43 protein-coding genes and 1 tRNA gene (1 of these 44 running past the window's edge) are annotated in these 57671 nt (G+C 62.9%); 22 read left to right on the top strand and 22 right to left on the bottom strand.

All coding sequences use genetic code 11. The features are described from left to right. On the top strand, nt 1–50 hold the 3' end of the coding sequence (locus tag FMZ75_RS13160; RefSeq protein ID WP_109026834.1) for a c-type cytochrome. Its footprint begins 478 nt before the window's first position; 50 of the gene's 528 nt are visible here — the last part of the coding sequence; its start codon lies off the left edge, out of view; it ends in the stop codon at nt 48–50. A gap of 226 nt (nt 51–276) precedes the next feature. On the opposite strand, the gene FMZ75_RS13155 is transcribed toward FMZ75_RS13160, so the two are convergent. The 3 genes from FMZ75_RS13155 to FMZ75_RS13145 all read right to left on the bottom strand — a co-directional run bounded on the left by FMZ75_RS13155 (nt 277) and on the right by FMZ75_RS13145 (nt 4915). Next, entirely contained in the window at nt 277–1125 is an 849-nt protein-coding gene (locus FMZ75_RS13155; RefSeq protein WP_246728953.1) for a TetR/AcrR family transcriptional regulator, read from the bottom strand. Further along, entirely contained in the window at nt 1103–2395 is a 1293-nt protein-coding gene (locus FMZ75_RS13150) for a dipeptidase (RefSeq protein ID WP_166143388.1), read from the bottom strand. Before FMZ75_RS13150 ends, FMZ75_RS13155 begins: the two co-directional genes overlap by 23 nt. A 63-nt stretch (nt 2396–2458) precedes the next feature. Beyond that, nucleotides 2459–4915: a TonB-dependent siderophore receptor gene (locus FMZ75_RS13145; protein WP_166143386.1), complete on the bottom strand. Its 2457-nt coding sequence runs from the start codon at nt 4913–4915 to the stop codon at nt 2459–2461. A gap of 560 nt (nt 4916–5475) precedes the next feature. Here FMZ75_RS13145 and FMZ75_RS13140 point away from each other — a divergent pair. The 4 genes from FMZ75_RS13140 (at nt 5476) to FMZ75_RS13125 (ending at nt 13467) form a co-directional block, all read left to right on the top strand. Beyond that, nucleotides 5476–7953: a TonB-dependent siderophore receptor gene (locus FMZ75_RS13140; RefSeq protein ID WP_166143384.1), complete on the top strand. Its 2478-nt coding sequence runs from the start codon at nt 5476–5478 to the stop codon at nt 7951–7953. 65 nt (nt 7954–8018) lie between these two features. Next, the gene (locus FMZ75_RS13135; RefSeq protein ID WP_166143382.1) at nt 8019–11162 is read left to right on the top strand and encodes an amidohydrolase family protein; all 3144 of its coding nucleotides are present in this window, start codon (nt 8019–8021) and stop codon (nt 11160–11162) included. A gap of 137 nt (nt 11163–11299) precedes the next feature. Continuing rightward, the gene (locus tag FMZ75_RS13130) at nt 11300–11896 is read left to right on the top strand and encodes a cysteine dioxygenase (RefSeq protein ID WP_166143380.1); all 597 of its coding nucleotides are present in this window, start codon (nt 11300–11302) and stop codon (nt 11894–11896) included. A 5-nt stretch (nt 11897–11901) separates the two neighbouring features. Then, nucleotides 11902–13467, top strand: coding sequence for a rhodanese-like domain-containing protein (locus FMZ75_RS13125; RefSeq protein ID WP_166143378.1), 1566 nt, complete (start codon nt 11902–11904; stop codon nt 13465–13467). A 67-nt stretch (nt 13468–13534) separates the two neighbouring features. On the opposite strand, the gene FMZ75_RS13120 is transcribed toward FMZ75_RS13125, so the two are convergent. Further along, nucleotides 13535–14656: an LLM class flavin-dependent oxidoreductase gene (locus FMZ75_RS13120; RefSeq protein ID WP_166143376.1), complete on the bottom strand. Its 1122-nt coding sequence runs from the start codon at nt 14654–14656 to the stop codon at nt 13535–13537. A 198-nt stretch (nt 14657–14854) separates the two neighbouring features. Between FMZ75_RS13120 and FMZ75_RS13115 the strand changes: the two genes are divergently transcribed. From FMZ75_RS13115 to FMZ75_RS13100, 4 genes are read left to right on the top strand one after another with little or no spacing between them, the layout of a single operon-like run. Further along, the gene (locus tag FMZ75_RS13115; protein ID WP_166143374.1) at nt 14855–16459 is read left to right on the top strand and encodes an ABC transporter substrate-binding protein; all 1605 of its coding nucleotides are present in this window, start codon (nt 14855–14857) and stop codon (nt 16457–16459) included. A 10-nt stretch (nt 16460–16469) separates the two neighbouring features. Continuing rightward, the gene (locus FMZ75_RS13110) at nt 16470–17387 is read left to right on the top strand and encodes an ABC transporter permease (protein WP_166143372.1); all 918 of its coding nucleotides are present in this window, start codon (nt 16470–16472) and stop codon (nt 17385–17387) included. Beyond that, nucleotides 17384–18295 carry an ABC transporter permease gene (locus FMZ75_RS13105; RefSeq protein WP_207783432.1) on the top strand — a complete coding sequence of 304 codons (912 nt, stop codon included), beginning with the start codon at nt 17384–17386 and terminating at the stop codon, nt 18293–18295. Before FMZ75_RS13110 ends, FMZ75_RS13105 begins: the two co-directional genes overlap by 4 nt. Then, nucleotides 18292–20289 carry an ABC transporter ATP-binding protein gene (locus FMZ75_RS13100; RefSeq protein WP_166143370.1) on the top strand — a complete coding sequence of 666 codons (1998 nt, stop codon included), beginning with the start codon at nt 18292–18294 and terminating at the stop codon, nt 20287–20289. The genes FMZ75_RS13105 and FMZ75_RS13100 overlap by 4 nt, the downstream gene beginning before the upstream one ends. 31 nt (nt 20290–20320) lie before the next feature. Here the strand turns inward: FMZ75_RS13100 and FMZ75_RS13095 are convergent, their stop codons facing one another. The 10 genes from FMZ75_RS13095 to FMZ75_RS13050 all read right to left on the bottom strand — a co-directional run bounded on the left by FMZ75_RS13095 (nt 20321) and on the right by FMZ75_RS13050 (nt 32441). After that, nucleotides 20321–21961: an ABC transporter ATP-binding protein gene (locus FMZ75_RS13095; RefSeq protein ID WP_166143368.1), complete on the bottom strand. Its 1641-nt coding sequence runs from the start codon at nt 21959–21961 to the stop codon at nt 20321–20323. Next, nucleotides 21958–22797 carry an ABC transporter permease gene (locus tag FMZ75_RS13090; RefSeq protein ID WP_166143366.1) on the bottom strand — a complete coding sequence of 280 codons (840 nt, stop codon included), beginning with the start codon at nt 22795–22797 and terminating at the stop codon, nt 21958–21960. The genes FMZ75_RS13095 and FMZ75_RS13090 overlap by 4 nt, the downstream gene beginning before the upstream one ends. A gap of 77 nt (nt 22798–22874) precedes the next feature. After that, complete coding sequence (locus FMZ75_RS13085) at nt 22875–23822, bottom strand: ABC transporter permease (protein ID WP_166143364.1); 948 nt, start codon at nt 23820–23822, stop codon at nt 22875–22877. Next, the gene (locus FMZ75_RS13080; RefSeq protein WP_207783431.1) at nt 23819–25456 is read right to left on the bottom strand and encodes an ABC transporter substrate-binding protein; all 1638 of its coding nucleotides are present in this window, start codon (nt 25454–25456) and stop codon (nt 23819–23821) included. Before FMZ75_RS13080 ends, FMZ75_RS13085 begins: the two co-directional genes overlap by 4 nt. Before the next feature lie 88 nt (nt 25457–25544). Then, nucleotides 25545–26336 (bottom strand): class II aldolase/adducin family protein, encoded by a 792-nt coding sequence (locus FMZ75_RS13075; protein ID WP_166143360.1) that lies wholly within the window; start codon nt 26334–26336, stop codon nt 25545–25547. A gap of 337 nt (nt 26337–26673) precedes the next feature. After that, on the bottom strand, nt 26674–28992 hold the full coding sequence (locus FMZ75_RS13070; protein ID WP_166143357.1) for a TonB-dependent receptor: 2319 nt from the start codon (nt 28990–28992) through the stop codon (nt 26674–26676). Between the two features lie 182 nt (nt 28993–29174). Next, a complete protein-coding gene (locus tag FMZ75_RS13065) occupies nt 29175–30332 on the bottom strand; it encodes an acyl-CoA dehydrogenase family protein (protein ID WP_142863604.1) in 1158 nt (385 codons plus the stop codon). A 4-nt stretch (nt 30333–30336) separates the two neighbouring features. Further along, entirely contained in the window at nt 30337–31299 is a 963-nt protein-coding gene (locus tag FMZ75_RS13060) for an NAD(P)-dependent oxidoreductase (protein ID WP_142863603.1), read from the bottom strand. After that, on the bottom strand, nt 31299–31472 hold the full coding sequence (locus FMZ75_RS13055; RefSeq protein WP_166143355.1) for a hypothetical protein: 174 nt from the start codon (nt 31470–31472) through the stop codon (nt 31299–31301). The genes FMZ75_RS13060 and FMZ75_RS13055 overlap by 1 nt, the downstream gene beginning before the upstream one ends. Beyond that, entirely contained in the window at nt 31473–32441 is a 969-nt protein-coding gene (locus FMZ75_RS13050; RefSeq protein ID WP_142863602.1) for a LysR substrate-binding domain-containing protein, read from the bottom strand. It abuts the gene before it with no gap. A 425-nt stretch (nt 32442–32866) separates the two neighbouring features. Here FMZ75_RS13050 and FMZ75_RS13045 point away from each other — a divergent pair, with 425 nt between their 5' ends. The 10 genes from FMZ75_RS13045 to FMZ75_RS13000 all read left to right on the top strand — a co-directional run bounded on the left by FMZ75_RS13045 (nt 32867) and on the right by FMZ75_RS13000 (nt 42638). Further along, nucleotides 32867–33988, top strand: coding sequence for an LLM class flavin-dependent oxidoreductase (locus FMZ75_RS13045; protein ID WP_166143353.1), 1122 nt, complete (start codon nt 32867–32869; stop codon nt 33986–33988). Nucleotides 33989–34185: 197 nt separating this feature from the next. Beyond that, nucleotides 34186–34914, top strand: a complete 729-nt coding sequence (locus tag FMZ75_RS13040; RefSeq protein WP_166143351.1) for a hypothetical protein — start codon at nt 34186–34188, stop codon at nt 34912–34914. Nucleotides 34915–35027: 113 nt separating this feature from the next. After that, a complete protein-coding gene (locus FMZ75_RS13035; protein WP_166143349.1) occupies nt 35028–36254 on the top strand; it encodes an AfsA-related hotdog domain-containing protein in 1227 nt (408 codons plus the stop codon). After that, on the top strand, nt 36238–37389 hold the full coding sequence (locus tag FMZ75_RS13030; protein WP_166143347.1) for an NADPH dehydrogenase: 1152 nt from the start codon (nt 36238–36240) through the stop codon (nt 37387–37389). Before FMZ75_RS13035 ends, FMZ75_RS13030 begins: the two co-directional genes overlap by 17 nt. Next, complete coding sequence (locus FMZ75_RS22160; RefSeq protein ID WP_370464716.1) at nt 37373–38167, top strand: SDR family NAD(P)-dependent oxidoreductase; 795 nt, start codon at nt 37373–37375, stop codon at nt 38165–38167. Before FMZ75_RS13030 ends, FMZ75_RS22160 begins: the two co-directional genes overlap by 17 nt. Nucleotides 38168–38176: 9 nt before the next feature. Then, nucleotides 38177–38920 (top strand): SDR family oxidoreductase, encoded by a 744-nt coding sequence (locus FMZ75_RS13020; protein ID WP_142863596.1) that lies wholly within the window; start codon nt 38177–38179, stop codon nt 38918–38920. A 52-nt stretch (nt 38921–38972) separates the two neighbouring features. After that, nucleotides 38973–39869 (top strand): class I SAM-dependent methyltransferase, encoded by an 897-nt coding sequence (locus FMZ75_RS13015; protein ID WP_166143415.1) that lies wholly within the window; start codon nt 38973–38975, stop codon nt 39867–39869. Between the two features lie 198 nt (nt 39870–40067). Continuing rightward, nucleotides 40068–41693 carry a flavin monoamine oxidase family protein gene (locus tag FMZ75_RS13010; protein WP_166143345.1) on the top strand — a complete coding sequence of 542 codons (1626 nt, stop codon included), beginning with the start codon at nt 40068–40070 and terminating at the stop codon, nt 41691–41693. Nucleotides 41694–41817: 124 nt separating this feature from the next. Then, a complete protein-coding gene (locus FMZ75_RS13005; RefSeq protein WP_158273652.1) occupies nt 41818–42111 on the top strand; it encodes a cytochrome c in 294 nt (97 codons plus the stop codon). 26 nt (nt 42112–42137) lie between these two features. Beyond that, nucleotides 42138–42638, top strand: coding sequence for a Rid family hydrolase (locus FMZ75_RS13000; protein ID WP_166143343.1), 501 nt, complete (start codon nt 42138–42140; stop codon nt 42636–42638). Between the two features lie 506 nt (nt 42639–43144). Here the strand turns inward: FMZ75_RS13000 and FMZ75_RS12995 are convergent. Further along, on the bottom strand, nt 43145–44272 hold the full coding sequence (locus FMZ75_RS12995; RefSeq protein ID WP_246728959.1) for an acyltransferase: 1128 nt from the start codon (nt 44270–44272) through the stop codon (nt 43145–43147). A gap of 143 nt (nt 44273–44415) precedes the next feature. Continuing rightward, nucleotides 44416–45597: a glycosyltransferase family 4 protein gene (locus FMZ75_RS12990; RefSeq protein ID WP_166143339.1), complete on the bottom strand. Its 1182-nt coding sequence runs from the start codon at nt 45595–45597 to the stop codon at nt 44416–44418. A 158-nt stretch (nt 45598–45755) separates the two neighbouring features. Here FMZ75_RS12990 and FMZ75_RS12985 point away from each other — a divergent pair, with 158 nt between their 5' ends. Beyond that, nucleotides 45756–46988: a hypothetical protein gene (locus tag FMZ75_RS12985; protein WP_246728952.1), complete on the top strand. Its 1233-nt coding sequence runs from the start codon at nt 45756–45758 to the stop codon at nt 46986–46988. Here the strand turns inward: FMZ75_RS12985 and FMZ75_RS12980 are convergent. The 6 genes from FMZ75_RS12980 to FMZ75_RS12955 are packed head-to-tail and all read right to left on the bottom strand — an operon-like array spanning nt 46930 to nt 55471. Continuing rightward, entirely contained in the window at nt 46930–48135 is a 1206-nt protein-coding gene (locus tag FMZ75_RS12980; protein ID WP_142862130.1) for a glycosyltransferase, read from the bottom strand. The two genes, FMZ75_RS12985 and FMZ75_RS12980, sit on opposite strands and share 59 nt — an antisense overlap. Then, nucleotides 48128–49144, bottom strand: a complete 1017-nt coding sequence (locus FMZ75_RS12975; RefSeq protein ID WP_166143335.1) for a polysaccharide deacetylase family protein — start codon at nt 49142–49144, stop codon at nt 48128–48130. The genes FMZ75_RS12980 and FMZ75_RS12975 overlap by 8 nt, the downstream gene beginning before the upstream one ends. Beyond that, nucleotides 49141–50715: a lipid II flippase MurJ gene (locus FMZ75_RS12970; RefSeq protein WP_166143333.1), complete on the bottom strand. Its 1575-nt coding sequence runs from the start codon at nt 50713–50715 to the stop codon at nt 49141–49143. The genes FMZ75_RS12975 and FMZ75_RS12970 overlap by 4 nt, the downstream gene beginning before the upstream one ends. Continuing rightward, nucleotides 50712–52142 carry an O-antigen ligase gene (locus tag FMZ75_RS12965; protein ID WP_166143331.1) on the bottom strand — a complete coding sequence of 477 codons (1431 nt, stop codon included), beginning with the start codon at nt 52140–52142 and terminating at the stop codon, nt 50712–50714. Before FMZ75_RS12965 ends, FMZ75_RS12970 begins: the two co-directional genes overlap by 4 nt. 6 nt (nt 52143–52148) lie before the next feature. Continuing rightward, nucleotides 52149–54332, bottom strand: a complete 2184-nt coding sequence (locus tag FMZ75_RS12960) for a lipopolysaccharide biosynthesis protein (RefSeq protein WP_246728951.1) — start codon at nt 54330–54332, stop codon at nt 52149–52151. Then, nucleotides 54314–55471, bottom strand: coding sequence for a glycosyltransferase (locus tag FMZ75_RS12955; RefSeq protein ID WP_166143329.1), 1158 nt, complete (start codon nt 55469–55471; stop codon nt 54314–54316). The genes FMZ75_RS12960 and FMZ75_RS12955 overlap by 19 nt, the downstream gene beginning before the upstream one ends. A 542-nt stretch (nt 55472–56013) precedes the next feature. On the opposite strand from FMZ75_RS12955, the gene FMZ75_RS12950 reads away from it, so the two are divergent. Together FMZ75_RS12950 and FMZ75_RS12945 are read left to right on the top strand one after the other, a co-directional pair. Next, a tRNA-Phe gene (locus tag FMZ75_RS12950) sits at nt 56014–56089 on the top strand. A 201-nt stretch (nt 56090–56290) separates the two neighbouring features. Beyond that, nucleotides 56291–57619, top strand: coding sequence for a site-specific integrase (locus tag FMZ75_RS12945; RefSeq protein WP_166143327.1), 1329 nt, complete (start codon nt 56291–56293; stop codon nt 57617–57619). Nucleotides 57620–57671 lie beyond the last annotated feature (52 nt).

The raw sequence follows: 57671 nt of genomic DNA, 5'->3' as shown, positions 1-57671 counted from the left end.
TCGAGATGCCTAACCGGAACGGATTTACGCCTTACGTCGCCGGGCGGTGATCGACATCGTGCGTTTCGGCGTCGGCGACTTGGGGGAGTTTGCTGCAATTCAGTCGACTGCATTGCATAGAGGCTCGCGCGCTGATCGCGTTCACTTCGCTTCGATCGCCGCGCCTTTGCGTCGAAACTGTCGCGTGCCCTTTATTCTGCGAACCTTGCGTTAGCTAACGGTCAGCGCAACCCAGTTATTTTCAACGGTCGCCGGATGGCGTCGTCTCGGGCCGGACTATCCTCGAGGCGCAAGTCGTGGCGTTCCATATGCTCTCAAAAAACAGTCGATTCCGGCTTGGAGCGTCGCCTCTGCCTCAGCTTTGCTCGGCGGTGCGACGCCGAGCGCTATCCGAAGGGGCATATCTGCGAAGACGAGATGAAGCAGATGTGCGGCTGCGATCTTCGCGTTGGGAAAAGCGAGAAGTCCTTCTCGCTCGGCCTCCTCGAAGACGGAAATGAGGAGCTCGAGCGCAGCTCGCTGATTGCTCTCGAACACGAGAAGGCAGAGTCCGGGAAAGCGCCAGCGTTCACTGCATACAGCTTGGAAGAATGCGGTGGAGTCCTTTCTGAGCCAGCACCCCACGAACTCCCGCGCCAGCCCGCGTAACGCGGGCTCAAGGCCGAGGCCGAGATCAGGTTCGGCGCAGCAAAGCACCGTCGTTCGAAATTCACTCTCGACAAGATCGGCGAAGAGATCTTCCTTGTTCGCGAAGTATACGTAGAGCGTCGCTTTCGACACACCCGCAGCCCGCGCGATCGCGCCCATGCTGGTCTCCGAGAAGCCCTGTTTCAGAAATTGCGTCCGCGCCGCCGTGAGAATGATTTCTTTGCGCGGTGTAGCGCGGTTCTCCATTGCTTCATTCTCGACCGTCTGTGGCTTCGCGTTCATCGCAGTCCCTTTCTGCCCGACCGGCGTGCGCCTGACCGATGCGCGAAAGCCGCACGCCCGCCGCCCCGGGTCGTCATCACTATCTTCTCGTACAAATGTCGTCCGATCGATCAAAATTCGCGCCACAGAAAAGACGCGCGCGCTATCGGTTCCGATCGGATCGAGATAGGGGCTAATCGCGCGACTTCTCTGCAATCTCCTCTACATTCGCCAGGACGCGTAGCAGATTGCCACCCCAGAGCTTGGCGATGTCACCCTCGCTGTAGCCGCGCCGCGCCAGTTCGCGCGTCACATTGTAAGTTTCGCTCGCGTCCTTCCAACCGACGATGCCGCCGCCGCCGCCAAAGTCCGATGCGATGCCCACATGATCGACGCCGATCTTTTTCACTGCATAGTCGATATGGTCGACGAGCCGTTTCACATCCGTGCGCGCCCAGACCTGGTCGAGCGCCAGCAGGCGACGAAAATATTCCGCGGCCTTGTCGGGCGGCAGATTGCCGACTGCGAATGGATCGTCGATCCCATATTCCCGACGTAACGCCTCCTGCGCCTTGTGCTTGGCGACGACGCCTACCCACAGATAAGAGTCGAAGGCGACGATCTGGACGACGCCGCCTTTTCGCGCCAATGCTTCCAGAGTCTCGTCGTCGAGATTGCGCGCGATCGGATTGAGCGCGCCGACGTCCGAATGCGAAGCGATGACCGGCGCGCGCGACAATTCGATCGCCTGCATCGAGGTCTCCTTGGACGCGTGCGAAATGTCGACGATAAATCCGAGCCGGTTGAGCTCGACGACAGCCTGCCGACCGAGCGGGCTGAGACCATTGTGCTCGGGCCCTTTGTCGAGCCAGGAAACCGGATTGGCGGAATCACCGAGGTCGTTGTGCCCCGCATGGACTAGGCCGAAATAGCGCGCGCCGAGATCGTGATAGTGCCGGAGAAGGTTTATATCCTTGCCGATGACGAAGCCGTTCTCTATGCCGATCAGTGCGAGCAGCTTTCCGCTCGCGCGAATGCGTGTGACATCGGCGGCCGACCGGGCGAGCTCGATCTGATCGGGATAGGTCTCGACCATCTTGTGGATCGCCGCGAATTTCGTCTCGGCGCCCAGCCGCGCCTGCGCGTAGTTCTCCGCCGTGCGCGAGGTCTGGCCGACATATACGACGAAGAAGGCGGCGCTCAACCCGCCTTCGCGCATCTTGGGCAGGTCCACCTGCAATTTGCTCGGCTTGCCCGGGTCGGCCTGCGGCGACATGAATTCGAATGGAATGTCGACATGCGTATCGAGCGTCAGCACGCGCTTGTGGATCGCATCGGCCGCGGCGGTCGAAGGGTCATCCGCGGGGTCGCCGCGCGCGGTGGGCGCCGCCGCGACGAGCGTCGCGAAAGCAGCGGCGAGAAAACGTTTCGATGGAAGGCGGGAACGCGACGCGCGAGCGCCGTGGTGCGACGAGATTTCGGACATGGGCGAGGCAATGCCTTCGAGTTCAGAGCGTAGCGGCGTCTCGCGACTGATCTCGCGAGTTTGTCAGAATTTCAAAGATGCGCGGGCGTAATAGTAGCCCCCGTTGATGCCGTAGGGAGAGAAGTTATTGGTTACATTCGCATTTGTGAAGCGTGCGTAGAAGGGAGAGGCGTCTGGACGCACGCCGAAGACATTATTGCCGCCGATCGCTGTATGTAGGCCGAAGTCGAAGTCATAGCCGATCTCGAGATCGGTGATGAGCTTCGGCGAGTTGGTGGCGGTCGTGTAGGGCGCCCCGCCGGTCACGTAATTCGGTGTGACCTGGGTAACCCATCCGTAATGCGTGAAATGAAGCGTGAATGTCCATGCGTCGAGTAGATAGGACCCGCCGAAAATGATTTTCTCGTGCGGCACGCTGGCGGTGAGGAAAGACTTCGCCGACGCGTCCAGCAGCGGCGCGCCGTTGAATGCCGCGGGCGCTTCGGCGACGCGAAGAATGGTCGTGTCGAAGAAGCTCGCTGCAAAGTCGAAGTGGAAGGCGCCGTCGGAACCCGCGTCGATCGAATAGTCGGCCTTCACATCGACTCCGCGCGTGCGCGTATCGGCGCCATTGACGAAATAGCTGACGAATCCCGCGAAGCCTGGGGACACCACATTTCCGCTCGCGGCGATCGCCGCATTGGCCGCGTCGCCGGTGAGCGTGCCTGTCGAGACGATGCGATCACGAAGATCGATCTGATAGGCGTCGACCGAAGCGTGCAGATTCGGCAATGGCTCCAGCACGAGACCGACCGTCACATTGGTCGATTTCTCCGGCTTCAACGGCCGCGCGCCGGCGAGCGCCGCCGCGGCCGAGTTGGGAGCGAGAACAATGATCGCAGACACTGGAGAGACCTGCGATTTGGTGTAGAATTCCTCGGCCAGCGTCGGCGCGCGAAAGCCCGTGCTCACGGTTCCTCTCAATGCGATCTGCGGCGTCACGTCGTAACGCGTCGAGAGCTTGCCATTCACCGTATCGCCGAAGTCGCTGTAGGTTTCGTAGCGGCCCGCGATCTCGATTTTCCATTGCGGCAAGGGCTTGTTGCTCACATCGACGTAGCCGGCGAAAGAGTCCCGGCCATGCGCTCCCGCGTCTGTCGAACGAATTCCCACCAATGCTGCGGGCCCACCCTGGTAGTAGGACCAAGCGTCGCCCTGAATGATGCGATAGGTGTCGCGTCTGCTTTCCGCACCAAAGGCGATGTTGAAGGGAGACGCCCAGAAGGGCAAGGGAACCGGCTTGGTGAAGTCGAGGTTGATCGTGCGTTGCGAGTTGGAATATTGGCCGATGTAGAATTGGCGTGGCGTCCATCCTCGAGCGTTGAACAGCGAGGCGTTGGCCGTGTCGTTGATTCCGACGTCCACGACGTCGGCTCCATAGGTAAAGGCGAGATCCCAGCGGCCGTCCTCGAAGAAGGAGCCTTTCAGACCGCCGGTGACAGACCAGTCGGTCTCGTGAATCGTCTCGGCCGGGAGAAATCCGCTTATTGTGAGCATCGTCGGAAGCGCCCCGTTGAGGGTCGGCGTACGGAATCCCTGAAACGATTCGCCTCGGCGTCGCGCGCCCGTGCCGAACAGATAGGCTTCGAGGCCATTGTCGAACTCATAGCCCGCGTTCAGACCGCCGGCGCCGCGCAGATACGCGGCGTCGCCGTAGAAGAGTCCGACCGTATCGGGATTGAGCCAGGGAAAGGGCGTGCCCGGCCCGACGCGTGGCGAGGCGCTGTAGAACGCTCTGTCCGGCCCGCTCTGATTGGAATGCAGATGCGAAGCGAGATCGGCGGAAAGATGCAAAAACCCATTTTCGCCGAGAGCAAATCCCTTGTCGACGCGCCCGGTTCGCGTAAGGCCGTTGCCGTGAGTGTTTGTGTTGTAGCTCGGTCCGTACGAGCCGATGAGCGCGCTGACCTCGCCCGAGTCCCGCGAGTCCTTCAAAATGATGTTGATGACGCCGGCGATCGCGTCCGAGCCATATTGCGCCGCTGCTCCGTCTTCCAGGATTTCGACGTGGTCGATCGCCGAAAGGGGAATCTGCTCGAGGTCGACGCCATTCACGCCATTGTTGTTGAACTCTCCCATATTGGCCGTGCCGTGGCGGCGCTTGCCATTGACGAGCACGAGCACATGATTAGCCGTGAGTCCGCGCAAGCTCGGCGTGCGGACGAGATTGTCGAGATCGCCGCCGAAGCCGCTGAAGGCGTATGAAGGATCGAGCTTCTGCAACGCGTCGAACAGATTGTTCGCGCCCGTCTGCGCGATTCGATTGGAGCCGAGCACGGTGACCGGCGCGGTGCTCTCGCGCGCCTTCACATTGTAGTCGCGCGTCCCGGTGACGATGATATCGTCGACGGAAAGCTCGGTCGGCTTGCGGTCCTCCGCACGAGCGGATACCGCGGCCAGCGCCAGAACGAGCGCGGCGAGGCTCGCTTCGATCGAGTGGCGACGGGACATCGTCGAGGTCTTGTGCTGAACAGCGGCCATTCGACCCTCATCGAAATTCGTATTCCGCGAGAACTTCGCAGATGCACATGGAAGCGCTGAAAATATTATCGCTCCCCGGAGCCTCTGCTCTATCAGTCTTCTCGTGAATTCGACAAAGGAGAAAATTTAAAGTTTGACATGAGGATCGTAGATTTGTCGCGCGTTCGCCTCGAGCTTCGGATGGAGACAGAAAACGTCGATGCCGGTTCGTGTGGAGATGGAATATCCCGGGCGCGACGTTGCATGAAGCAAGACATCCGCTACTGCGAGAGGTCACCACCGGTCGATTTCGGCATGGGCGATTCAGTTCGATCCGGGTCGATGAACGACGCCGCTTATCACACAGCATCGCCGCGGCGCGCAGGCGCCGACACGAAATAGCGACGATCTCACAGTCCGATCCGGCCCCGAACATCCAGCAGAACCTCTCATGCTTGAGTTTAGAATTTCTCCTTTGTCGATATCGATCTACGGCTGCTAGCCTTTCAGCCTAGCTAGCGCTGTCGAGCGTATCGGCGCCTTTGCGCATCCGCGAAGTCATTCGCCGATTGATGATTACGATGAGGGATGAAATGGTGGCGTGTCGGAGCAAGGAGCTCTCTGTCTTTCGTAGAGGTCTGGTCGAAGCGAGCCTCGTCGCGCTGAGTCTGGCGTTGGCGACCTATTCGGCAAGCGCCGAGGACGCCAAGCAGAATCCAGCGGCAGCGATCGCCATCGATGACGTCATCGTTACCGGAACCCGCGACTATTCCGTGAAGGCGCGGGAAAGCGCCGCGCCCGTCACAGTCCTCAGCGCCAATCGGCTCGAGCAGACCGGCCAGAGCAATCTGGCGAGCGCGCTGCAAAAGCTCGCACCATCCTTTTCATTCACCGGCTTCGACGGAGTGCTCGACAATCTCATACGTCAACCACGCCTACGCGGGCTCACGTCAAATCATGTGCTCGTGCTCGTCAATGGAAAGCGTAGACACAGCACGGCCAATATAGGTTCCCTCGTCAACAGTGGCGCGAGCGGCGTGGACCTCGAGCAAATTCCGGTCTCCGCAATCGATCATATCGAGATCCTGGAAGACGGTGCCGCCGCACAATATGGATCGGACGCCATCGCCGGCGTCATTAATATCATCTTGAAGAACTCGTTCGATTCCGGTCAGGCGAGCGTTCTCGTCGGTTCTTACGGCCCAAGCGACAACGCGAGCGCTCACGGCAATGGGCTGACTCGAACAGGACAGATCGACAAAGGGTTTGCCTTGGGCAGCCAAGGCTTCTTGCATCTCAGCGCTGATCTCGTCTCGCATCTGCATTCCAATCAGAGCGGATCAGATACGAACTTGTACAGCTATACGCCGCGCGTCGGGCCGGGCACGGCCTACCCATGGATCGATCCGAAAACCGTCGGCGTCATTTCTGGCGACGCCGCCTATATTCGAGGCGCGGCGGGATTGAATGGCGGCTACGAATTCGACAATGGCGTCGAAGCTTATCTGTTCGGCACCGGCGGCGGTCGGAGAGGCGAGTCGTTCCAGAATTTTCGAACGCCGGTCGTGAGCGGCGTGAACTTATTATCCGTCTATCCTTACGGCTTTGCTCCGGCGACGACGATTCACGAAAGCGATTGGTCAGCGACGGGCGGACTCAAGGGAAGCTTCCTCGAAGACGGCCGCTGGGATCTCGGCTTCACTTATGGCGCAAACGTCATCGACGTCGGCGCCAACACAACAGCCAATCCCGAGCTGTTCCGAGACCTGGGCTGGACGCCCAGGCAGTTCTATATCGGACAATATTCCAATTCCCAACGCACGCTCAATCTCGATTTCGTCAAGCCGCTGTTATTGCCTTTTTTTTCCGAGCCGATCAATGTGGCCATCGGAGCCGAGAACCGGCGTGACACCTATCGCATCATACAGGGCGACTACTGGTCATACTACAATAGCGGAGCCGCCGCCGGGGCGGGGATCCGTCCGACTGACGCGAGCGACCACAGCCGCGATTCCTTCGCCGGCTATATCGACGTCGCCACCAAGCCATTGCCGCGCTGGAAAGTGGATATCGCCGGCCGCTACGAGACCTATAGCGATTTCGGCGAAACGGTGAACGGCAAGCTCTCCGCGCGCTATGATATCTCTCCGGAGATCGCGATCCGCGGAACAGTCAGCACCGGCTTTCGCGCGCCGACGCTGGCCGAGGAATTCTACACTCAGTCGAAAGTCTCGCCATTCTCGGCGATCATTCAGCTCGCGCCGAATTCTGCGGCTGCGGCGCTCGCCGGCGCGAAAGCCCTGAAGCCGGAGAAATCGACCAATGTGACGGTCGGCCTCGTGCTGGAGCCATTGCCGAATCTGCACGCTTCGGTCGACGCTTATCAGATCGATCTTCGCGATCGCATCGTGTCGACCGGCACTGTGAACGGTCCGGCGGCGGACGCCGCGATAGCGGCGAGCGGCAACACGCCCCCTCCGGGCTCCGCCGGCTATGTGAGCTTCTACGTGAACGGCGCCGACACGCGCACGCGCGGCGTCGATGTAAAGGCCGACTATTCGATCGACACCGGCCTGGATGGCATTTTTCGCTTTCACGCGGCGGCGACCTTCTTCGAGACGGCGATTCTGCGCGTCGCCGATTCTCCGTCGGCGTTCAATGGCGCGCCCTTGCTCGACGCGCAGGCGCGATCCTATCTCACAGCCAATGTGCCGCACGAGAAGATCATCTTCGGCGGAACCTATCTCCGCGACAATTGGACATTCGCTCTGAACTTCACCCATTATGGTTGGGTGTCCTCGACCACGGCCTATTTTCTTACCGGCGCCGCGCCCTACACCGTCGCCGTCACCTCGCCGAAGATCATCACCGATCTCGAGATCGGCTATGACTTCGACTTCGGCGTCCATGCCGCGATCGGCGGCAATAATGTGTTCGGCGTGCGGCCCGACGCCACGCCGCTTTATGCGCAGTATTATCACGCCAACACCTATAATTTCTTCTCGCCCTACGGCTTCAACGGCGGCTACTACTACGCGCGCGCGTCCTGGAAGTTCTAAAAAACGCGCCGAGCTCTGGGCGTGATCCGCGGTCGCATCGCGAGACGAATTTCACGGAGAACGCAATGATCGACCAGTTGCGGCGAGGCGTCGATCGCCGGACATTGCTGCTGGGAGGCGGCGCGGCTCTCGCCAGCGCGGGTGCGCCCACGCTCGGCGCGCCCGCAGCTTTCGAGCGAGCCGATCTGGCGTCGCAGGAAATCATTCTCGCCGAGGGCACCAATATCGCGGTCGCCGCCACGCCGAATGGACAGCGCATCGCCTTCGATCTGCTGGGCGTTCTCTGGATCGTCGCCTCCGAGGGCGGCGTCGCGCGCCGACTGACCGACGATTTCGCCGATATCGCGCAGCCCGACTGGTCTCCCGACGGCGAGACGCTCTGCTTCCAATCCTATCGCACGGGCAATTTTCATATCTGGACGATCCGCGCCGACGGATCGGGTCTGAAGCAGTTGACCAGCGGCCCCTATGATCATCGCGAGCCGCGCTTTTCGCCCGACGGGCGACGCATCGCCTTTTCGTCGGACCGCAGCGAGGGCCGTTACGCTATTCATATCCTCGATCTCGCGAGCGGCGATATCCGCCTCTTTTCGCGTGGCGACACGCAGGATTCGGAGCCGGCCTGGTCGCCCGACGGCAGGCGCATCGCCTATGTCGCGGGCGGCGCGAAGCTGATCGTCGCCGATTTCGACGGCGTCGCCGAGACGCGCCTCGCCATTCCTCGCTCCACGGATCTGCTGCGCCCATCCGGTCTCTTCGCGCCGAGCTTCGCGCCCGACGGTGGCCTGCTTCACGTCATATTGGCGGATGGAGAGACGCGGCTGATGAATGACAGCGCCGTCGTCGTGACCGGAGAGGATGTGTTTCCATTCCGGGCGAGCATTCTGCCGGGCGGCGACCTTCTCTACGCCTCGAACGGGAAGATCAGGCGGCTGCCGCTGGCGGGCGGATCCGCGAGGGTCATTCCCTTCGCGGCGTCGGTCACGGCCGCGTCGCCGAGCTATGACAAGCGGCGTCGCGATTTCGATTCGACCGCTCCCCGCCCGGTCGTCGGCATCGGCAGCCCGGTCCTTTCGCCGGACGGCAAGCGCATCGCCTTTCGCGCTTTGAACGACATCTATGTGCTGGAGATCGGAGGCGACGCTGCGCCTGTGATCCGCGACGGCTTTCACAAATGTGACCCCTCTTGGTCCCCGGACGGCAAATGGCTTGCCTATTCGTCCGATCGCGCTGGCGTGCTCGACATCTGGCTGCGCGATCTCGCCACGGGAGAAGACCGGCAATTGACGCGCCGCTCCGACGCGTCCTTCGCGGCCAACTGGTCGCCGGACGGGGCCTCGCTCGCCTTTCTCGATCAGAACGGGGCCGTGCATACGGTGGAGGTCGCGACCGGCGAGACGCGCATGGCGCATGGCCCGCTGTGGGAGCCAGGCCGTCCGAGCTTCGGCCCGGATGGGCGCTATATCGCGCTCGCCGCCTTCAAGCCCTATTCGGCGCGCTATCGCGAGGGGCTGAACGAAATCCTCACCATCGAGCGCGCGACCGGCAAGGCGAGCTATGCGCCGATCGCGCCTCATCGCTCCATCGCCACGCGCGGCGACGACGGTCCGGCATGGTCGCCCGACGGGCGTCATCTCGCTTACGTGTTCGCCAGCAGGCTATGGATCGTTCCGGTCGATGAGCAGGGACGCTTCGCCGGCGAGCCGCGCCGGCTCGCCGACGAGGTCGCCGACGCGCCGAGCTGGAGCGGCGATTCGCGAACGCTCCTCTATGTCTCGAACGGAAAATTGCGCCTCGTCGACATCGAGGGCGGGCCGCCGCGCGCGGTCGATCTGCCATTGAGCTGGGCGAGGGCGACGCCGGCCGCGCGCACGCTCGTTCGCGTCGGGCGGCTCTGGGACGGGAAGGGCCGCGACTATCGCGAGCGCGTCGATATTCTCGTCGACGGCAATCGCGTCGCGAGCCTCTCGCCATCCACCGACGCGCCGCCCGGCGACGGCGATCTGCGCTTCTTCGATGCGTCGAGCCGCGCCGCCATTCCCGGCCTCGTCGATATGCATCTGCATCGTCAGTCGCACCGCTTCGGCGATCGCTTCGGGCGCTTGCTGCTCGCCTATGGCGTGACGGCGACGCGCTCGCCCGGCGGGCCGTCCTATCATATGGTCGAGGACCGCGAAGCGATCGAAGCGGGCGCGAGGCTCGGCCCGCGTCTCTTCGGGACCGGCGAGCCGCTCGATGGTTCGCGCATCTTCTATAATTTCATGCGGCCGGTGACGGAGGAGGGCCAGCTCGCTCTCGAGCTGGCGCGGGCGCGGGCGCTTTCCTACGACATGATCAAGACCTATGTGCGCCTGCCGCACTCTGCGCAGGCCGAGATCGCGCGCATCGCGCAAGGATGGGGGCGGCACGTCACCTCGCATTATCATTATCCGGCGCTCGCCCTCGGCGTCGACGGCGTCGAGCATTTGGGCGCGACGAGCCGCTTCGGCTATTCGCGCACGATCAGCGCGCTCGGCGCGGGCTATGCGGATGTGACTCGTCTGTTCGGCGCGGCGCGGGCGGCGCGCACGCCGACCCTGTTCCATGCCTGGGCCTTGCTCGGCGAAGCTCCGTCGATCGCCGACGACGAGCGCGTGCGCGCGTTCTATCCCCCGTGGGAGCAGGCGCGGCTGAACGCGCTGGTGAAGCGTCTCGGCGAGGACCGAACGGCGCGCGCCGTTCTGTTTTCCTTCCTCGAGCGCAGCGTGCGGCAAATTCGCGACACGCTCGACGCCGGCGGTCGCATCGTCACGGGCACCGATGCGCCACTCGACTTCTCGGGGCTGAGCCTGCATCTCAATCTCCGCGCGATGGTGCGATTCGGCGTCGCGCCATGGGAGGCGCTGTCCACGGCGACGCGCTTCTCGGGCGAGTTCCTCGAAGAGCCGATCGGCGTGATCGAGCCGGGCGCTCTCGCCGATTTTCTGCTCGTCGACGGCGACCCGTTGAGGCGCATAGAGGATGCGGCGGCGATCGACGCCATTGTCGTGAATGGCGTCGTGCATACGCCGGCCGCATTGCGTGCTCCTTTCTCCGGGACCAACGCGCGCAAGCGAATGAGCTGTGTCGCGGTCGACACGGCCGCGCAGGAATCCGACTATTGGTGGCACAGCGCGCAATTCGTCGCCGAGAGCCGCGCCGCCTGTTGCTGCGCCGGGCATTTTGCTTGAACGCGGCGTGGAGCCGGCGCAAGCCATTCGTCTCGGCATCATACGGCTCCGCTCATGGGCGCTATTCGAAGAACTCGCTTGTCGGGGCGACGGCGCTCGGCAATGAAGTGCGAAATCGAAAATTCGGGAGCGCGAGAATGACATCGGTCCGAAGGCTGCGCGACTTCGTCGTGGAAACGACGCGAATCATCGATCGAGACCGGGATGAAGTCGCGACGCTCGCCGACATTCTTCCCCGATTGGACGAGCTCGTCGCCCATGACGACTGGCTGCCGGACGAATATGCCGCGCCGGATCCTCAATTCTACCGGCAGTATCTTCTGCACGCCGATCCTCTCGAGCGTCTGTCGATCGTGAGCTTCGTCTGGGGGCCAGGGCAGAAGACGCCGGTGCATGATCATCGCGTCTGGGGCCTCGTCGGTCTGCTGCGGGGCGCGGAGCGTTCGATCGACTATCGCCGCACGGCCGATGGAAAGCTGACCGCCGACGCTCCGCGGCTGCTGGAGCAGGGCTCCGTCGTCGCGGTGTCGCCGCGCATCGGCGACATTCACGAAATCTCCAACGCCCGGCCGGACGGCGTCTCGATCAGCATACACGTCTATGGCGGGAATATCGGCGCCGTGCGGCGCGCGACCTTCGATCCGGCGACGGGCGTCGAGAAAGCGTTCGTATCCGGCTATTCCAACGGCGCGACGCCAAATCTGTGGGATCGCTCGCACGAGCTCGGGAGCTGAGTCGAATGGCAGGATCGATTTCCGCCCGCGCATTGCGGCAAATCTGGCGAGAGGGCGGCGAGGTCGCGCTTTTCGACGTGCGCGAGGAAGGGCCCTATTCGCGGGCGCACCCCTTCTTCGCCATATCCCTCCCCATCTCCGAAATCGACGCCCGAGTCATGGAGCTCGCGCCGCGCTTCTCGGCGACGCTCGTCGTCTATGACGATGGCGAAGGCTTCGCCGAACGCGCGGCGCGCCGGCTCGAGGAGATCGGCTACGCCGATGTCCGCCTCCTCCGAGGCGGTCTCGCCGCCTATGGCGAGGTCGGCGAATTGTTCCGCGACGTCAATGTTCCATCCAAAGCCTTCGGAGAATTGGTCGAATCCATACGCCACACGCCCTCGCTCCCGGCGCAGGAGGCGGCGAAGCTCATTGCGGAGGAACCGAATCTCGTCGTGGTCGACGCCCGCCGCTTCGAGGAGTATCGCGCGATGAGCATCCCCAAGGGCGTCAGCACGCCCGGCGGCGAATTGGCGCTGCGCATCTTCGATATCGCGCCTTCGCCGGACACGTTCATACTGGTCAATTGCGCGGGCCGGACGCGGTCCATCATCGGCGCTCAGACGCTCGTCGACACAGGCATTCCCAATCGTGTCGCCGCGCTGAGGAACGGAACCATCGGCTGGACGCTCGAGGGCCTCGCGCTCGATGTCGGCCAGACCCGCCGCTGCCCGACGACGAGCGACATCGGCCGCGCTCAGGCGATCGCGGCCGCACGCGCGCGGGCGAAACGTGTCGGGGTGGAGACGATCGATGCTGCCCGCTTCGAAGCCCTTCTCGAGCAGCGCGCCGAGCGCACCCTCTATCTGCTCGACGTTCGCACGCCCGAGGAGTTCGCGGCAGGCCATATCGCCGGATTTCGCTCTGCTCCGGGCGGCCAGCTCGTGCAGGCGACCGACGAATGGATCGGCGTGCGCGGGGCGCGCATCGTGCTCTACGATGACGCCGAGGCGCGCGCGCTGACGACGGCGGCGTGGCTCGTTCAGCTCGGCTGGGAGACTTATGTGCTGTCGCCCGACGCAGGCGTCGCAAATGAGAGCGGCTCGCCGACGCGTCGACGCCCGCCTTTGCCGGCGCTCGCCGAGAACGTCATTCTCGCGGCGGAGGTCGCCGTGCGGCGCGAGAATTTCATCCTCGTCGACATCGGCCGCTCGGTGGATTATCGGGCCGCGCATATTCCGGGCGCTCATTGGGCTGCGGCGGCTCATCTCGAGCGCGATCTCGCGACGCTCCCGAGCGATCGAACGATCGTGCTGACCTCGACCGACGGCGAGATCGCTCTCGACAATCTCGCACGCGCAAGAGCGAGTAGAGGGGGCGATGTTGTCGCTCTGGCGGGCGGGAACGCCGCCTTCGGCGCGCTCACGACGGAAGATGCGAGCTGGATCAGCGCGCCGGACGACGTCTATAAGAGACCCTATGAGGGAACGGACAACGCGAGCGATGCGATGCGAGCCTATATCGACTGGGAGCTCCAACTCGTCGCGCAGCTGGCCAATGACGGCGTCGCCAACTTTCACGTCGTGAGATAGGAGCCCGACGATCGTGGCGGGGCTCGCGTCGTCGACCGCGGCGCGAGCTGCGGAGTTTCGTCGCGCCTCACTCCGCAGCGGCGCCGGACCGAGCGGCGTCTCGAAGCGCGGCTTCGCGCCGGACGAGCGGGATCAGCTCCTCGCCATATTGGATGGCGTCGGCGAGAGGATCGAAGCCGCGGATGAGAAATGCGTCGACGCCGATCGCTCGATAGTCGAGCAGCGACTCCGCGACCTGCTCCGCCGTGCCGACGAGCGCCGTCGAATTTCCGCTCGCGCCGGTCAGCGACGCGATCTCGGTCCACAGCCTCTTGTCGACGACGGCGCCCTCGGCGGCGACCTTCAACAAGCGGAGCGAGCCCGTATTGGCCGGCGCGGCGTTACGCCGGCGAAGAAAGGCGGCCACGGTCGACGTGGTCGCCTCGCGCAACGCCTTCGCCGCCTCGAGAATGGAACGCGCGCGCTCCCACGCCTTCTCTTCCGTCGGAGCGAGGATCGGACGAACCGAGAGGCTGAAACGGATCGCGTCGGCCCGCCCGTGCCTGGCGGCGGCGGCGCGGATGCGCGTGATCTGATCGCGCGTTCCGGCGAGCGATTCGGCCCAGAGCATATAGACGTTGGCGAAGCGCGCGCCGATTTCGATCGCCGCATCCGACGACCCCGAGAAGTAGACCGGCACGTGAGGCTTTTGAACCGGCTTCACCGACGAAACATTGTCTTCGAAGCGATAATGCCGGCCGGCATGGTCGATCGAAGCGTCGCTCGTCCAAATCCTCTTCAAAATCTCGATATATTCGCCGGTGCGTTCGTAGCGCTCGTCATGGGTGAGATAGTCGCCGTCGCGGCGCTGCTCATGATCGTCGCCGCCACTGATGATGTTGACGGACGCGCGACCTCCGGTGAATTGGTCGAGAGTCGCGAATTTTCGCGCGGCGACCGTCGGGGCGACGACGCCGGGACGATGCGCGACCAGAAAGCCGAGCCTTTCGGTGTGGGCGGCCGCGTGCTGCGCGGCGATGAAGCCGTCGCCGGAGGCGGAGCTGTAGCCGATCAGCACGCGATCGAATCCGGCTGTCTCGTGAGCTTTCGCAAGCTCGCGCGCGAATTCCGGCTGCACGGCCGGGCCACTGCCCGCGATGCTCTCGGAGCCGGGGCGGTAATGCAGGATGCCGATGAATTCGACGGTCATGAGAAAGCTCCGCGTCTCGGCCGCATCGGCCATGCTTCCAATTCGCAGCTTACGAAGCGCGCATCGCGGTGAAAAGTTGATTTGCCCAACTCGATCGATTGAGAAAACTCGCGGATCGACATCCGGTCCTCGCATTGCCCGGGCGCATGAAAATGGTAGATTGATGCGGCTGCGATCGCAGGGCGGAGACGCGTCACGATGACGACGAGGCGTCGGTTCAATAGGCTGCTGGCGAGCGCCTTCGTCACCGCGCCCTTCGGCGGCTCGCTCGCGGCGCAGTCGCCGCGTTCGGGCGGCGAGCTGACGGTGGCGTTCGACGGCGCCTCGATCGTCAAATTCGTGCTGGATCCGCATAATTCGCTATTCGCGCCGCACAACCGCGTTTTTCGTTCGATCTACGACAGTCTCGTCGTGTTGCGCGCCGATCAGACCGTCGGCCCATGGCTGGCGCGCTCCTGGGAGATTTCGCCGAATCGCCGGCATTATGTATTCGATCTGCGCGAGGACGTGCTGTTTCACGACGGCTCTCGATTCAACGCGGCGGCGCTGAAATTCAATTTCGATCGCGTCATCGATCCGAATGTCGCGACCTATGCGCGCGGCGAGCTCGGTCCTGTCGTCGCGACCGAAGCGCTCGCTCCGCATCGGCTCGGCGTCACGCTCGCCGAGCCTTTCGAGCCGCTGCTGCGCAATTTGAGCTCGACGAAGCTCGGGATCGTGTCGCCCGCCGCGATCGTGAAATATGGCGAGGGGATCGGCCAGAATCCGGTCGGCACAGGGCCGTTTCGCTTCACCGGCCTCGCGGCGGGCGCAGAGATTCGGCTCGAGCGAAATCCGGACTATCGCTGGGCGCCGTCGACGTCGACGCTTTCGGGCCCGGCGTGGCTCGATCGGCTGACGTTCAAGAATGTGCCAGAACATTCGACGCGCGTCGCCGCGCTGCAGAGCGGGCAGGTCCAAGTGGCCGACCTCGTTCCATCGCAGCATCTGGCGACGATTCGCTCCTCGCCGGATCTTCGTCTCGTGCAGCAGGAGCTGCTCAATACCAATTATGCGCTGTTCGTCAATCCGACGCGCGCGCCCTGGGATGATCCCGATCTTCGCCGGGCGCTTCGTCTCGCGATCGATGTCGACGCCATCGTTCGCATCGTCTATCTCGGCTCGCTCGCACGCGCCTGGTCGCCGCTCTCGCCGTCGATGTTCGCCTCCGCGGAGCAGGATCTCGCCGGCTCGTGGAAGCCGGATCCCAAGCAGGCCGCCGATATTTTCGAGAGCAAAGGCTGGCGTCGCGGCGCCGATGGCGTCCGCGAGAAGGCGGGCAGGAAGCTCACGCTCGGCTTCGTCGACGCTCAGGGCAACCGCGAGCAGCGTCTCGACGTCGTGCAGCTCGTCCGTCGGCAGCTCGCCAAGATCGGAGTCTCATTGACGATCGAGAGCCAGAGCGGACCGCTTCTCGTCCAGCGCCAGCTCGCGGGCGATTACGATATTTCAGGCGGCGCGCAATTCGCGGACGATCCCGACGTGCTGCGCCGCGTCTTTGCGCCCGAGTCGCGCAATCGCCTGTCGGTGGTGCAGGTCGAGGACGACCAGCTCGCCGATTTGCTGCGAAAGGCCGCGCGCGAGGACGAGCCGGAGGCGCGCAAAGCGCTCTATCTGCGAGCGCAACGGCGGATCGTCGACGAGGTCTATGCGATACCGATCTATGTGCTGCTGTATAATCTCGCCCTGTCGTCATCGGCGCAGGGAATCGTCATCGACGCGCATGGCTTTCCGCATTTCCACGAAGCCTGGCTGAGCGGCTGAGACGCAAAACGTGATCCTTTATCTCCTTCAGCGTCTGTCGAGCGCGGCGGTCGTCGTCTATGGCGCGGTCACGCTCATCTTTCTCATTCTGTTCTGGCTGCCCGGCGATCCGGCCGAGTTCGTCGCCGGGCCGGACGCCGATCCGGCGACCGTCGCCGCGATACGCGATCGCCTCGGCGCGGACAAGCCATTCGTCGAGCAATATATCGGTTATGTCGTCCGACTTGCGCAAGCCGATCTCGGCGTTTCCTTCACGACGGGCGAGCCGGTCTTCGATCGGCTGGCGGAGCAGGCGCCCGCCACCATCGAGCTCATGCTCGCCGCCGGCTCTCTGGCGCTCGCGAGCGGAATTGGTCTCGGCGTCGTCAGCGCCGTCAATGCCGGCCGATGGGCCGATTACGCGATTCGATCGTCGCTGCTTCTCTTCGCATCCATGCCGCCCTTCTGGCTCGGCGTCTTGCTGATCCTCTTGTTCTCCGTCACCTTGCGCTGGCTGCCCGCGGTCGGCAATGGCGCGGCGGCGCAGCTCGTGATGCCGGCGTTCTGTCTCGGCCTCATCGCCGCTTGCCCTCTCGCGCGTCTCGTTCGCGCCAATGTTCTCGAAGCGTTGCACGAGCCGTTCGTCGTCGCATTGCGTGGCAAGGGTCTCGGCGAGAGCGCGGTTCTCTACCGCCATGTTCTGCGCAATGCTCTGGCGCCGGCGGTCGCCGTGTTCGGCGTTCTCATCGGCGAGATGCTTTCCGGAGCGGTTGTCGTCGAGACGATTTTTGCGCGCCAGGGTCTCGGCCGGCTGCTCGCGGAAGCGGTCGGAGGCAAGGACATTCCGATGGCGCTCGGAGCGACGCTGCTCGCGGCGGTCGTCTTCTGCATCGTCAATCTTCTGACGGATGTCGTCCATCGACTCATCGATCCGAGGATCGAATCTTGAACCGGACAGTGGGGCCGCGCGAGGCGCGGGAATCGATCGCGATCGCGAAGGACGAGGCGTCGGCATCGACGCGCGAACGCCGAAATCCGCCTTGGTCCGTCGCGGTGGCGCTGCCGGCGCTCGTCATCGCGGTGATCGCGCTCTGCGCGCTCGCGCCGGATTGGCTTTCGCCCTATGACCCGACCGATTTCGATACCGATGCGATCCTGCGCCCGCCGAGTCTCGCCCATTGGATGGGGACGGATCACTTCGGTCGCGACGTGCTCAGCCTCGTGATTCACGGCGCGCGCCGCTCCGTCCTGATGGGCGCGCTCGCCGCGCTGCTCGGAGCGGCGCTCGGCGGCGCGATCGGCCTCGTCTGCGGCTATTTCGGCGGCGCGCTCGATCTCGTGGCGATGCGTTTCGTCGATCTGTGGCTGTCGGCGCCGCCGATCCTGCTCGCCATCGTCATCGCCACTGCGCTCGGGCCGGGCTTTTGGAGCATCATCCTCGCCGTCGGCGGAGTGGGCGCGCCGCGCTATGCGCGACTGATGCGCGCGCAGTCGCTCGCCGTCGCGCGTCGCCCATTCATCGAGGCGGCGCGCGCGATCGGCGTCGGCGATGGCGCGATCCTGCTGCGTCACGTGCTGCCGCATGCGTTTTCCGCGCTGCTCGTCATGGCGACGTTCGGCGTCGCGGATTCCATTCTGACGGGAGCGGCCCTCGGCTTCATCGGCCTCGATGTCGTCGACGACTGGCCGGATTGGGGCTTTCTCACGCATCAGGGCCGCGGCTATATCACGGTCGCCTGGTGGTTCGCCGCCTTTCCCGGCTTCGCCGTCACGGCGCTCGTCATGTCCGTCAATCTCCTCGGCGACGCGCTTCGGGATCGGCTCGATCCGCGTCTCGAAGCGCGGGAGCCACGATGACGCGGCTCGAGATCGCCGGGCTTTCGGTCGCTCTGCAAGGGCGCGGCGCCCGTCTCGAGGCGCTCGACGCGATCGATCTGACGATCGGCGCCGGAGAAACGGTCTGTCTCGTCGGCGAGTCCGGCAGCGGCAAGACCGTGACGGCGCTCTCGGTGCTGCGCCTCATCGATTATGCGGGCGGCGCGATCACATCCGGCGAAATTCGCTTCGACGGCCGCGATCTCGCGCTCCGAACGCAAGAAGAGATGAGCGCGCTGCGCGGCCGACGGATCGGCGTCGTGCTCCAGGATCCGATGACGGCGTTCGATCCGCTGTTCACCATCGGCAGCCAGATCATCGAGGCGATCCGGCGGCATCGACGCGTCGGCGCCGCGGAGGCGCGGCGGGACGCGATCGCTCTGCTGCGCCGGACCCGCATCGCGGATCCAGAGCTGCGCATAGATCAGCTTCCGCATCAATTATCGGGTGGGATGCGTCAACGCGCGTCGATCGCGATGGCGCTCGCCTGTGGCCCCGATCTGCTGATCGCCGACGAGCCGACGACGGCGCTCGACGTGACCATTCAGGCGCAGATCCTGAGGCTGCTGCGGAAGCTGCAGAGCGAGACCGGCATGTCGCTGCTGCTCATCACCCACGATCTGGGCGTCGCCGCCGAGATCGCCGATCGGATCGTCGTGATGTACGCCGGACGCATCGTCGAGGACGCTCCCGCGGTGGAGCTGTTCGCGCGGCCCGGGCATCCCTACTCCCGGGGACTTCTGCGGTCCATTATCGGCGAGGCTGCGCCCTCCCGCGCGCCGCTGCCCGCCATTCCGGGAGGAATTCCCGGCCTCGCTGCTCTGCCGACCGGCTGTCGGTTCCATCCGCGCTGCCCGATGTCGAGCTGGCGTTGCTCGGTCGAGACGCCGCCGCTCGTCGAGACAGGCGCCGCGCGGGTCGCCTGCTGGCATCCGCATGAGGAGAGCCCGCGCCTCGCGGCCTCGGTCGCGGAGCCCGCGCCACGAAAGGCGGTGCTGCCGGCCTCGGCGGCGCCGCTGATCGAAGCCGTCGCGCTCGGCCGGCATTATCCGATCGGTTCTGCTCGACCGGGCGCGCGGCGGGCGAGCCTGCGCGCCGTCGAGGATGTGTCGCTCGCGATCGCGAGGGGCGAGACCTTCGGCCTCGTCGGCGAATCGGGAAGCGGCAAGTCGACGCTCGGCCGCTTGCTGCTGCGATTGGAGAGGCCGAACGCCGGGCGCGTCGCCTTCGACGGCGTCGATCTCGCGCGGCTCGGCGGACGGTCGCTGCGACAGATGCGGCGCGACATGCAGATGATCTTCCAGAATCCGCACGGCTCGGTCGATCCGCGCTGGACCGTCGGCGAGATCGTCTCCGAGCCACTCGCGACGCATGAGAGGGGGACCGCCGCGGAACGGCGGGACAAGGTCGCCGAGCTGCTCGCCGAAGTGGGACTCGATCCATCGCTCGCAAGCTCGCATCCGCATCGATTGTCCGGCGGCCAATGTCAGCGCATCGCCATTGCGCGGGCGATTGCGTTGCGTCCGCGCTTCATCGTCGCGGACGAGGCCGTCTCGGCGCTGGATGTCTCGGTTCGGGCGCAGATCGTCAATCTGCTGCAGGAGCTGAAGGAGCGCCTCGGCCTCACCATGCTCTTCATCGGACATGGGCTCGACGTCGTGCGCCATGTTTCCGACCGCATCGGCGTCATGTATTTGGGTCGGCTCGTCGAGATCGGCCCCGCCAAGACGCTCTTCCGCCATCCGGCGCACCCCTATACGAAGGCTCTGCTCGCGGCGATCCCGAAGCTCGATCCGCGTCTTCGCGGCGGCCTCTCGCCGATCGAGGGGGAAATCCCGTCTTCGGTATCGCTGCCGTCCGGCTGCGCCTTTCACCCGCGCTGCCCAGCCGCGACCGCGCGCTGTCGCGAAGAGACGCCGACTCTCGTTCCGATGGACGAGGATTCGCGCTCTGTTGCTTGTCATGTCGCAGCCTGACGTCGAAGCGCTCCGACGAGGGCTCGCAGATTCAGATGGCGATGAGGGCTGACGAGCGGCGACCGGGCGCGGCGTCGAGCAGTTCCCGAGTGTAGGGATGGGTCGGATCGCGGAAAATTTCGGCGGTCGGCCCCTGCTCGACGATTCTGCCTTTGCGCATGACGACGATTTGATCGGCGATAGAAGCCACGACGGAAAGATCGTGTGACACGAGAACATAGGCGACGCCGAGCGCGTGTTGCAATTCATCGAGCAAAGCGAGAATCTGCGACTGGATCAAGACATCGAGCGCCGAGACCGGCTCGTCCAGGAACACCAGATCTGGCCCCGGCGCGAGAGCGCGTGCGATCGCGACGCGTTGTCGCTGGCCGCCAGACAATTCGCGCGGATAGCGGCTCGCTGTCTCGCGCGGAAGCTGGACGAGATCGATCAGTCGGCTCGCGGCGGCCCGCAACCCCGCGCCCTTTTCGAGCCCGAACGAGATCAGCGGCTCGACGACGGATTCGGCAATGGTGAATCTCGGATCGAGCGAGCCGAAAGGATCTTGCTGGACGAGCTGAATGCGCCGACGAAGGGGCCGAAACTCGGGCCAGCTCAATCGGCCGATGTCGCGATTCTCGAACAGCACGCGGCCGCTGCTCGGTTTTTCGAGGCCGAGCGCGATCCGACAGATCGTGGTCTTTCCGGAGCCCGATTCCCCGACGATCGCCGAGGTTCTGCCGGCGTGGACGGTGAAGCTGACATCGTCCAGCGCCGTCGAAGCGCGCGTCGGCGCCCCCGGCGTCGCAGCGGCAAAATGCTTGGACACGCCCTCGAAGCGCAGGAGTTCGACGCCGGGGGGCCTGCTCGCGCGTCGAGCGCCGAAAACGCCTTTCCCGTCGAGAGCCGGCGCGGCGGCGATGAGCGCGCGCGTATACGCCTCGACGGGCGCCGTGAGAATGGCGCGAGGCGGACCTTGCTCGACGATGCGGCCATCCTTCATGACGAGGACGCGATCGGCGCGATCCGCCGCCAGGCCGAGATCATGCGTGACGACGAGAAGCGCGACGCCGCGTTCCCCGGCCAGTCGAGCGAGATGGTCGAGGATGCTCTTCTGGACTGTCGAATCGAGCGCGCTGGTCGGCTCGTCGGCGATGATGAGGGCCGGATTTCCGGCGACGGCGATCGCGATCAGCACGCGCTGGCGCATGCCGCCCGACAATTGATGCGGATATTGCCGGGCGCGGAGCGCCGGCTCGTCGATGCCGACCTGCTCGAGAAGCGCGATGGTTTCGGCGTCCGCTCGGCGGCCGCGCAGGCCGCTCGCTTTCGTCACCGCCTCGCCGATTTGTCCGCCGATGCGCATGGTGGGGTTGAGACCCACCATCGGATCTTGCGGCACGAAGCCGACGATTTTGCCGCGCAGGCCCAGCGTCTCCACATCGGCCATCGAGACGGACGAGCCGCCGTCGACCGAGATGTCGCCGGCGAGAATCCGCGCATTGGCGGGGAGAAGGCCGAGGATCGCAAGAGCGATGGTGGATTTGCCGGAGCCCGACTCGCCGACGACGGCGAGCGTCTCGCCGCGCCCGATCGAAAGCTCCACATCGTGGACGGCGGCGACGAGCGATCCGCCGGCGCGATAGGCGATGGACAGGCGTCGGACGCTGAGAAGCGGCGGGCGGATGCTCATGGCCGCCTGTCCTCGAGCGTCCGCGCGATATGATTGGCGGCGAGAACGACGGTCATGACGAAGAGGCCGGGAATCAGCGAGAGCCACGGGGCCGTGACGAGAAAATTACGTCCATTGGCGATCAGCGTGCCCCATTCCGCCGCGGGCGGCGCGGCGCCGAAGCCGAGAAAGCTCAAGCCGGCGACGGCGATGATGGCGACGCCGAAATCGAGCGTCGCGAGCACGATCACCGGTCCGCAGGAATTGGGCAGAATATGGCGCAGCAAGGTCCGCGCGCGACTGGCGCCGCCGAGTCGGGCCGCTTCGACATAGGGGAGCGTCTTGACGCGCAGCACTTCGGAGCGCGTCGTGCGCGCGAAGCCCGGCATGATTCCGACCCCGACCGCGACGGCGACCGGAATGGTTCCGAAGCCGATCGCAGTGATGATCGCGAGCGACAGGAGCAGGCTCGGCAAAGCCAGAAGCACGTCGATGAAGCGCATGATGGCGGCATCGGTCCATCCGCCGGCGAATCCAGCGATCACTCCGAGCACGAGGCCAGCCGAGAAGGCGATTCCGACCGCGATCGAGGAGGCCTGCACCGACAGCGAGGAGCCATGGACGATGCGCGCGAACAGATCGCGGCCGAGCTCGTCCGCGCCGAACCAATGCTCGGCGCTCGGCGGCGCCAGTCGATCGGCCGGTGCGGTCAGATAGGGATCATAGGATGTGAGAAGCGTCGGCGCCGCCGCAGCGACGAAGACGAAAGCGAGGATGGCGAGGGAAAGGACGAGGCCCGGTCGGCGCAGCAGGAATCCGAGGCGCGCGGCGCCGCTCGCCGATCTCCGCAGTCCCATCGCGAGCGCCACTCGGCCGCCCGCGACGCGAAGGCGAGCCGTGGACTGTTCGGATCGCGTGTCGTCAACCATTATCGTCATCCTTTCGGCGCATGGACGATACGCGGATCGAGAATCGGATAGAGAAGGTCGACGAGGAGATTGACGAACACGAAGCCCGCCGCGGACAGCGTCACCACGGCGAGCACCACCGGAATGTCCTGCCGAAGGACCGCTTCTTCGGCGAGGCGTCCGACGCCAGTCCGAGTGAACACCGTTTCGATCAGAACGGCTCCCGAGAATGTGTTGCCGATCTGGAGGCCGACCAGCGTCACAATGGGCAGGGCGGCGTTACGGAAGGCGTGCCGGAACTGCACCTCGCCTCGGGTCAGGCCCTTGGCGTGGGCGGTGACGATGAAGGGCTCGCGTGAAACCGCCTCGAGCCCGCGGATCAAGAGCTGCGCATAGATCGCCGCGCTGTAGATCGACAATGTGAAGGCGGGCAGGATCAGCGATCGAAAGCCGTCGTTTCCGGCTGCCGGGAGCCAGCCGAGCGTGAAGGCGAACAGATGAATCAGCAGCAGCCCGAGCCAGAAGCTCGGAAGGGAAACGCCGAAGGCCGGGAGACGGGCGAGAAAGCGGCCGAGGGTAGGGGAGCGCACAGAGGCGGCGAGATAGCCGAAGCCGACGCCCTCGACGATCGAAAAAACGACGGCGAGCCCGCCCAGCGCGAGCGTTTGCGGCAGTCGCTCCAAGATCAATTGCGCGACCGGCGCGTTCTTGCTCGCCGAAAAGCCGAAGTCGCCATGGAGGGCGTTCCAGAGAAGCTCGAAATAGCGCTCGAGCGGCGTCCCATCGAGGCCGTAGAAGATTCTCGCCTCGGCGATTTCTGCAGGAGACAATGCGTCGATGTCCCGGCCCGCGGCGTTGAGCAGAATGGCCAAGGGATCGCCGGGCAGCAGATAGAGAATGAGATAGGCGATCGTATAGGCGCCCATGAGCACGAGTAGAGCTTGAGCGGTCCGCGAGAGGAGATAGCGCGTCACGGCGTTCGCCTCACGCTGCCCAATGTCGCGAAACCTTCGGCGGTCCATGCGAACCCGCTCACCTTGCTGGAGAGCGCCGCCTGCCAGACGCGCTCGAAGAGCGGAAAGGCGAGGTTATTGTCGATGAGAAGATCCTGGAGCTCGCCATAGGCGCGGGCCCTGTCGTCGTCGCGGGTCGCCACAAGCCCCGCGTCGAACAATTTCTCCGCCGCAGGGCTGATTTCTGGCGGAAATGCGTTGCGCGCCGCGGCGCGGCTGCCCGTCGGCGCGAAGCGCGGATCGAGAACGCTCTGCAGCACGATCGGATCGCCGCGCGTCAGATAGAGCCCCACCAGATCGTATTTTCCGGCGGAGAGCGCCGTGACCATCTCGCCCGGAACCAGAAAGCTCAGCTTCAGCTCGATCCCGACCTTCCGCAACTGATCCTGAAGCAGAAGATCGCCGGCGGTCTCCTTGCTCCAGAGAACGTAGAGCAGCGACAGGCGCTTCCCGTTCTTGTATCGGTAGCGATCCTTGCCGAGCGTCCAGCCCGTCGCTTCGAGCAGCCGCGCCGCGCCGTCCGGATCATAGGCCAGCTTTTCCTTCTCGGATTTGAAATAGGGCGTGGTCACGTCGAGAACGCCTTGCACCACGGGGAAGTCGTCGCTGTAGACCGTCCTCGCATAGCTCGTCCGGTCGATGGCCTTTTGCACCGCCTTGCGCAGGCCGGGATCGCCGAGCAGTCGTCCGCCCGCTACATTGGGATAGAGATTATAGGCCGGTCCCGGCAGCGAGCGGCTCGCGATCGCGGCGCCCTTGCCTTTGAACACGCGAATATCCGCCTCGCTGAAAGGATCCCTCGGCCAGAGAATATCGGTCTCTCCGAGAGTGAACTGGCCATTACGGATGCTGGCCTCGGGCACGTAGCGGACCTCGATCCGATCGAGATAGGCCTCCCCGCCATTGTCGACCGCATGTGACGCCCAGCCATAACCCTTGCGTCGGACGAGCTCGAGCCCGACTTCCGGCGTGTAGCTGGCGAGGACGAAAGGTCCGGTGCCGATGATCGCGCCGAGAGATCGCTCCTTGGCGCTGCGCTTGTAGGATTCGGGCGCGAGAATGGCCAGCGTCGTCGTCGACGTCGCCTGCAGAAAGCCGGCGTTCGGCTTCGACAGGACGATCTTGATCCTGTGGGGATCGATCACTTCGGCATGGTCATAGCCTTCGAGATAGGCCGCGCCGAAGGCTCCGGGGGAGGTCACGAGAAACGCCTTGTCGGCGTCGAAGGCTGTCTTCACCGCTTCGGCGTCGAGGGGCTCGCCATTGCTGAACGTCACGCCCTCGCGCAGCTTGAAGAGATAGCTCGCGCCGTCGGCGCCGGCCTCCCAGCTCTCGGCCAGCCAGGGAATGATCTTGCCCGTGGTCGGATCTTGATCCGTGAGCGATTCGACCACATTGCGCAGCACCACGCGATGCTCGATCCAATAGACTTGGAACGGATCGAGGCTGGTGAGAAGCGGATTATCGGCGTTGAAGGCGATGCGCAACGTCGCGGCGCGCGAGCCCGCGCCGATCGCTTGCTCGAGGGACGCTGCGACGAACGCCGAGGCCGCGAGCGCGACAATCGTCGCGGAAGCGGCGTGGCGGCGAAACATACGAATGAAACATCGACGCAAGCCTCTCACCTCGGCGCTCCTGCTCTCTGCGACCAGCGCTCCGCGTTGCGCCATGGTCGACGGACCTTCATGAATCATAGCCTGGAAGCTCCCTGTCGAGGCGACGTAGGAGCGCCGCCCAGGCGAGCCGGTCGTGGTTGGTGATAAAATCGTCGCCGAGGCGTTCGAGCTGGCGAGCAACTTCCGCCTGCGCCGCCTCGGGCGCGATCAGCACATTCTCGCGCCCGGCCGAGAGCGTCCGGATTTGCGCGGTCGCCGCGCGCTCGAGCGACCAGATGTCGAGCCAGGTCCGAACCGCCGTCGCACCGAGCGCCAAAGTCCCGTGATTGCGCAGCAGCAGCAGCGACTTCTCGCCGAGGTCAGCGACGAGACGCGCGCGTTCGTCGAGATTGAGGGCGACGCCTTCATAATCGTGATAGGCGAGGCGAGGGAGGAGCGCGAGCGCGCGCTGATTGAGCGGCAGCAGCCCCTCCTTCTGCGACGACACCGCGACGCCGTCGTCGGTGTGGAAATGCGCCACGAACCGCGCATCCTCTCGCGCCGCGTGGATCGCCGAATGGATCACGAATCCCGCGTAATTGATTCCATGCTCGCCCTGCAGCACATTGCCGTCGAGATCGATCTTCACGAGATTCGACGCCGTCACCTCGCTGAAATAGAGCCCGAACGGATTGAGCAGAAAATGGCGATCCGGTCCCGGAATCCGCGCCGAGATATGCGTGTAGAGGAAATCGTCGTAGCCATGGAGCGCCGTCAGCCGATAGAGCGCGGCGAGCTCCACGCGCGTCGCCCACTCCTCGGGACCAACGTTTCTCTCGAGTCCCTCCGATTCCGAAACAATGAAAGCGATCGCGCTCATCTTGTCGGCCCTTCTGTGCTCTCGAGTTCGCCGGTCGAGACTCCCCGGACAACGTCCCCCGATGATTTCGATCGATCCACCCGCCGCGCCCCGCTCTGGTTCACGCATCGGCATCGTCTCTGCAATCTGAGGCGCGGCAAGCGGCGCCGTGATCTCACACGTTCGGCGACGATGTCGCCGTGACGAGACATTCTGATTCACCCCGTCGCCGCCTCGAGTGGGTCCACATTCATTGTCACCACGACATCGTCGTCCGGAAAATTTCAAATTTCTGATCGCTTCGGTTGAGGAAACTCAACGAAGAATGGACGGCCCCCATCGCGCCTTGCCGCCATATTCAGAATGCATAGCGGATCGACCCGACGATCGAGCGCGGGTCATTGTAGCCGACGGCCCAATAGGCCGGCTGACCGAGACCCGTTCCCTTGGTGATCGGCTGATAGGTGTAGTTCTGCGCGAATCGTCGGTCGAAGAGATTGTTGACCGCGAGCTTGAACGTCCAATGGTCGTCCGGCGTCGTATAGGAGCCGAACAGGTTGACGAAGGCCTGGGGCGCGATCTTGACGATCGGATTATTGATGATATCCGTGTAGTAGGACGTTTGCGCCTGCACGCTGCCGCTGATCTTGAATGTTCCCGGCAGATCGACCGGAATGCGATAGGTCGCGTTGATGCTTCCCTGGAACTTCGGCGAATAGGGAAGCCGCGAGCCCGAATGGGCGGCGGTCGGATACACATAATTCGCGCCAAATGGCGAATTGGCGAGCACGGCGTAGGTCGTCGTTCCCGCGTAATAGTCGAGCAAGGCGTCGAGATAGCTTCCCGTCGCGCCGATCTCGAGATCGTCGTTCGGCCGCACCGTCGCCTGCAGCTCGACGCCGTTCGAGCGGCCGTGGCCGGCGCTGAAGCGATGTGTGGTATTGGTCGTCGGATCTAGCGCCGTCGCCTGCACGTTCTGGATGTCGTTCCAGAAGGCGGCGGCGTTGAAGATCAGCCGGCTGTCGAACCAGGAAGATTTGAAGCCGAACTCGTAAGTCGACAGCTTCTCGGGCCGATAGGGGATCGACGCCTGTGTCACGGATGCGATCGTCGGTCCCTGGGCGCGCATGTCGAAGCCGCCATCCTTCGTGCCTTGGGAGAAGGATGCGTAGAACTGCAATTCCGGCGTCGCCTGATATGAGAGGACCACCTTCGGCGAGCCGGTGAGCCACCCGGCCTTGTCGCGCACGCTCCAATTCAGCACGCCGCGCGGATTATAAAATGCAGCGAACGGGTCTGTTGTCGTAAAGGCGCCGCCCGCGAGCGACGACGAGGTCTGACCATTCACGAGCGAGTAATTGTAATCGTTGTTCCACTGCTCCTGATAGTTGATTCGACCGCCGAGCGTCAATCTCAGCGCGTCGGTGAAATGATAATTGCCTTCGCCGTAGATCGCGTAGGTGTTCGTGATCTGCCACAGCTCCTGCATATTCGGCAGATAGGTCGTGGCGACCTGTGGGTCAGCGAAATAGTTGGTCGTTGTGGCCGGATTATAGGCGTTGGCGCGGCGGCCGGAGAACCATTCGTCGTGGTTGAAATAGCCGGCGACGCGGAAATCGAGCTGGTCATATTCGCCGTTCAGTCGAATCTCCTGCGAATAATTGCGGTCCCAGTAGTGCAGCCAGTTCGAGTTGCGCGCCCACAGGTCGCTCGTGTTGTCATAAAGCGCGACCTGATCGAAATAGCGGAATTGCGTGATCGATTTCAAATTCAGATTGTTGTCGATCCGGTAGCCGATCGACAGCGCCCCGCCGACTTGACTGAAGTCGTTGTATGGATAGAGCGGGTAAAAAGCCGTGCTCGATGAATTTCCAGCGATGGAGCGATTGTTGTACGACTTCGTCTGTCCATTGTCGAACTCACCGTCGATCTGGAGCTGCACCTCCAGTTGCTCCGTGGGCGTCCAGCGCAATTTTCCGAGCACTGTGTTGAGATCGATATTGTTGCCCCTGTTGTTCGTGACGAGATTTCGAACCGTGCCGTCTCGTTCGCGATGGCTGTAAGAAATGCTGCCGAACAATTCGTCGTCGATGATCGGGCCGCTGCCGAGCACGCTGAATTTACGCTCATTGTAATTGCCGTAACCGGCTTCTCCGATGAGGCGAAGCGTGTTGTCCGGCTTGCGGGTGATGATCTGGATGACGCCCGCTTCGGCGTTGTGCGGCGCATTCGTGTCCTGCGGCCCGGGACGCGCTTCGATGCGCTCCACATCGAGTAGGTCGATCTGCGATCCGAGCAGGCGCGGGAAATAGGCGTCGTCGAGATAGACGCCGACAGATGGCGTTCCCTGCGGGTCATATTCGCCGATGCCGCGGAAGAAATAATTGGAGTTGGAAGCCGTCACCGCGGAACGAAACTGCGTCAAGCCGGGCACATAGCCAGCGAGGTCGCGTGTGTTGGCGATGTTGAGGTTTTCGATTTTCCGGGAATCGAAGCGCGTGACCGCCGCCGGCGTCTTCTGGACATCAGGGCCTCGGCCGCTGGAGCCGACCTCCACGTCGGGAACGACCGTTTGCTCGGACGCGGCGCGAGGTTCCGCGCAAGTCGAAGACGCGTCGACGAACAAGAGACCGAACCCCGCCGCGACCCATTTGCGACCATTACGACGCAGACGCATGACAGACTCCTTACTTGTCGGAACTCGCACAGTCTTTTGCATGGTCGATCGGATGCAAAAAGTAAGTAATTCTCAATTCGACATGCGAAAAATAGAAACAGACGAAATCAACCCGACTATCGATCCTGTACAGACGAAATCATTCGCCGAGCATTCGGTCGAAGGGAATTTCGGCTCTTCGATCAGCGCAGCGCGGCGGCGCCGGCGGCTGCGAGAACGGTGTCGCTCTGTGGCGAGTGGATCCGGCTGCAGAGCACGTCCCGATAATGACGTTGCAGCGGATTGTGACGGGAGAGCCCGTGATTTCCGGTCAGCGCAAGCGCTTTCTCGACAGCGGCGATCGAATTATCGGCGACGGTGCATTTGAGCAAGCTCGTTTGCGTCGCCGAAGGCGCTACGCCGCGATCGACGGCGGCGGCAGTCGAAAAGAGCAGCGTCTCGTTGATGTAGAGAAGCCGCTCGATCTCGCCGAGCGCCTCCTGGAGGCGCGGAACCGTGGCGAGAGACGCGCCGAGATTGGTCGGCTTGCGCCGCTTCAAGAATTCGATGAACCAATCACGCGCGGCGCGCGCGACGCCGTCATAGATGGCGGAGAAGAGAACGAAGGTCCAGGCGAGCTCGACGCTGTCCGGCTGCGCCCATTCCTCGGGTCTGCGAATGTCGAGCGCATGATCGTCGGGAATGAAGACATCGTCGAAGGTGACCTCGTCGCTCGCGCTCGCGCGCATGCCGAGATGATTCCAGCTCTTCACGACGCCGACACCCTCGGCTCCGCGCGGCGTCACCCACACGCCGACGAGAGGAGCGTCATCGTCGCTACGGGCCCAGACCGCGTTCCAGGCGAGATAGCCGGCGCCCGTGCTGTAGATTTTACGTCCCGTGAGGCGCCAGCCGCCGGTCACCCGCCGGGCGATCGTCGCCGGCAGGCCGCCGCGGACCGGCGTGCCCAGCTCATGCTCGACTCGCAGCACATTGATGAGCGCGCCATCTTCCACGGCGCTCTCCGCGATGCGCGCGCGCAGCCGCCAGGATGGCGCATCGCGATCGAGACGCAGCAGGGGCGAATGGAGGAGATATTGAAGCGCGAGAGTGAGCCCGGTGTTGGGCTCTCCTTTCGATAGGGCGGAGACGACCTTCAGCGCTTCGACGAGGCTTCCGGCCGAGCCGAACGGCGGCGGAACGACGGCGCGGAAAAAGCCGCGCCGATGCAGCTCGGCGAGATTATCGACTGGAAATCGCGCCGTCTCGTCGAGGGCAGCGGCGTCGAGCGAGAATCTCGCGCCGAGTTCGATGGCGGCTTCGACGATTGCGGGATCGGGCTCGATCCTGGCTGAGCTCATGGCGTCAATATCCGATTTCGGGGCGGACCTGTTCGGCGAGCGGCTCGCCGGCGAGAAATCGCGTGAGATTTGCGAGGAACTGTCGGACCAGCAGCTCGCGGAGCGGCAGCCCGCCGTAGGCGACGTGCGGCGAGATCCGCACGCGCGGATGCGCATACAGCGGATGGCCGGCGGGCAGAGGCTCCGGCTCGGTCACGTCGAGGGTCGCGAAGCCGACGCGCCCGCTCTCGAGAGCGGCGAGAAGAGCGGCATGATCGACGACGCCGCCTCGCGATATATTGACGAGATGCGCGCCGGGCTTGAGCGCCTCGAAGGCACGCGCATCGAGCAGATGGCGTGTCCGAGCGGTCAGGGGCAACAGGACGGCGACATGATCGGATTGCGCGAGAAGCGGCTGCAGCTCCGTCAATTCGACGCCGGGGACGGGGCTCGGCGCGTCGGTGCGGCGATGCGCCAGAACGCGCAGGCCGAAGGCTTGCGCCCGCTTGGCGACTTCGATCCCGATCGAGCCGATGCCGAGCAGGCCGAGGGTCTTGCCGAACAGCGCGCCGAGCTCCGGCGGCGCGCCGCTCGGCGGATCGGTGAGCCAAATTTCGGAAAAGCGCTTCTCGACCGCCAGCAGGCTGGCGATGACGAATTCGGCCAAGGGAATCGACGTTGCGCCGCGTCCGCACGTCACCACCGGCGCATCGAAGATCCATGGAGGAAATTCATCGACTCCGGCCGAGACGGCCTGAACCCAGCGCAGATTGCCGGGCCAGCCGGAGGGCTTTTCCGGCTGTGCGATTCCTCGCGGCGGAATGGCGATCAGCGCATGCGCCGCGTTCGGAACATCCCAGAAATTCGCAGGCGACAAGGCGGCGAGCGCGACGTCGGGCGGCAGCAACGGCGTTACGTCGGCATGAAATCTCTCGCCGAGCTGGTGAGCGACGAGGACCGCCGAAGTGGTCGCAGACGACCCCGTCATCACGCCGACGAGCCTTTCTCCGGCGTCGCCGACGTCGGCGCTTCGTAAAGCAGCTCGTATTCACGAAAGATCATGGCGGCCGCTCCGTTCGTTACGTGAGCCGACGGCACTATACCGATCGACGGATAGCGAAATAGCCAGTTTTTCTTCAGCCATTCATGATTGGTTTTCAACTATTCGGCGGCGATGGGCCTCGGGACCGCGCGGGGCCGTCGGCCCGCGCGCGCGGGCTCCGGGAACAGCGCCGGCCCGAGCAACGCGCCTTCCGGCAGATGCGCGAGCAGAGATTCGAGCAGCATGGATCGCAGATGCTCGAGCGCTTCGCTGCGGCTGTTGGGCGTGAGCAACAGTGACAAGGGCGTCACGCCGGCGATCGGCGGCAGGCCGCTGCGCTCGTCGAGCACGCAGAGCGACGCCGGCAATTCGAACGCGGTGCGGACGGTCACCCCGAGTCCTGATTCCAGAGCTCCCCAAAGCCCGGGGAGGCTCGGACTGGTGAAGGAGACTCGCCATGGGAGGCTTGCCGCGTCGAGCTCTGCGATGCCGAAATTGCGGAACATGCAAGGGGCGTCCAGCAGAGCGAGCGGCAAGGGCTCCTCCGGACGAGCCACGAAGCCGCGCGGGCCGATCCACGCCACGGGAAGATAGGCGACGGCGTCGGGCTCGTCGCAGGCTCCGCCGATCTCCCCGAAGACGAGGGCGATATCGACCGCCCCCTGCGCGACCTGCTCACGAAGATCGCGACTGCGTCCGATGACCGCCTCGAAGACGATATGCGGATAGGCGCTGTGAAACGGACCAAGGACGCTGGTCAGCCATTGATCCGCGAGATCCTGAGGCAGGCCGAGCCGCACCGAGCCCGCGACTGCGCCGCCGCGCGTCGCCGTGACCGCCTCGTCGTTCAACGCCAGAATTCGCCGGGCATAGCCGAGCAGCACGTCCCCCGTGTCGGTGAGCGCGACGCCTCGGCCGTTCTTGCGGAAGATCGCGTGCCCGATCTGATCCTCGAGCTTCTTCATCTGCAGGCTGATCGCGGACTGAGTGCGGCCGAGGCGGCCGGCCGCTTTGACGAAGCTCCCGAGGTCGGTGGCGACGACCAATGAGCGGAGAACGTCCATGTCGAGGTTGATCGGCAACATCATGCAGACTTTCTTTTGCGACGCGCGTACGCAACAAATTGCTTTTACGGACCGCGCGAGGCGTCCGGCATCTCTGTAGACAAGGTAGCACCCCGAGGGATATTAGTCCACAATATCGGTCATCTATATATATTTCAGCGTGGGCTCCGTTTCGGTTCGGGAGCCTCCCGGCGCCAGTCCGCATCCGGGACGTCGTCGGCCGTCGCAAGCGACGCATCGGTGCAATCGAGTGTTCCTGCCAAAGCTTCGGAGAAATAGCGCGCTTCCACGGAGCCGCGCTTCCCCGACGCCTGGAGAGCCAATTAGCTTTTCTCAAGCGTCTCATTTGACGAATGAAATATTCAACATCTCAAAATCTACTAATCTAGATGGGTAAGACGGTCGCCCGCGAGGGTACGGGGCTCGGATTTTCAGTCACGGAGGCTCGCATGCCAGTCCAATTCATCGGCTTCGTCCATTATCAGGAGACGTCCGAGAGTCTCGAGCCGAGAGGTCCTGCGGTCCAACCCGATTTCGTGCGAGACTTCGCGCGGGCGCAGGAGGACGCCGGTTTCGATCGCGTGTTGATCGGCTACGCCTCGAATGTCGGCGACGGCTTCGTCGTCGCGCAGCACGCGGCGGCGCATACCACGCGACTCGGCGTACTCATCGCTCATCGCCCGGGCTTCGTCGCGCCGACTGTCGCGGCGCGCAAATTTGCGACGCTCGATCAGTTCACCAATGGCCGTGTGTCCGTCAACATCATCAGCGGCAGTCACGATGCGGAGCAGCGCCGTGACGGCGATTACCTGTCGCATGACGAACGCTACGAGCGCACGGCGGAGTTCGTCGATGTCCTGAAAGCCGCCTGGACCAGCGAAGGGCCGTTCGATCACGATGGAAAGCATTATCGCTTCAACGATAATTTTTCCCCGGTGAAGCCCGTCCAGAAACCGCATATTCCAATCTATTTTTCCGGCTCGTCGGATGCGGCGATCGCTGTCGGCGCGCGTGTCGCGGATGTCTACATGTTGTGGGCGGAATCGCTCACCGGAACGCGCGACCAGATTTTGCGCATCAAGGCCGCCGCCGCAAAATACGGACGAGCGGAACAGATTGGTTTCAGCCTGTCCGTTCGGCCGATCTTGGCCGATACCGAGAAAGCCGCTTGGGACCGAGCCGAAAGCATTTTGGCGCGCGCCAAAGCGCTGGCCGGCGCGAGCCCGGCGCCTCTTTCCAGCCTCAGCCGTCTGAAGCAAGGCGCCCCAAGCAATGTCGGCACGATTCGTCTGCTGCGAACCGCGGCGGAGGGGCCGGTCGTCGACAAGCGCCTGTGGACCGAAATGGTCTCTCTGCCGAATGCGAGCGGGAACACCACGGCTCTCGTCGGCACGCCCGATCAGGTGGCGGAGTCCTTGCTGGATTATTACGATCTCGGAGTGACTCGATTTCTCTTGCGGGGATTCGATCCCTTCTCCGACGCCGTCGACTATGGCCGGGCGTTGATCCCCATCGTGAAGCTGGAGGTTGCCGGTCGCGACGCCGATACCGCCGTCACCGCCGCCGAATGAACGAGACTGTGGTCCGTTGACGCATTCACGACGGGCGCTCCTCCCTTGCTCTACTGGATCGAACGCCATTCCGCGCGCTTTCGATCGTCATGCTGCGCCGGGCCTTCGTGGCGAGGCCCGGCTTCTCGATCGGCGGTCGGACACAAGTGACAGTCGCAAAATTGTTTCGACACGCATGACTTAATTGGAGACACGTCATGTACGTAGGGCATTTCGCGCTCGGATTGCTCATCATCGCCAAGGCGCCGAGGGTGAAGCCGCTGCCGATCCTGCTGGGCGTCGGTCTTCTCGATATCGTGAATGGCTTGGCGGTCATGACAGCCATCGACCACGTCACGCCGAATCTCGCCAGCGGACCCTATCTGTATTTCGATTTGACCTTCATCGATTGGGACCACTCTTTGCTCATGGCGATCATCCTGTCGGTTTTGTGGGGCTCGCTGTTTTATCGTGACACGCGCCTGGCGCTGCTCGCCGGCGTCGCCAGCTTCTCCCACTTCCTGCTCGACCTGCCTTTGCACAACGGCGATCTCGCTCTCTATCCTCACGCCGAGCGCCATCTCGGCGGGGGCCTCTGGGCCAGCTTGGGAATCGGGTCCTGGCTACTGGAAGGCGTTTTCTCCACGCTGCTCGTCGTCTGGGCTTGGCGACTCGCCGCGAGACGTGGAGTGAGCCTCGCTTGGCCGGCAGTCTTTCTCGCTGCGCTGTTCATCCAATTGTCACCATGGCTTTCTCCGACGAAGTTCATCGCGACATTGCCGGAGCCATATACGCATCTGCTGCTGGGTCTCGTCATCACGCTCGGCTTCATTGTACCGGGAATCGTTCTGACCATTCTCGTCGTCGATGCAGAACGAAAAGGTCGGCAGAGCGGAGTGGAAGAGGGCATTGCGGCACGAGCCAAATCGAAGCAATCCGTTTCATGAGAAGCCGAGGGCACCGCTGTCGTGAATCTCTCTCTTTGCAAGAGTTCGAATGAACCGCTGTTCTCGAAGAGCAGGAAACGGCCATTTTGATCGCATGAAGAGGCGCAGACGCTATGACCTTTCAAAAACCGATTACCCCGCAAATTCTCCATAAGGACAATGAGGACGACGTTCTGTTGAGCAATGTTCGCGCCCTGATCCCAGCTCATATCGAGCGGGAACTGGCCGATTTGATCGTCCATGATTGGGGCCCTGAAGATCGACGATTATTCTTCGACTCTTATCGATCAGAAGAGCGGCGGTATATTCTCCGTAGCGTGCCAGGATCGATCGACTTGAGCGCCGCGACAGCTCTGCAGGAGTTCGAATTGAATCTCGCTGAATTTTATCGCCGAGAAGGTGAGCATCTGCATCTTGCCGCATCCTATCTGCCGGCGAGTGTCGAGGAACATCTGCGACGAATATTTCTGCCCAACGTAATGCGGGTGACTGACGAAGACGCTACGACTTTGGCGGCTAGGCTCGCCGAAACTGAGCGATGGGAAGAAGCGCGAGTCAACTCATATAGAATGTTGAACGACACCAAGAACTACTTTTTTTATCGAAAATCGCATGAGCATGTGCCCGGTCTGATGCTCATCGAGGTCGCGCGGCAAGCTATGTATCATTATTTCTATAGCGCGAGCGGTTACGATCGCGGCGAGGTGTCGATTTCCATGTCGGAGCTCGATGTGCGGTTCTCTTCCTATGTCGAGTCGACTTACGCAGTCGACGTGTTGATTAGCCAGACCGAAGGCATTGCCCGCAAAACACCGAAATTCGTCGACAAGATGGCGAGGTTTTTTCAAAATGGACGAGAGGTCGCGAGAGTCCGCCTGCGGGGCGGAGCGATGAAAATGCCTTTGTTCAAGCGCATGCGCGTATTGAACTTTCCCGACAATCATTGGTTCACGCCTTCCGATCGCGTTCTTCGCAATGTGCTCGTCGCTACCGATGGGCGGCTCTCGTTGCGCGCCGATCTTCAGATGCTTTCGCTGAAGGGCGTTTCTGTAAGAAGCTCGGCTGCGCTGGAGGGGAGTAGCGACGTCAAGAGTGTATCGATCCACATTGATGGCGTCGGGTTTCTCTCCCTTCCGATCGGCGCTTTCGACGTGTCCGAAGATCGCGTTGTGCTGAGATTCGACACCTTGTCTCGTGAGCAATCAGTCGCGTTGAAAGAAGCGATCAAGTCCCATTTCTTTTTCGCGGCGGAGGAAGATTTTGTCTCAACGAGCGCTTCTGAGACCAAACCGTTGAGTTCCGGAAACCTGGCGGCGCCGCGCTATGAAGCCATTTCCTGAGGTGAGCGCGCCGATGACGCTTGGGCGCCTGCTCCTGAAGAACCGCATCTATTTCGCGCCCATGGGCCTCGACATGGCCGACTCACTTGGCTGCATGTCCGAGGAATTGGAGCAGTTCTACCGGGGCGTCATCGACGGAGGCAGCGCGATGGTCGTCCTCGGAAATTCCTCTATCGACCCATCGACTCGCTTACACGAGCGCGGTCTTTGCCTGCATGATGCGACACAGGCGCGAAGGCTCGAACCGCTTATCGCCTATGGAGCGTCTCGCAATTGTCCGATCATTATTCAATTGCAGCATTATGGAGCGCAGGGCAGCACCCGATTTACCGGCCTGCCTCTGCTCACGCCGAGCGCGCCGAAACAGCATGGGCAACGCGCCCCTGGAGAATATAGGACGTCACGCATAATGGATGTTCATGACATCGTGGCGGTGCGCCGCCAATTCGTGCGCGCCGCGCGTCTCGCGCAAAGCGCGGGCGCTGAAATGATCCAACTGCAGGCGTCGAACGGATATCTTCTAGGCAGTTTCTTGTCGCCTTACACTAACCAACGCGCGGACGCCTATGGAGGGTCTGCTCTACGCAGAGCGCGCTTTCTCCTCGAGGTCGTCGATGACATTCACGCTGCAACTCATGGCGGCATCGATATATCCGTGCGGTTGGGAATCGACGACTGCCTCGGTCCAGAAGGACAGCAACCGCATCTTCTGGGCGGCGTGGTTCGTGCACTCGAGCGAGTGGGCGTGGCCGCGATCATGTGTTCAATGTCGATCGCCGAGACGTTCCATTATCTGATACATCCGACGCCGGAAAAGAAGCGACGTTTGATCGAAGGAGTCCGGCATATACGCGCGCATACGTCATTGCCGATTGGCTTCGCGGGGTTCACAGCGTCGATCGAGCAGGCCGAAAGCTTGCTCGCGGATCGTACAGCGGATCTGATCGGCATGACCCGTGCGATCTTCGCAGACAATGATCTCGTCGCAAAGTCATTGGCGGGTCGGCAAGGCGCTGTCGACGCATGTCATTTCGACGGCAATTGCTTTCGTGACAAGAGCAACCCGGCTCTCGACAGAGTGTATTGCTGCGTGAATCCGAAATACAAGCGCCCGGATCATGTTCGGTACGCGTGAGGAGGTGAGAGTGTCATTCGTGGGAAAGACGAGCCTCGTAGTCGGCGGAACGGCGGGACTAGGATTCGAGATCGCCAGGAAGCTCGTGGAGCTACAAAGTCGTGTCGTGATCATGGGACGCCAGAGAGAGAAGGGCGAAGCCGCGGCTAGTACCCTCGGCGATGATGTCCATTTCATCGAATGCGACGTCGGAGACTCGCGAAGCGTCGGCGACGCCTTCGATGCTCTCGCGGAGCGACACGAATTGCATTTCGCGGTCAACAACGCTGGCGTCACCGGCCCTCACCGCCCGATCAGGGGCACGGATCCGCGCGACTGGGATCGGCTCATTCAGGTGAATTGCAGCGGGCCATTCTACTGTCTGCGTCGCGAGATCGAACTTATTCGCCGGACAACCGGCGGCGCTATCGTGAATGTGTCGTCCTGCGCCGGACGTCTCGCCATCCCCCATCAGGCGGCTTATGTCGCCGGCAAGGCCGCGTTGAACCTTCTTACGCAAGTAGCCGCGATCGAAAACGCGACCGACCATGACGGTGGGTTCGCGGTGCGCGTGAACGCCATTGCGCCCGGGCCAATTCTCGGGGGAATGAACACGGCCGAGCGATTGGCCGCAAATCCGGAAGGCACGAAGCGAAAGATCGATGTAACAGCAATGAAGCGCTTCGCGCGTCCAGAGGAAGTGGTCGACAGCATTATTTATCTCCTCGGACCAGGGGCCGCATACGTCACTGGCGCTATTCTCGATGTCGATGGCGGCTATCACGCGGGAAAATTCTGAGAGGCGAAGGTGCGGACAGTTTTCATCACCGGAGCGAGCACGGGGATCGGGCACGCGCTCGCGAAGCTCTATTTGTCTCGGGGCTTTAGAGTGTGCAGCGTTTCGCGACGCGCGCCCAAGGAATTGGCCGATCATCCGGATATGATCTTCGTCCAATATGATTTGACCCGTTGCGACGGGATTCCGGCCATGGTCGATGAGCTGTTGAACCGGGCCGAGAACGCCTCTCCGGAGATCGTGTTTCTCAACGCGGGCACATTCGGATCGCCGCCGAAGCGGGCAGACGAGACGCCGATCGTCGAGTTTCAGGAGATTTTGGCGATCAATCTGGTGGCCGTCAAAGCCGTTTTGGACGCTTGCCTGTCTCGCGCCGAACGACCGCGATGCGTGGTGTTCTCGGCATCGATTTCAGCGCTTCGGCCCCGCGCCGGCATGCTGTCCTATGCTGTGTCCAAGGCGGCAATGAACGCCTTGGCGCAAGTCTATGGCATCGAAAATCCGGATATTTTCTTTGCGGTTCTCGGCCTTTGCAATGTCGACACCAAGGTCGCGAAAACGATCATGCAGGCCGATGACCGCTTCGACGATCTCGTGGCGCTACGTGGTCGGGCGAAGAAGATTCCCGGATATCTATCGTCTCCGGACGAACGCGCGCGACATCTCGCGGCAATCCTCGAACAACGCACGCAGCTTGGATTGCAATCGGGTCTTTTCAAAGAGATTCGGGAGTTGATCCATTCTTGTTCGAACTGACGAATAGATAATGCACCTCATTTGCACACTCATGCCAAATCGGAGATCCAGTATGTCTCGCATCCAGAACGTTGCCGGCACGGCCTTCGTCGCCGCGGAGTGTCGCGCCGAGGAAAATCTCGAAGATCATCCTCTCTATCGTGACCCTATCGTGCATTTGTTCCTGGATGAGGAATCGAAGCGTGCGGCTGATCGCATTTTCGTCTCCTTTCCGCAATGGAAGGCGAGTGTTCGTGTGAGAACCCGCTATGTCGACGACTGGCTCGATCGGCAATTGCAGATCGGCTTTCGCCAAGTCGTGATCCTCGGCGCCGGATTGGACACTCGCGCTCAAAGAAAAGCCTCGTCGGGGGTCACCTATTTCGAGATCGACAATGGCGCGACGCTCGCTTTCAAAAGCGCCCGCCTGCAAGAGAACGGGGTGGATCCGGGAGCGGTCTATATTTCCGGCGACTACATCGCGGATGATCTCCCCACGCTTCTTCGGCGTAATGGTTTCGATTTTTCACAGCCGAGCCATTTTATCTGGGAAGGGAATACGGCCTATCTCGACGCCTCGGCGGTTTCGCTCGTTCTCGACTGTATTGCGCAAAATGTACTGCGATTTTCGATTTCTTTTGATTATGTCGCACAGGAATTGATCGCCAACGAAACCGGTGATCCGGAGACGGCCGCGGTCGTGGCGCGTTTTGCGGCGATGGGTGCGCCTTGGACCTATGGCGTCAGTGATATCGGGTCGCTCGCCGGCAAAATCGGCGCTCAGGTCTCCGATCGATTTTCCATCGCGGAGCTTTATCGACGCTATTGGCCAGGCAAGACGCCGGATTCGCGAATATTCGATTATTATCGGATATGCACTCTGGAAGGTGGACGAGGCGATAGGTCGCGGATGCCGTCCGCAGAATTCGGCCTCAATCCGTCGAATGACGAATCGTCACTCGTGTCCTAAAAATTACTGCTTTGTCGATAGGCGACGACCTCCGTTAGGATGACGATCGGTAAAAGCGGCGAGAGCGGCCGGAAGTCGTAACGAGGCCTTCGAAATGGACTTCGAACGACGGCGAGGGCGTGGAACTCGATCGGGTCTAAGAATTGTCTGCACGTATCTTGTTCGAAATCGCGAGCGCTTGCCGAGGCAGAATATCGAATGTGGGGCGTCATGTCGGAAATGGGTAGCTTGTCGCGTCGTGAACTGCTTGCTCTGATCGGATCCACAGCCGGGCCAGCCGTCATGACCATGGCGATGTCCAGCCTCGGACTTGCCGGGCAGTCGAATTATCGCGCCGAGCCTGATCTCTCTGGCGCGCCGAAGGGCGTACGCGTGCTCGTGCTCGGCGCCGGGCTGGCAGGGCTCATCTCGGCCTATGAGCTTCGGAGGGCGGGCTATCAGGTAGAGGTGCTGGAATATAATTCTCGCGTCGGCGGCAGGAGTTGGACGCTACGTGGCGGTGATATCTATACGGAGCTAGGCGGCGAGACGCAGAAAGTCGACTTCGACGAAGGGCTCTATTTCAATCCGGGGCCTTGGCGCATTCCCCATCATCATTATGCGATCCTCGATTATTGTCGGAGGTTCGGAGTCGCCCTCGAGCCCTTTGTCCAGGTCAACCACAATGCTTTCGTCCACAGTTCGAAAGCGCTTGGCGGGCGGCCAGTTCGCTATCGCGAGGTAGCGGCGGATTTTCAAGGTTATGTTGCCGAACTTCTGGCCAAGAGCTTAGGCCAATCCAAGCTCGACGAAGCGATTGACAAGGAAGACAAGGAAATATTGGTCGAGGCGTTGCGTAATTGGGGCGCGCTCGACGAAGAGCTTCGTTACTCGGCGAGCTTCGCGGCGAGCATGCGGCGCGGCTTCGACAAGCCGCTCGGCGGTGGGATCGATCCGTTCCCGATAGTTTCGAAGCCGTTATCGCTGGAGGATATTTTGCGCCCTGGCCTCTGGCAGTGTCTGCTGCCAGGATCGCTTCAGCTGTTTCAGACGACTTTGCTCCAGCCGGTGGGTGGAATGGACCAGATCTCGAAAGCAATTTATCGCGAACTCGGGGATATTGTTCGTTTCGACGCCAAGGTCGTCGCCATTCGTCAAAACGAGCATGGCGCGCGTGTGGCTTATGAGGATTTGCGCGAGCGTGGTGATATCCGTGAGGTCGCAGCTGATTGGGTCGTCTGCACGATTCCCTTGTCGATCCTGAGCCAAATCGATTTCGATGCGAGCGACGCCTTGAAGGCCGGGGTCGCGGCGGTGCCATACGGCGCGGCGGTCAAGATCGGCCTCCAATTCAAGCGCCGATTTTGGGAAGAGGATGATTTCATCTTCGGCGGCGTTACAACGACCGATCTGCCGATACATCAGATCGGCTATCCGAATTCGGAATTTCTGCGGCGCGGCAAGGGCGTGCTGCTCGGCGCCTATGTCTTCGGTTCGCCGGCGTTGGAATATACTTCGGTTCCGGCGGCCGAGCGGGTGCGGCGCGCGGTGGCTCTGGGCGCTCGGATTCATCCGCAATATCCGAGCGAATTTGAGAACGGCGTGGCCGTCGCTTGGCATCGCGCGCCCTTCGCGCTCGGCTGCGCGGGCCTTTGGAGCGATGCGGCGCGCGCCGAGCATTACCGGAATGTCGCGGAGATAGATGGTAGGCTTGTGCTGGCGGGTGAACATGTTTCGCTGCTGCCGGCGTGGCAGGAGGGGGCGGCGCTTTCTGCGCTCGATGCCGTCACTCGTCTGCACAAGCGCATTTTGGAGAAATCCGAGCATGTCGCAGCGAAGCATTAGAATTTTTTCCGCGCTCGTCGTCAGCTTCGCGGCAGGGATTTTCACACTCGCTCCTTCTGTGAACGCTCCACGAGCGGCGAGCCGAGGCCTCTACATTCTTCTTCCCGAGGCGTCTTTTGAGACGATGCGGCGCGGGGACGAGATATATGCGGTCGTCTGCGCCGGTTGCCATCTGCCTCACGGCGAAGGAGCGATCGGCGCCGGCCGCTATCCTTCGCTGGCGGGCAGCACGAAGCTCGAGCATGGAGCCTATGCGATCGACATCGTCCTCTCTGGAAAGGGTGCGATGCCGCCGTTCAAAGAACTGCTGGATGATGCTCAGATTGCTGCGGTTCTGAACTATGCGCGCGGCGCAGCGTTCGGAAATGCATTTTCGCCGATTATAATGGAAGCGGACGTGCGGCGTGCGCGTCATTGACGCGCAGCCTTCATTCGGAGGACGACATGACGAAGGCGTTGCGAATTCTTTCCATCGGGACAGTCGTGGCGACATTCGGCGGCGTCGCGGCGCGCACGGAGGAGATCGTCCGCTATCCTCTGCCGACGCCCATCGCGCCAATCTCGCTCGGCGTCGAGGTCCCGGCCGGCAAGGCGCTGGTGTTCCTGAGCGGTGCTGTGCCTTTCTCATTTCCCGATAAAGACGGCAAGACGGCGCCGCCGCTGATAGGTACGCAAGCCCAAGCAAAATTCACGCTGGAGCGTATTCGTCAATCTCTCGAAGCGTTGCATTTGACGCTGGCCGATGTCGTATTCCTTCGAGCCTATCTCGTCGGAGACCCAGCGACCGGCGGCAAGCTCGATTTCAATGGCTTCAACGCTGCCTACAAGCAGTTCTTCGGAACCGCCGAGCAGCCGGCTCTGCCGGCGCGAACGGTCGTCGAGGTCGCGGGGCTCGCCAGCCCGGAATTTCTCGTTGAGATCGAAGTCATCGCCGCGCGCCGGTAACGTTGTGGCCACGCAGCAGTCGATCGCTATCGAGATCATCTCAAGGTTTGTGATTTTTTATACGCTACCTCGGACGGAGCATGAACGCTCGTTCGATCACGCCGCGTCTTCCAGATAGATTGTTGAGGGACCACGCCCTCCACCAATCGCAAGAATCGGGTGTTGTGGGTCCCCGCACAATCAACTCGACTTGCACTCGGCCCGCCTCTCCGGCGGGCCTTTTGCTTTCGGGGGAATGGCAACATGGGGCCGGCGGCCTTTGATCGGCGCGCGCAGAGTACAGCTGATGCCGCTACGAGCAACGGCGGTTTGCCTGGCGATAATCGCACTTCTCGCCGCTCGGAGGCGTTGTTGGCGATTACCTGCCGTCGAGCATTTGCCGCAAGGCGCGCTTCGGACCGCGATGTCTTCGCGGTGGGGGTGGGCGGTCGATCCGTGGTGACGCGCCCAAATGGCGTCGTTTCGGTTTCGGGATGGGTGGGCGAGCGCGCGAGGTTGGTGTGCGGTCAATTCATAACGGTCGATTTGGGCGTGTCGCGTTTGCCGAAGATCGACAAATTATCTATCGCGCGCCGCATAGGGGATTCGAAGAGTTGAAACGAGAGGAGGCTCGTAATAAAAATGCAGGAGTAACAGATCAGGCTAAGAACAGCGATTACGACGCCGCTCCCTTTCATCAGTTTATCGCCGACGATATTGATAAAAACAAGTATAAAAAGCCAGTGCCACATATAGATCGAATATGTGAGCTGCCCGAGTGGGGCGATCCGCATCACGATCGGAATTGCGGTCGCATAATTGTCGCGTGCGACCGCTCCCGTCACGACGAAGATGATCAGCGCCAGAATCAACATGGGAGATTGGCCTGCGAGCATGGCCGCGACAATCGCCAGAAAGCCGGCCGATAGGATGAAGATGTGGAGCGTGAGCCTTTTTATACGATGACGGAGGCGCAAGAGTGCCACGCCGACGCCGAAACCGAATAAGCCGCGGAGAAGCGGATGCAAATTATTCGTCCAGTCGTGAATACTGAGGTCGACGCCATATCGATGGACGAGACCGAGCACGATCGCCGCGCAAATCGTCACGATAAAAAAGACGTCTCTGTGTTTCACGTTGCGGGCGAGGATAATCGCGATCGGGAAGCCGATATACATGATCATTTCGACGCTGATCGACCAGCTTACACCGTTGAAATAATGATCGTTTCCGCAATGGATAAAGGAATGGAGCAAAATGGCTGTGTCGGCGATGCACAGCGGGCTGAAGGACGGCGTATGTCGGCTCGGCAGTTGCAGCGCGGCGAATCCTGCATAAAGGGCCGCGGAAAGAAAGAGCGTCAGAAGATGGAGCGGGAATAGTCTTGCGATGCGTTTTTTCAAAAATCGGCCGTAGCTCTGTAGATCGTCGATACGGTCGAAGTAGACGTAGGATATAACGTATCCAGATATGATGAAGAACATGTCGACAAATAGAGCAAGCCCCTCTGATCGCTCGGTTGCTGCGGGCGAAAGCATGAATTCCTTGGAGTGGTGGAATACGATCCCGAGAGCAGCGAGGAAGCGAAGCGTGTCGAGGTGTAGCATCTCACCCGATGTCGCCACGAGCGGCTGCAACCTAGACCACTTCAGCATAACCACTGCCTGCCCCTTGCTCCATAAGGTCTAGCTTGCGTCGATTGATTTACCAAGCGCAATTGGGCTATAGCGAGGCGAGAAGCCGGGGGATTTGTCGTCTCTCATCGGCTCGGCGTCCTGGCGCAAGCGGTTTCGCGACGCTATCGCTTTCGAGCGCGCGGCTCGGGGCCAGCTTTCCGCATTTCATCCAGAAAATCGAGATATTTCGCCGCGACGGCGTCCCAGCCGAAAGCCTCGGCGGTGGCGCGGGCGCCGGCGCGTAGCGCCGCAAAGTCGGCCACGTCGTCGAAAGCCGCGCGCAATTTGTCGGCTATGTCATGGGCGTCGCGCTCTATGGCGAAGCCGTTCACTCCGTCTTTCAAATAATCTTCGATCCCGCCGACGCGCGTGGCGAAGACAGGCAGGCCGGCGGCCATCGCCTCCATGCAGACGAGCGAAAAAGTCTCATAGACGGTGGGCAGCACAAAAGCGTCGGCGGCGGCGTAGAAGGCTTCGACGTCGCGCCGCGCCCCGCAAAACACCAGCTGGTCTTTCGCCGCTCCGGCGAGCTTTCTATAGCGTGCGGGATTGTCGGAGCCGACCACGGTCAGCCAATAGCGCTCGTCCAATAGCGCGAGGGCCTCGACGAGAGGAGCGAGCCCCTTGCGTTCGAATTCATGGCCGACGAAGAGTAGGAGCCGGGCGTCGCGTGGAATTGCGAACGCCTGACGAATTTTGGCGCGGGCGTGTTCCGATGCTTGGAAACGGTCGAGATCGATGCCATTGTAGATCACACAGATGCGCTCGGCGGGAACTTTGTAATGAAATTGCAGTTCTTCGCGAACGCGGGTCGAGACGGCGACGAATTTGCGGTAGCGCAGGCCGCCGATCATCCAGCGATCGCGCATGGCGACCCAATAATGCATCGGATTGAGCCGCCAGCTCCATTTGCCCGCCTTGCGCTTTTGCAGGAGGCTTTCCGCGTTGACCGAATGAACGACCAGCACGTCGCCGCGCAGGCAATCGCCATGGCCGATGATCTGCGCCGCCGGCGCGCGGCGCGTGAGCGCCAGCGTCGCGGCAATGGTGAACAGCGGTACGACGATGAGGCGACCGACATAGCGCAGGGGGCCGCGCGTCGGTATGTGCGAGAGCCAGGGCGCGACTCTTTCGATCGCCGCCGCCGCATCGTCGCCTTCGGCGACCGCCGCCGCAATGACTCTATTGCGCACGCCGGCGCGCGAAAAGGCCTTCGCGAGCTCGAAGGCGACATTCTCGACGCCGCCCTCGCGGCTGAATTCTTGCACCACTTGAACGATTTCCAGCGTGCGGCGAGGTTCCATCGGTCAAGTCCATGAGACGAATGATTGCGAGAATTGTCGGGCCGACGCTGTTCTTCTTCGCGTCATCGGCGTTTTGCGCGGAGCGGCCTCTCCAGCATGATGAGCTTTGCGCTGACGGGACTTGCGTTCCTCGGCCGTCGCTCGACGCGCCTTTGCGGATGCGTATCGGCGGCGGCAATCTGGTGACGCATCTGCATGGCGCGCCCTCGGCGCAGATTTATGCCGCCTTGCGCGGGGTCGGCGCGCCGCTCGGTCGGATGGATTCTTACGGCTGGCGCACGCTCGATCGCAAGCCGACGCCGACGGATTTCGACGCTGCCATGCGCGAGGCCCATGAGCGTGGCGTCACGCCGATCATATTGCTCGAATATGAGGGCTCCTATCAGTTTCTCGAGCCGCCGCAGCCGATCGGCTCCTATGAGGACTGGTACGCCGCTGGCGTCGCCTATGCGAAGCGGTTCAGGCCCGGCGGCGATTGGGCGAAAGCCAATCATGTGACGGGTTGGGGCGTCACCGTCTTCACGGCCATCAACGAGCCCGATGTGCAGGCGACGATTCCGCGCGACGCTTATCGCAGGGCGCTGGAGGGCCTCGCCGACGGCGTGCACAGCGTCGATCGGGAGCTGAAGGTCGTTCCCGGCGGTTTCGCGACCTGCAATTCTCATGGCGACGCCACATTGCGCGGCTATGGCCCGGCCATCGCGACGCTGCTGGAGGATGGTCGTCTCGATGGCGTCGACCTGCACACTTATTATAATTTTCGCTGGTTTCCGCTGACCAAAGGCCGTCACTTCTCGGCGCAGAGCTGTTTCGATCGCGTCAAAAAAGCGATGGGTCTCACGCGCGACGTCAATTTCTATGCGACCGAATATAATATCTCCAAATCCGAGGGGTGGGCGCGTCCTGAAACGGCGGCCAAATTGTTTTTGACCGCCTTTTGGGACGAAATGGCCGTCGCGGGCGCCAATGGGCGCCCAGCCACAATATTCGCCATGCCCTGGAATCTCGGCGATACGGGAACGATCGAAGGGCCGAGCTACGCTATGGCCGCGGCCGCCGATCCCTGGCGTCCAGAGCCGCGCGCCATCGTGCTGCGCAATGTGATCCGGCTCGCCGGCTCGATGCATTTCACCTCCATCGATCAGCAGAAGGGACTGCTGACTCTGGACGGACCGGACGGGCGGCTGCTCGTTTGGCACAATCTCGACGGCTGGACCGACGCGCCCGGCTCGGCATGGACAGTCGTTCTGCCGCCATGGGCCGTCGCCGCCGAGCTCTGGGGCTGGGATGGGCTGCGCAAAAGCGTCTCGGTGACGGGAGGAGAGCATCGCTTCACGGCTCTACGGCAGGGTGAGACTTATATGGTTTTCTTGCCGAGGCCTGAGCCGTGACGGAGCCTCGGTAGGCTTCGAACCAGGCGCGCCGCAGCCGGTGCGCCACTTCGTCATAGGTGAAGCGCGAGGCGACATTCTCCAGCGCGGCGCGTGACTTTGCCGGCATATCTTCCCTTCCCGCGGCTATAGTGTCGAGCAGCCGCGCGAGCGCCGCGCTGTCGCGCTCGGGAATGATCCATCCGCCCTCGCCGACGACGTCGGGTATCGCGCCGCAGGACGAGCCGATCACCGGCACGCCGCAGGCCTGCGCCTCTATGACGACGCGGCCGAACTGCTCCCGCACATGCGGCGTCGTGCGTGTGAGCAGCACGAGCGCGTCGAGCCCGCGCATGAATTGCGCGACCTCCTGCGGCGCCGCCCAGTCGCGAAAGCTCACGCGGTCGCCGAGGCGCAGTCGCTCGACGCGGGCGCGCAATTTGCTCCCATGCGGCCCGGCGCCGATCAGGCCGAGACTGACCATGGATCGCGTTTGCGCGAGCGCGTCGAGCACATCGTCCAGGCCTTTTTCCTCGACGAGCCGGCCGACATAGCCGATGCGCAATCCCGCGCCCTGCGGCGCCGCCGGGCCGTCGGGACGAAAGCACTCCTGATCTACGCCATAGCCGATCATCGTGACCGGGCCGTCATAGCCGCAGGCCCGGACGACAGCCTCGGCGTCCTGGCTGCGCGCCAGAATATGCGCGCATTTCCTCAGCACGAAGCGGCGGATCGTCTCGAAGGGCGGCGGCAAGGACTTCAATATGTTCTGATCGACCTCGAGAACGAGAGCGGCGTCCTGTTTCGTGAGCGCGGCCTGCAGCGCCACTATGCTCCAGGGCTCTTCCCAAAGATGAAGCACATGCGGCCCGACTTTGCGCAGCAGGCGCGGGAGGCGCGGATAGAAATGCAGATACCAGTTCAGGGGCCCGGCGCTCGGAAACAGGATCGGCAGAATATGCAGCTGCATCGCCGGATCGACCGCCGGCTCGCCGACGAGCGAGCGGCCGAATTCGCGCCAATTTTCGGGCGTGACGAGATGCAGGTCGAGATCGCTCTGGCGCAGCAGTGGCGCGTATCGCTGCCGCCCGCCCTTTTGACCGACCGCGGAATGCGCGACGGAGACGACGCGCAATGGAGAGGGGAGGGGAGTGCAAAGATCAGACACGGCCGAGCATCCTCGCGATCACGCCGGAAAGTCCAGTCAAATGCAGCTCCGCCATGGCGAGGCTTCGCGCTGCGCCGTTCAGCGTGTTGCGCGGCAGGCTGAACGCATCGCTGCGGCGTCGCATCACGCCCTTGCGCGTCGTGGCCGCCGAGGCGAAACCTGCGCGCCGCGCCAGCGCGAAGTCGCGCGGGCCGGCGTCGGCGGCGCGGCCGAAGGGGAAGGCGAAATGGCGAATGTCTCTGCCGAGCCTCGCGCAGAGCCGCTCGCGGCAGGCCACGAGCTCGGCGAGCGCATCCGTCTCGCCGAGCGCCGAAATGCGGGGATGATCGACCGTATGGGCGCCGATCTCGACGAGCGGATCTCGAGCCAGCGTCTCCAGCATATCCCAGGAAATGGCGTGTTTCTCGCGCAGCTCCGCCGGGTCGAAGCCATTATCCGCGCAAAAGGCGTGATAGAGCGCGCTAGCGCGCGGCCCTTCCCAGCTTCGTTCGATCTCGGCATAGGCGCGGCGCTTGGCGAGCGCGGCGCAGATGTCCGAGGTTTTCCCGGTGTGGATGATGCGATCTTTGCGCAACAGTATCTCCTCGAGGCCGGCGTGCCACATGGGCATGGTCGCGTCGGGAATGCCGGTGGTGACGAATAAAGTCACCGGGGCCGCGTGCTTGCGGAACAGCGGAACGACCTCCTCGAAACTGTCGCGGTAGCAATCGTCGACGGAAAAATTCACAAAACGATCGCTTGGCCGATCGGCGGATGCACGAGCGATCGCCTCGTCCATGGTCACGATCGACCAGCCCTGCGCCTTCAAATAGGCGAGCAGAGCGTCGAGATAGGCGAGATCGAGATAGAAGTTGCGATTGGGCAGTCGCTCCCAGAGCGCGCTGGGCGCAGCGCGGTGAAAGGTGAACAGACAGCCCCGCGCGCCTTTCGCGACATCGAAGAGCGCGCCGATCGGCCTCAGCAACGCCTCCATCGGCAAAACATCGGTCAAAGTCGATGCGAGACTCATGGCTGCTCTCCGAGCCGGAATGATATTCGCAATTTCGAAACGCTCGCTCGGCGCAATTCCGGCAGCAGAATGAGTGCGGCCACTGCGGTGCAGCAGGCGCAGACGAATGCGCCGGAGACGAGCCGCGGCGCGAGAGCGCTCGTCAGCGCCGCGATCGACCAGCCGGCCGCCAACATGGCGACGCCGGGCGCGGCGGCCACGCATATCAGCGCGAGAATTCGCTGGCGATTGGGCAGCGCCCATGTGGTTCCGACGAGCAATGTGAGGCTGCGCGCGCTTTCGCCGAGGCCGATCAGCAACATGCCATAGGCCAGCGGCGGAGCCAGCCAGGCGCTGATCGCATTCAAGAATATATTGACGAGATAGGCGCCGACGACGATCAGCGTCGCCCGCGCATTGCGCCCCTCGCTGTTGAGGCGCCGCACGAGAATCCAGCCGAGCGTCGAGGCCCAGAGGCCGATGGAGACGCCCTGCAGCGCAGAGCTCGCGAGCAGCAGTCCGGTCTCCGAGAAGGCGCCGCGGAAGAATGCCAGCCGGACGATATCCGATGCGAAGACATAGGCGAAGGCGGATGCGGGGATGGTGATTACGAGGATGAGGCGGACAATGCCTTCGATCTGATGATGGCCCTCGTCCTTCCTGTAGCTCGACATATAGGCGAGGCCGACCGGCTGGCTGATCAGCAGCGTCGCCGTATCGGAGAGCGTGCGCGCATAATCGAGCGAGGCCACAGCGCCGGTGACGTTTCGCGAGGCCGCCAGGCGCTCGATCCAGACCTGCCCCTGCTCGGCGAAGGGGAGCGCGAGCAGCGGCCGCAGTCGCCACAAAAACGTGCGTCCCGCGGCGATGATCGCCGCAGGGCGCGCGCCGCTCGGGTCCAGCGTCCGCGTGCGATAGCGCGACCACAGGCCGAATAGACCGAGCGCATAGAAGGACAGCGTGAAAGGCCAGGCGAGCGCGCCGAACCAGCCGGTGAAGGAATAGAGGGTGAGGCCGATGATCATGGAGAGATTCAAAAGCCCTGCGCGCAAATTGGAGAGTCGCGTCTCCCCGAGCGCGATTTCGCCCGCCGCCAGCGTGTTCGCCAGCACGGAGGCCGGCATCGCCCAACTCATGATCGCGACATAGCTCAGCGTCAGCGCTTTGCCTTCCGGCGTGAAGCCGCCGAGCATCAGATCGATCCACCAGGCGCCGAGCGCCTGCACGCAGAGCATTGCCGCGACGGCGGCGAGCGTCAGCGCGCAGCAGAGCGAGGCGAGCAGGCGAGGGGCGCTTCCGTCCGCCTGCGCCCGCTGAAGCATGGGAATGAGTATGGCGGGCGCGCTTTCATTCTGCAGAAAGCACAATGGCAGCAGGATCACGGTGACGGCGCCCCTGTAACCGTCGGCGAGCAGTGAGGCGCCGAGCACTTGCGCCATAGCGATTTCGCGCCCGAAGCCGAGAATTTTGCTGGCGAGCGCGCCCATCATCAGCAGCGCCGCCATTTTGCGGGGGGCGGCCGCTCGAGCGGGCGCTGGAGGCGAATCCGGAGCGGCGGGCGCGGCGTCGCGCAGGCGTTGCGTCGCGCTCATTGTCGCCGTCGATGGTCGGTCGGGCGCGGGGCCGTCGCGGGGCCGCAGGCGAGAGCGAGCGCCATGAAGGTCCAGAACAAAAAGCCGGCTTCGCCGGACCCTATGCCGGCGAGCGGCAATTGCACGAGGAAAAAAACGCCGAATGCGCCGAGGACGACTCTGTCGGGGGAGTCGCCGTCGTTCATGGCGCCGAGGATCGCCGAGACGGCGACCCACACCAGCGCAAAAAGGCAGATGAGGCCGAAGACGATCCCCATGGATTGCCAGCACGCGATGATCATTCCGTCGACGGGCTGCGAACCGGCGACGCCCGTATCGACGGTGGTGAAGCCGGACCCGATCAGCGAGCTGTCGGAGAGGCTCCACAAAGCCGCATATTGATCGAGCCGCTCGCGCGCGCTGCCGTCGTGGCTGCCTTCCGAGAATGTCGCCAGTCGCGCGCTGATCTGGTCTCCGAAGGGCGTCGATGTCAGGGCGACGATCGTCGCCGCGCCGACGCCGAGCATCATCGCGAAGGACCGCCCGCGGGTCGCGCGGAACAGGCCGCAGAACAGTATGGCCGCGACGAGCGAGATCCAGGCCGTGCGATAGAGCGAAAGGAAGAGCGCGAGGGCGGCGGGCGCAGTGGCGATCTGCGACAGCCAGTCGCGCTTGCGAAACCAGACGAGCAGAAGCCCTGTCGCGGCGAAGGTGGCGAAACCAGCGGGCGCATTCATCGTGCCGAAGACGCGCACGCTATAGGGCAGGGGCTGGCCGATGGAGGTGATCGGCGCATTCTGCATCCAATAGCGATCCCAGGCGGGCGGATCGACATATTGGGCGACGCCGTAGAGGCCGACGAGCGGCAATGTGATCGCGAAGACATCGGCGAGCGCGGCGAGAATCTCGTCTCTCTCCGCGGCGCCCGCGAGCAGCATGGCATAGAGCAGAGGAGCGATCCATTTTATCGTATCGCGCGCGGCGCTCATCCATTCGCCTTGGAACAAGGTGAGGATCATCGCATAGAGGACGCAGCCGATGACCATGAACAAAGGGCGCATCCGGCGCATCCGATCCGACGAGGCCATAGGCTCGAGAAGATGATGCAGCGGCGCGATGAGGCAGGCGAGTGGCCCCAGCAGCATGAGGCTGCTCGTGTCATAGCCGAGCGCGAGATCGACGAGGCGTCTGACGAATGGCGCGAAGAGGAAGAGGAGCAGGGCGGCCCCGATATGCGCCGCCGGTCCGCGCCGCCAACTCCACCATCCGACCATCGCGCAAGCCGGCACGAATAATGCGCGCGCAGGCGGGCCGATGAACGGGCCCAGCGCGCCGAATATCAGCGATGTCACGAGCGCGGCGGCCGAGCCGACGAGGCAATCTCGCGAATTCCGCGCGGCGTCGCGATGCAGCCGAGCGTCAGTCGTCGCGCCGGGAAGGCTCGCCATCGCCGCTCAAGCCGCTACACGCAGGAGGCGCTTCAGAAAGGCCGGCTCGTCGCGCTCGACCATATTGACGGCGAGGCCGAGAAGTCGTCCGCCCGAAGCCGTGAGCCACTCCATCGCCCTCAGCGCTTCCTGCGCCGAACATTGTCCCGCGCGCGCGCAGAGCAGCGCCGCATCCGCGTGACGGACCAGCAGGCGCGCGTCCAATGTTTCGGCGGACGGGCAGTCGAGCAGGACGAGATCATAATCGCGCGTCGCCTGCAGCACAGTCCCGATGCGCATGCCGATCTGCGGCGGCGTCGCTTTGGCGGAGGCGCCGATAGGCAGAGCGTCGAGCTTTCGCGTCGCGGTCCTCGCCACGCAGTCGCGCAGAGGCGCTGTCGCATCCAACGCCTCGAACAGACCGGGTCCTCCTTCGAGGCCGAGCGCGGTCTCGAAGGCGGGAGCGGCGCGGTCGCATTCGACGACGAGCACGCGACGGCCCATCGTCGCCGCGAAACGCGCAAAGGCCAGAGTGAGAAAAGTCTTGCCGTCGCCATGGGCGGGCGAGGTCACGGCGACGATGCGCGATCCCTCCGCATCGCCGATGCGCGCGCTCGAATAAATGTCGAAGAGCGCGCGTTGCAGAGCGTCGTCGCGCTCGGCGAGCTTCAATGCGGGCTTCAACGGAAGGTTCTGCTTTTTCGGCGCGAGCAGGCCGAATGTCTTGCCTTGTTCTGCGCCGTGCTGATAGGGCAGCTCGACGCAGAGCTCTTCGCCAGTCGAGGCGGCGAGCTCGGCCGAGCCGCGCAGGCTCTTGTCGAAACGGTCGCGCAGGATCGCCGCCGCGGCGCCGAGCAGAGCGGCGAGCGTCGAGCCGGCGGCGAGAAACGGCAGGCGCTTGGGGAAATAGGGAAGATTGGGCAGATCAGCCATGCTGACGAGGCGCGTGCTTCCATTCAGGACGCGGCGGTCGGCGTCGAGCTCGCTGGCGCGCTTGTAGAGTTCGGAATATTGGCGCCTCTTTATGTCGACGCCATGGACGAGCGTGTCGATCGAGCCTTGGTCGATCATCGCGTCGCCGACTTCGGTTTTGGCCGCGGCGACCTGCGCTTTCAACGAGCCGACGAGCGAATTGGCCGCTTCGTAGTTTCTCTTCACGGCGGCGGCGACGCCGGCGACCTCGGCGGCGAAGCGTCGCTGCACCATATCGCGCTCGCGCTCCAATTCGCGCAGCGCCGGATGCAGGTCTCCGAGCGTGCTCCGCGCGGAAGCGAGCCGTATCTCGACCATTGTGAGCTGCTGCTTGAGGTCGGAAACGCTACGGCTGGCCAGCACGGCGGGAGAATCGGCCAGTCCCTTTCCCTTGTTCGCGGAGATTTCCTCGAGACGCGCCGCGGCTTCCGCTCGCGTCGTCTCTGCCGCCGAGAGTTGCTGCGTGAGGCTGGTCAGCCGCTCGGAGTCGATCAGCGCGTTGGTTCCGCGCGCGAGACCCTTCTTGCGCTTGAACTCTTGAATTTTCGCGTCGTCGTCGCGCAATTCGCCATCCAGCCGACGGACCTCCGCCCACAGCCAGTCGGCGGCGCGCCGGCGCCCGGAAGAGAGAGTTTCGCGTTGATCGTCGAGAAAAGCAACGATCAGCGCATTGGCCATTTTCTGCGCGATCTCCGGCCGCGTGGAGCGATAGGAAATGCTGATGACGCGCGAGCGTCCGACATTGCCGATCGAATAGCGCGGTTGAACATATTCGATCATGGAGTCCGGATCGCGTTTTATTTTGTCGCAGATCGAGGGGCGGCCCGATATTTCGAGGAGAGCGCCGACCCCTTTGTTCGCCGCGCAATCTTCCAGCGCGAGATCGAAAATGCCGGGAGCGGCGATCGCCGCTTTCATCACGCGGGAGGAGCCGATGACGAGAAGCTGGCTCTCCATATCCGCCGGATCGCCGGCTTTCTGAGCCCAGACGCCGGAGGCGTTGTTGTCGCCGGGTTCTTGCTCGGCGACGATCACGGAGCCGGTCGCCAAATATTGAACCGGCAGCACGACGAGCGCGACGACGACGGCGACGAGGATCGCAGTGAAAATTGCGGCGAAGATCGCCCTACGTCGCCACAGCGCGGCGACGAAGCTTCGTTCTGGCGCGCTCGCGGCATGGCCCGCGGCGCGTTTCGGCGCGAGATCTGAAACGGCTGCGCCTAGATTGTCATAGGCCATGCGGACGTCCAATTCGATTCCACGCCGCGTTCTCGACTTTCGATCGTGTGGTCTACGAGGTCTTCGAGCTCTCGTCGAAAGCGTTCGGCCGAGAATCTCTGGGCCTGCTTTCGGCATTCGGAGCTCGAGAAGTGATCCTCCTGCGCGACGAAGCTGCGGACGCAGTCTGCGATCTCCGCGGGAGTGGCGTTGGCGAAGAACATCCCCGATCGAGGCGCCGTCGCCGACACCGACTCTCGTGCGCCGCCGCGATTGAGCGCCAGAACCGGCGTGCCTTCCGACATGGCCTCCACCACGACGATCCCGAAATCCTCCTCGGCGGCGAAAACGAATGCGCGCGCCGAGGCCAAAAGATAGCGAAGCCGCTCGTCGCTCACGAAGCCCTCGAAGGCGACATTGGGGGTCGCGATCTTGCGCAGTCGCTCGGCGTCGGGGCCGTCGCCCGCTACGATCAGTCGAAGATCTCGCAGTTCGGCGAATGCCCGCACGATGGCCTCCACATTTTTGTAGGGCACGAGTCGACTGGCCGTGACGAAGTTGCTTTGGCGTGGCGCATCGACGCATCGGCCGAGCGAGACCGGCGGATAAATGACCCTCGCTCGACGGCCATAGGCTTTCTCGATTCGTCGCGCGACGAAATGCGAATTGGCGATGAGGACGTCCGGCCCATTCGCCGTTCGCGCGTCCCAAATGCGCAAGTAATGAAGCAGGCTGCGGGCGATGGCTCCTTTGAGCCCGTTTCGATAGCCATTGTCGCGCAAATATTGGTGCTGCATGTCCCATGCATATCGCATCGGCGAATGAATATAGGAGATATGAATCTGATCTGGCCCCGTGAGCACGCCTTTGGCGGCGGCGAAGCTGCTCGAGATGACGAGGTCGTAAGAGGAGAGATCGAACTGCTCGATCGCCAAAGGCATCAAGGGCAGATACCAGCGATGGCGCGTGGCGATGAAAGGGGCGTTCTGCAAGAAGCTGGTCGTCTCGTGAGCGATGCCGATGACGGCGCGGTCCTGCGGCGTGAGAAGGTCGAAGAGCGAAAAAACATGCGCCTGCGGATAGCAGCGCAAAATCTCGCGGAGGACGCGTTCGGCGCCGCCTACGACATAGAGCCAGTCGTGCACAACTGCGACGCGCATCGAAAAAAACTTCCCTTGCTGTTCTCGAGCGAGCGTCGATCGAACAGGATCGTCCGTTCGGCGCGGTAGGGCCCCGGCTATCATTTCAAAAAACGAGCGACGCCGTCCGGCGAGGACGCGAGATGGAAATCTCCCGCTTTCAATTCCGTATTTGTACGATTATGCTCACGCTCCCGTAAAGTCGCTTTTGTGAGGGTTAGTTAACACCCGCGCATTCGGCGATTGTGGCGAAAATGGACACGAGCGGCGTGACGACCGACATCTCGATTTAGAAAGATTCTGCGATATCCGAGTATTGAAGAGCGGCTCGCGCGCGACGGTTTCGACTGAAAAATAGTCGCTCTCGGCTTGCACCGGCGCCGATACTTCGAGACGGGTCGCGGCGAAATTCTATCGCCAGGCCTGCCTGGAGGCGCCCCTCGCCAGGGCCGTGTCCCAAGCTGCGCGATTTGGCGCGGACGTTCGAGAAAAGCGTTCTAGGGGTCTGGACAAGGCCTTCGGCAGTTTCTATAAGCCCGCTCTCGGCGTCGCTCGGCGCCCAGGCCCAGGTAGCTCAGTTGGTAGAGCATGCGACTGAAAATCGCAGTGTCGGTGGTTCGATTCCGCCCCTGGGCACCACTCCCACCTACGAAAATCCACGCTAGACTACGATAAATCAACGAGTTAGCGACCCGCTCCGGCGGAGCCGCCCTCGGCGGCTCTACGCCCGAATACGCTCCGACTTGCCTCCTCCTCCTTGCTGTCCCCTTGCTAGAAAGGACGCTCGGCAATAGCCTTCGCTCCCAGCTGACGCGCTTCTGGCCGAATGGGAGAGCGGGTATGCGGGAGAAGATCACCAAGCGGACGGTCGAGGCGATCGAGCCTTCGGTGCGCGACACCTTTCTTTGGGACAGCGAGATTCCCGGATTTGGCTGCAAGGTGACGCCGAAGGGAGGTCGCATCTACCTCCTGCAATATAGCCAGGGCGGTCGAGACCATCGCGTCACGATCGGCCGACACGGCGTCGAGTTCACCGCTGAGCAGGCGAGAAACGAAGCGCGTCGCCTACGTGGTTTGATCGCCTCGGGAGAAAATCCGGCCCAGGTCCGCTCTCACGAGCGATCCGTGCCGACGATCGCGGCACTGGGGGAGCGTTATCTTGAGGAATATGCGGGGCTTTACAAAAAGCCCTCGGCTTTGGCGCAAGACAAGCGCAACCTGCAAAATCACATCAAGCCGCTGATCGGCGCGCTGAAGGTCTCCGACGCCGAGCGCCAGGACATTTCTCGCGTCATGCGGGACATCGCCGCCGGCAAGACCGCGAAGGACGAGAAAACGAAGCGTCAAGGACGACGAATCGTTCGCGGCGGGGAGATCGTCGCCAATCGCGTTCACGCGCTCCTTTCCAAAATGTTCCAGCTGGCCGAGGATTGGAAATACCGGCCTGCCGGTTCCAATCCATGCCGCGGCGCCAAGCGCTTCGCGGAGCACAAGGTCGAACGATATCTGTCGGTCGACGAGCTCGCGCGCCTGGGACGCGCGTTGAACGCCGCCAAAGAAGGCCGCCTTATTGTCGATCCAGAGGCCGTGAAGCCCGCCAAACGCAAGCGGGGTGGTCAAAAAAAGCTCGGACCTCGCTCCGAAAATCCCTACGCGGTGGCGGCGATCGAACTGCTGTTGTTGACCGGTTGCCGCCTCGGCGAGGTGCTGAACTTGCGGTGGTCCGACGTCGACATCGAACGTCGCTTTCTCCTGCTCCCCGACAGCAAGACAGGAGCAAAGACCGTCTACCTCTCCGAGGCCGCCATCAGCACCATAGGAAAAATCAGTCGGAATCCGAAATCGCTGTATCTTTTCCCGGGAAAAAGCGCCGACGAGCCGCTTCGGTCTATCCGAGTGCCTTGGGAGCACATATGCAAAGCAGCCCGCCTCGAAAATCTCCGACTGCACGACTTGAGGCACAGCTTCGCGAGCGTCGGTGCGGCCAGCGGCCTGAGCCTGCCGATGATCGGCGCGCTTCTAGGGCATTCGCAACCGACCACGACCGCACGCTACGCCCACCTCGCCGCCTCCCCTCTGCACCAAGCGGTCGACGAGATCGGCACGAAAATCGTAAGCGCCGTCGCGACCCCATTGATTCTTTGGGTTCGGAAGGATTTTCGGATGTGAGATTCTTCGGAGGGACAGCCATGTCTCTGGAAGGATCCGAAGATGAACGAGA

The sequence above is a fragment of the Methylosinus sp. RM1 genome, from assembly GCF_011378635.1.
In the GTDB taxonomy this organism is placed as follows: domain Bacteria; phylum Pseudomonadota; class Alphaproteobacteria; order Rhizobiales; family Beijerinckiaceae; genus Methylosinus; species Methylosinus sporium.
Note: the sequence above shows the minus strand (reverse complement) of the source record. Positions and strands in the feature narration are given on the sequence as shown.

What these genes read in the sequence shown, in the direction of transcription:
- FMZ75_RS13100 (WP_166143370.1), top strand. Translation starts at nt 18,292, where the DNA reads ATGACGCGGCTCGAGATCGCCGGGCTTTCGGTCGCTCTGCAAGGGCGC.
- FMZ75_RS12945 (WP_166143327.1), top strand. Translation starts at nt 56,291, where the DNA reads ATGCGGGAGAAGATCACCAAGCGGACGGTCGAGGCGATCGAGCCTTCG.
- FMZ75_RS13145 (WP_166143386.1), bottom strand. Translation starts at nt 4,915, where the DNA reads ATGGCCGCTGTTCAGCACAAGACCTCGACGATGTCCCGTCGCCACTCG.
- FMZ75_RS12975 (WP_166143335.1), bottom strand. Translation starts at nt 49,144, where the DNA reads ATGAGTCTCGCATCGACTTTGACCGATGTTTTGCCGATGGAGGCGTTG.
- FMZ75_RS13035 (WP_166143349.1), top strand. Translation starts at nt 35,028, where the DNA reads ATGACCTTTCAAAAACCGATTACCCCGCAAATTCTCCATAAGGACAAT.
- FMZ75_RS13115 (WP_166143374.1), top strand. Translation starts at nt 14,855, where the DNA reads ATGACGACGAGGCGTCGGTTCAATAGGCTGCTGGCGAGCGCCTTCGTC.
- FMZ75_RS13095 (WP_166143368.1), bottom strand. Translation starts at nt 21,961, where the DNA reads ATGAGCATCCGCCCGCCGCTTCTCAGCGTCCGACGCCTGTCCATCGCC.
- FMZ75_RS13075 (WP_166143360.1), bottom strand. Translation starts at nt 26,336, where the DNA reads ATGAGCGCGATCGCTTTCATTGTTTCGGAATCGGAGGGACTCGAGAGA.
- FMZ75_RS13080 (WP_207783431.1), bottom strand. Translation starts at nt 25,456, where the DNA reads ATGTTTCGCCGCCACGCCGCTTCCGCGACGATTGTCGCGCTCGCGGCC.
- FMZ75_RS12970 (WP_166143333.1), bottom strand. Translation starts at nt 50,715, where the DNA reads ATGAGCGCGACGCAACGCCTGCGCGACGCCGCGCCCGCCGCTCCGGAT.
- FMZ75_RS13150 (WP_166143388.1), bottom strand. Translation starts at nt 2,395, where the DNA reads ATGTCCGAAATCTCGTCGCACCACGGCGCTCGCGCGTCGCGTTCCCGC.
- FMZ75_RS13000 (WP_166143343.1), top strand. Translation starts at nt 42,138, where the DNA reads ATGACGAAGGCGTTGCGAATTCTTTCCATCGGGACAGTCGTGGCGACA.
- FMZ75_RS12990 (WP_166143339.1), bottom strand. Translation starts at nt 45,597, where the DNA reads ATGGAACCTCGCCGCACGCTGGAAATCGTTCAAGTGGTGCAAGAATTC.
- FMZ75_RS12955 (WP_166143329.1), bottom strand. Translation starts at nt 55,471, where the DNA reads ATGCGCGTCGCAGTTGTGCACGACTGGCTCTATGTCGTAGGCGGCGCC.
- FMZ75_RS13050 (WP_142863602.1), bottom strand. Translation starts at nt 32,441, where the DNA reads ATGATGTTGCCGATCAACCTCGACATGGACGTTCTCCGCTCATTGGTC.
- FMZ75_RS13060 (WP_142863603.1), bottom strand. Translation starts at nt 31,299, where the DNA reads ATGACGGGGTCGTCTGCGACCACTTCGGCGGTCCTCGTCGCTCACCAG.
- FMZ75_RS13090 (WP_166143366.1), bottom strand. Translation starts at nt 22,797, where the DNA reads ATGGGACTGCGGAGATCGGCGAGCGGCGCCGCGCGCCTCGGATTCCTG.
- FMZ75_RS13015 (WP_166143415.1), top strand. Translation starts at nt 38,973, where the DNA reads ATGTCTCGCATCCAGAACGTTGCCGGCACGGCCTTCGTCGCCGCGGAG.
- FMZ75_RS13120 (WP_166143376.1), bottom strand. Translation starts at nt 14,656, where the DNA reads ATGACCGTCGAATTCATCGGCATCCTGCATTACCGCCCCGGCTCCGAG.
- FMZ75_RS12995 (WP_246728959.1), bottom strand. Translation starts at nt 44,272, where the DNA reads ATGCTGAAGTGGTCTAGGTTGCAGCCGCTCGTGGCGACATCGGGTGAG.
- FMZ75_RS12965 (WP_166143331.1), bottom strand. Translation starts at nt 52,142, where the DNA reads ATGGCGAGCCTTCCCGGCGCGACGACTGACGCTCGGCTGCATCGCGAC.
- FMZ75_RS12960 (WP_246728951.1), bottom strand. Translation starts at nt 54,332, where the DNA reads ATGGCCTATGACAATCTAGGCGCAGCCGTTTCAGATCTCGCGCCGAAA.
- FMZ75_RS13140 (WP_166143384.1), top strand. Translation starts at nt 5,476, where the DNA reads ATGAGGGATGAAATGGTGGCGTGTCGGAGCAAGGAGCTCTCTGTCTTT.
- FMZ75_RS13125 (WP_166143378.1), top strand. Translation starts at nt 11,902, where the DNA reads ATGGCAGGATCGATTTCCGCCCGCGCATTGCGGCAAATCTGGCGAGAG.
- FMZ75_RS13005 (WP_158273652.1), top strand. Translation starts at nt 41,818, where the DNA reads ATGCGGCGCGGGGACGAGATATATGCGGTCGTCTGCGCCGGTTGCCAT.
- FMZ75_RS13030 (WP_166143347.1), top strand. Translation starts at nt 36,238, where the DNA reads ATGAAGCCATTTCCTGAGGTGAGCGCGCCGATGACGCTTGGGCGCCTG.
- FMZ75_RS22160 (WP_370464716.1), top strand. Translation starts at nt 37,373, where the DNA reads ATGTTCGGTACGCGTGAGGAGGTGAGAGTGTCATTCGTGGGAAAGACG.
- FMZ75_RS13130 (WP_166143380.1), top strand. Translation starts at nt 11,300, where the DNA reads ATGACATCGGTCCGAAGGCTGCGCGACTTCGTCGTGGAAACGACGCGA.
- FMZ75_RS13065 (WP_142863604.1), bottom strand. Translation starts at nt 30,332, where the DNA reads ATGAGCTCAGCCAGGATCGAGCCCGATCCCGCAATCGTCGAAGCCGCC.
- FMZ75_RS13040 (WP_166143351.1), top strand. Translation starts at nt 34,186, where the DNA reads ATGTACGTAGGGCATTTCGCGCTCGGATTGCTCATCATCGCCAAGGCG.
- FMZ75_RS13010 (WP_166143345.1), top strand. Translation starts at nt 40,068, where the DNA reads ATGTGGGGCGTCATGTCGGAAATGGGTAGCTTGTCGCGTCGTGAACTG.
- FMZ75_RS13135 (WP_166143382.1), top strand. Translation starts at nt 8,019, where the DNA reads ATGATCGACCAGTTGCGGCGAGGCGTCGATCGCCGGACATTGCTGCTG.
- FMZ75_RS12985 (WP_246728952.1), top strand. Translation starts at nt 45,756, where the DNA reads ATGCGTATCGGCGGCGGCAATCTGGTGACGCATCTGCATGGCGCGCCC.
- FMZ75_RS13070 (WP_166143357.1), bottom strand. Translation starts at nt 28,992, where the DNA reads ATGCGTCTGCGTCGTAATGGTCGCAAATGGGTCGCGGCGGGGTTCGGT.
- FMZ75_RS13045 (WP_166143353.1), top strand. Translation starts at nt 32,867, where the DNA reads ATGCCAGTCCAATTCATCGGCTTCGTCCATTATCAGGAGACGTCCGAG.